The following is a 57671-nucleotide window of genomic DNA, read 5'->3' on the forward strand; positions in this document are numbered from 1 at the left end:
GCAGATTGATCTACAATACATCTCTTAAAAAATAATTAACCATATTTGTCATTCTCCTATGTGTGAAACTTAAATTATTTTTCATATACCACAATTACATCAATTACTTAAGAACTTAACTGTCTATTCTTATAAGAAATTTGCCTAAATTCAATCAGTAAGAACCGAAACGATATCTAAGGACAAGAAATCTATTTTCAAAAATTCATGATAAAAGAATAGTTGCAAACTTGGCTGATGTATCATTAGTAAGTTAGATCGCAATATGAATTTTTACTAGCGAATCTTTTCTTTTCTGAGTACTAAGGAGTTACCACACTTGTTACAAAAACTTGATTTTAAATCAAAAAAAGTCTTACATATACTGCAATACTTTGTTGTTTTTTTTGCCACAAATTTATTTTTCCCGGGCGTCAAAACGTTTATAGAAAAATATTTTGCAGCATTGGCCAGAGCATAATCGGACGATAAAATGGGTAAATGGAGCTGTAAGCTAAGTGCAATTACAGAACGATCAGCTTTTGATAATTCCATTTGGCCCAAATCTATACATTTTCGTTTGACGATAGAATGCACAATGTTATCGGGTTCATGAATTATTACCTTTCCTGCAGTTATCAATAAATTTAAGCCATCAATTCGTCTCTTAATGTGATTTATTTCTTCCTGAATAGCAGGTGTTATGTAATAAACATAATCTGAGGTGGTTTGAAATGGTATTCCACTGTAAAAAATATTGGAATCTGTTACAAATTCTTTTCTAGAATCCAAGTTTGTTCATCTGTCGAGTATCATTCTTATTGAATCTGAGAAAAACTGCATCATACCGATATTTTGAAATCTTTATATGCTGGTTCTCCGGGATTTCCTTAACAAGCTGTCCATCCATGATTAATTTGAGATCATGATTCGCGCTAATAGTAACTGCTATCAAAGGTAACACAAAAGAAGGCAGTCTATTAACGGATCCTATTGGAGTAATCAACATACAATCCAAATGTTCTTGAAGTATGGGCCCGCCATTGGATAGGGAATGCCCTGTAGATCCAGTAGGAGTTGAAACTATCATTCCATCCATCTTTTGACTGTATCCATCGTCATTGATAGAGAGATAAAACAAAGGTGTTTTCGTAAGATCAGATCGCATTATGACGTAATCGTTTAAAACAGGAACCGTAGTATCATCACCAATCTGTGCTACTATTCTTATCCTTCTATCGAGAAAATAATGGCCATTCAAGAGCGGGTCCACTATCGAATCTACCGAATCTTTTGATACCTCCGATAAAATTCCGCGAGTACCACCTGCGTTTATACAAAGTACTGGTATATCCGGAGGTAACGTTCTAAAAGTCTTGATGGTAGTTCCGTCGCCCCCGATAGCTATAGCCAAATCAACATCTATACCCATTTCTGGCCGATGTGAATCATAGTCCCTCCTAAAGTCTATGACATTAATCCCTTGCTGAGCCAACTTTTCTCTTAACAAGTAAGAAACTTTTCTAGATTCTTCATTATTTCTTTTGGTAAAAATGGCAATACATCGGATTCGATTACTCAAGCAGTTAATGATAAAACACGGTAGTATATTTTTTTACTTATTTTATTTAGAATACCAGAATGGTTATTGAATTTTTGACGGAATTTTTAGTTAAATCTAGAACAAAATACTAGAATACTATATCCGAAAGCAAATGCTAAATATGATAGTAAAAAATGAAACTTTCAAATTGGAAATATATAACTTTGGTCTAAATTAGTTCATATTTTCAGCTTGGTAAAGAGTAATAGAGGTAAGGATAATTAAATTTAAGAGATTGAGCGTCGTTTACTATTTACAATGTAAGTCAAGCTTGAGTATTTGGCAAAAACTAGCCTTTGGAATACAATAAATTACATTTATATTACAAAAATAAAGCCTTTAGAAAATAGAAAAAAAGGGCCGATAGCTCAGCTTGGTGGAGCGTTCGACTGATAATCGAAAGGCCGAGGGTTCAAATCCCTTTCGGCCCATAAGGTATACGGGTTGAAATACTTCTTTATCAATAGTACACTTTCAAAGGAGTTGATTTAAGGTTCCAATTAAACTAGATACACTATTAGCAAAGGTACAAGATTTATCGATAATAGAGAAGACAGATTTAATTAATCAATTCCACAACTTCATGAGGAACAACAATTCCAGTGAAAGGCACATAATTAATAATATTAAAGTCATTTTGAATTTTGATAATTTCTTTCATCCTCTTAAGATTTTATCAGAAGCAAGTGAGAAAGATATTCACAACTTCTTGGATAGCAAGATAAAACCTGTTGGAATAGATCCAGAAAAGAAATGGATCACCACATGGAATCACTATCTGAATCATTTGAAGTTCTTCTTTAGGTGGCTGTATAATACAAAAGCAAAAAACGATGAAAATAACAGGAACTTTCCTGAATGGATAACTCCTGATTTTTTAAGAATAAAAATGAAAAGAACCAATAGACTTAGTCCTTATTCTCAGAATGATATATGGGATAGGGAAGAACTATTGACGATTATAAACTACGAGCCCTCAAAACGGAATAAAGCCGCTTTAGCGTTATTCTGGGACTTGGATGCAAGAAATCATGAAGTAACATTGTTAAAAATTAAAAATATTCGACTTAGAGAAAAATATGGAGAAGGCGAAGTTCCTCATGAGGCTAAGACAGGGACAGGTCCTATACTATTGACGCTTTCATTCCCTTATGTCAGAGACTGGCTCAATGAACACCCCTTTAAGAACGAATTAGATGCACGATTAATATGTAACCGAGTAACGGGAGCACCTATAAAATCAGATGCGATGTGGACGATGATGAAACAACTTCAATCAAGAATTAGCAGAATAGTAAAATCAAATGAGATAAGAAATGTAGAAGAAAGGGAAAAACTAGAGTATCTTCTAAGAACCAAGAAATGGAATCCTTATTGTATCAGACATTCAGCAATAACAGCGGACAGCGATTACTTACCAGAGTATGCTTTAAAGAAAAAAGTAAGATGGTCCATGAATTCAAAGCAAGGATCTAGATATATAAAAACAAGGATGGGTAACGAATTGAAGATTAAAATTTTAGAACATAATGGTATCATTTATGATGATATGCAAAAGCAGAAATCATGTATAATAAATTGCCCTTGGAAAGAGCGCAATAGAACAAAAAGTCTAATCGGAGCAACAACAATGTATATTACTATATGTTCCAATATTGAGAAAACAAAAGAGACATTATATAAGCATTCAAATCGATGCTATGTTTATTTCATCTCAACTAAAAATCCTAAGAATTGGATTGTTTTATCTCAAAAAGGTAACTCCAACTATTTAAGCTACAGTATATCCGAAGAAAAGATAAAGAACTTAAGCAAACTACAGGTAACATCCAAATACCTCTGCCTTAAAGTCGTCCCGTCACTCAAGATATACGCACCACATTACATGTATTCCCTACTTTTTACATCTACTTCAAGCAAAATGGTTACCAATTTCACAAAAGCCGTTGATTGCTTTTCCGATTACAAGCATTATGAATTAAAAAGGTATCTTCTATGGTCATAGAGGATACCAATAAAGAATCTCTCATTAATAGTAAATCAAAGGACGAACTTTCCTATGCTAATTCGTCGTCATCCTCCTATCCATCCAGCCCCGCGTCCTATTCGGACGCGGCGGATAGTGCCATCAACCATTGGGAATCAATCACCAAGATCAAACTTTCAAAGGGGCTCAAAAGAATAGCCAGGCTTGCATATAACATACATTTCAAAGAAAATAGAGGTCTTATCAGGCAGGACATTATAGACCTAAAATATACATACACATACGCAAAGAAAATTTTGTATGAATGCCAAAGTAAAAAGCTTTTGATTCCCTTAAATGGATACAAAAAGGGAAGGTTCAATGAATACTTTTTGTCTACTATAATAGAAAGGTTCCTGGAGAAACAATCGGAGTCAAAAGGCAATGGTCAGATCGTAGATTCCAAGAATCCACCACTTTCAGTCATCCAGATATTGATTAATGAGATTACAGGAAGGAAGCCCCAGTTTCACAAATTTTTTATACACATTAAGATGTATGATCCTCTAACAGCAACAGTTGAACAAGTCGAAGACATTAAACAAATCTATTTGTCACTTACCAAGACTAAAGAATGGATTATAAAAAGCTCAAAGAATAAAGCCAAGGTAAAACAGTTTAGACTGGAACATAAGAGAAGTTGCACAGTCAAAGTTTATCCTAACGGAAAAGTAATAGTCGCAGTCGAATGTTCATACAGACAATTCAACTTATATGATACTGGTGGTTGCCAGGAATTTTTTGAAACAGTGGGAAAGATTTCCTACATTCTAAGCCAGGAGTTTTATGGATCCTCTGTGGTGCCGCCGACAGGTGAATGGCTTCTAAAGCAATATGACCGAGATGTCACCCTCATCACATCGGAGTTGGAGAAAAAATATCCTCACATTTCACATTGGTATAGCAAGGAAGGTATCAAGATAAGGGCTTTGGGTCGAGTGTTTCAGATCTACGGTAAGATTATGCCTATATGTGGAAGGTGTTTGCGAATAGAGGAGGATGTAAGTACCAAAGAAGACGTACCACTAGAAAAGGGCATAAAGGAAGCGATTGAAAGGCCTTTTGAAATAGCAAGTGCATTTGAGTTACTTCGTAGAGATAAAGATGATTCCGAAGGCAAAACTACCAAATAGTCTCAATATTTTACAGATTTCGGGTTTCTGATTTATTAGATTTCGCGCCGCCTACGCGGCGGCGCAATAACTATTGACCACATGCTAAAAGTATTTGTTATAAGTTGAATTCAGGTTAAACTTATTACTTGTTTATATGATAAGACTAGCAACCTGATACGACAATACCTGGAATCATAATCATGCTTTTGCTTCTCCTATCTCTTTTTCTTCAAAAACTGACTTGTTAGATTCTTGTGGAGACTGTGAATGAATGTTGTTCTAACTCTAATGCTATTTGTTTATACTAATTGTGGAGTATGAGCAAGATGTTGCCAGGGTGAAGATGGAGTAATAATATGCTGTTGCCCAGGTAACCCTACCTGACTTTCAGATTCCCTTTGTTGAGAGCCTTTCGGGCCTATGTCAAGCCCATTGGGGAGAAGGTCTTTTATCGTGTCGAGTGGTCACTTGAGCCAAATAAGCCCATCAAAGAAGCCTTGGAGACGATTAGGAAAGAAGTTAGGTTAAATAGAGAATATTTGATGGAATTTTTATTGACTTAATGTTTTGTTACTTTTTTCGTAATTAGATTTTATTGAAGTTGCCCTGTATGATTCTTTCTTCGCTAGTGTTATGCACCGCCTACTCGGCGGCGCTACACTCTTTCATAGTTTGTACAAGATGAAAACAATCGAGATATTTTATAATTCTAGTTTAGTATCATATGAGAGTATGATGTCGACTTTATTCAGTTGGTATCTGTATAACTTGATCGCTCATTTAATGGCAAACTAAACGAGAAGGTTGCTCCTTTTTCATTCTTGTTGTTTTGAGCAGAGATTCGACCCCCATGTGCTTCAATAATGGCTTTGCAGATATAAAGACCAAGCCCTATTCCACCAGTTTCAGTTCCAGTAAAGAATTTTTCGAAGATTCTAGAAATAAATTCAGGGTTTAAACCCTTGCCAGAATCTTTTACCTTGATAATTATTTCTTTAGTATGGTTAAAATTGTCCGTATCTGTATTAGTTACGTTTGTACTAATAGTAATAACTATCTTACCACTGTCGGTAAATTTAATTGCATTATCCACAAGGTTGATGAGTACTTGAGCAATTCTATCCTTGTCAGCTTCTACAATTACATCTTTGCTTACTTCCTTAGGGTTAGATCTAGTATCATCATACAGTAAATCCACATTTCCTTTACTGGCTCGAGTCCGATTTCTGAAATCTTGAACAACTGTCGATATCAGGGTGGGTAAACTGAATTGCTCTTTGTACAATTGAATAGTAAGATTATCTATTGTTGCCATGTCTAATATGTTGGAAATAAGCTTTTGAATTCGAGTTGCGTTTCTGACTATGATTTTAATATATTCGATATTAGTGTTTGGTTCAGATATTATCATCTCACTGTACCCTAATATTGATTGAGTGGGGGTTCTTAATTCATGAGCTGTGATATCTATAAACTCTTTTTGCTTCAATGCTAACTGCTTTATCTGTTCGTTAGCCATAGCAAGATCTTTAGTTACCTCTATCATTTCGTTATTCATATTTATGAGGTTCTGGTTTGTTTCAATCAGTTTATTATTGGCTCTAATAAGACTCTGCTCCGTTTCTGTTAGATCTTTTTTATATCTTTTTATATCTTTTACCTTTTGGTCGATATCGACATTTGCAAGACGAAGAGACTCGTTTGCTTCTCTGAGGTCTTCGGTCTTTGCTATTAATTCTCCCGTTTTTATTTCAAGAAGTTCTTTTAAGGATAATCTTTTACTCAATTTTTGCTCCCTTTCCTCTATAGATATGGCTAATCGGTAGATATTATGAAAACAACTTTATATAATTAATAAATCATAAAAACAGGCAGGTTGTAATTGTAACCCATGCTTATACTAGAATGAAGTCATACAATAAACCTCTATATCACTAGGGGTTTGCCCTCTAATTATGTGGTTTTTATCAAATATTCATATGGAAAAAAACATCGCGATAATTTATTATTTATTTCAGTTTAGCATCTAATGTCGTCTTCGATATAAGGTATATTATACTTGTATGATATGGACTCTATTTCTAAAAATATTACTCCGTTGGCTAACAAAATTGTCACCATTATAAGGACTTTTTTTAATGTCAAATTTGTTTCACAAACCTATTGTTAGTGAACCTACTGTTAGCATGAATGGGATAAATACTAAAAATATGGAAGATGAATTCTTAAAATGACGACCTAAGCAACGAATTCATTATGAAACTGCCGCTTTTGCCATATCGATACATTGAGTAAGATGTCTTTGTTCTTCTTTTAGGATAGATTTTACTGTTGATAACGCCTTTTTATTATCAAAGTTTCCACAAATAGCCTGCAGCACTTCATAATGAGTCACCTCTCCACCTTCAGCTAAACACAAGAATTCTAATGCTTCTGGTGTATCAGGCTCTTCACCAAGATAGGTTTTCATAATTTTAGTTGCTTTCTCTTCTGTTTCTTTAGCACTTTCCTCTACTTTTCCAATATCCAATCGGACATCTTTATCATCAGAAAAAATACTTACCACTTCTTGAATTTTTTCCTCATGTGTACTTGCCTCTTCTTGGATTTCTTCTGCTTCAGTTTTGGAATTAGATTTTAGTAATTTCATCGATACTAGTTCAGTAACTGCTTTTTGAGCTGCTCGTTCCAATCCTAGAACTTCACCCAATTTCTTTTGAAGATTTTCTATGTTTTCTTTTTTGTTTGGCACTGGACTCTCATATGTATAAAAATTTAAATAACTCCACTGTGAATTTATTTTTTGTCCAAGTATAATGCTATCAGTCTAATATCTTGAGTTTTCTGAGATGGCTCCAGTAACTATGTGCATTCCAATGCCTAGAATCAAATTGAGATAATAATTATCATTGATCTTACTTATTGCCATTCCTCTCGCTATGGATAAGTCATCTAAAGGAATTCCCACCACACATGTTGTAAGAAAAGGAAAGGATACATGAGGATGCTTGCAATGACTCCTCCTGACGCTCCAAGCAATATGGTTCTGACTATTCTTTGATGTATCATAGAAATACCACTTTCATTTTTAAATGTCCTTTCCGCAGATTTGCCTTATAGTTAATCTAAAATTCTTTCTATTTTATCTTCAATACTTTCAATCAGTTAATTATGCAATGTTTCATATTTTGCCATTTCAAAATTGGTACTAAATTGGTTAGCTTATTGGAATCCTGCCACCACTATGAACTTAATCCTTCCGGATAAGAAACGTTACTGATAAACTTTACTTAGGTAATTAGATAATCTTGCTTTTAAAAAAAAATATTTCATTATTCTTCTCTTGACTAGTAGTGTATTTAAAATCAAAGATGTAAAATTGTTTATATGATTTGAACTTTATTATAAATATTACAATAAATAAATTCTACCTTCTAAAAGTATTAATAAATTTTATACCAACGTATATAAAATGATTATCTGGATTGTATAGCGTTGGCAAGGAAAATAAAACTCGAAGTCATCATTCCAATAAACAAAAAGAACAAAAGCAATACACAGTCATTGTTAAGATAATAATCGGGATAACAGTGGGACGTGCTAATTATTAGACCCCGTTTTTGCTTTTGGATATGGCAGTAAACTCCGATCCAATACTAAGAATAAACATGGTACAAAGCATTTTAAGAGCACCTCACATCCAGTTATAAAATCGTATGAACCCGGTGAATCTTGGAAATGGTGTTATGTGGATGAGTTATTTATAGAGTAGAAGTTATAGTATATATGATTAACGAAGTTGATATTGAAGCAATAGAATGGTAACAAATATTGAATCCTGCCCGATTAGGCTGTTTTTACTTCTGGTATCAATTATTCAAAATCAAACATATCATCAAGTCTTTCATTTTCCTTAAATGGCTTTTTATAATAATAATAATCATTTTCAAGTTTATTGTCCTGATTTTCGTCAACTGTATCTTGAAAATCCTTGACCTCTTGTATTTTTATGTCTCCACGATCAGTAAAGTCAAATATAGTATCTGAATTATCTTTACCTAACCAAATGCCTTCACATTTTGGACATTGATCTATTTCTTTGTCATACTGTGATGTCATTCTCAATTCCAAAAAACAGTGGGGACATTTCATAGGGGAACTAATTAATATTTAGTTCATTCTTTATTACACTTTCTAATAGTCAATAGCAATAAACAAGACGATCTAAATCTTTTATATTTCTTGATAATTCTTGGAGTTATTTACCAAATTAACTAGAAAATTACACTAAAGTAAATAGATTAATCGTTCGATCTTCTTCAGTTAGAGATTTTGATTTGTAAAAAGATTGGCTAACTTTTTAGAACAGGTTTTGGATTTGTTATTCCTCTATACACACAATGTGTCTCTGCACTAGCACTTTTGGCGACAATACTATAGTGATAGTAAGAATGGTATCAAGTAGTTAGATAGCCTCCCCACCTGACTTGTATTCAATCGTAACTATTCTGCGCCGAAGCGTCTTGACTTTCTTCATTATTATTAGTACTGGTGGAATCTTCAATTTCACTAGTTGAATTGGTCTCATCCTCTTCTTCTTTTTTCTTAAATGTAAACCATTTATCTTTATCTGCTATATCGTCTTTGACTAGACCCTTTCCGATACCTGATATAATGCCCGTAATTTCTGGACTAAAATCCTTAAAAGTGTCGGCTATACCCATTGATGTTCCAACCTCGCCATGGTGGACCCGTCTATTCTTGATGTACACTTTGCCTGGTTTTTTTTGAGAATTCCACCTTGATGTTATTGCATCTCCTATCGATTCACCTAAAGTGACATATTTTTCGTAATCAGATGATGAAGTTGAGGAGGATTTTACATCATCCTTATCCTTTAAAGATTTATCTTTGTTGGGGTCTTTTGGTTTATTCATTTCTTTATTTCACGACATTGTAGACTTTCAGATTCTTCCTTTGTCATCCTAAACAATATGTTATAGCAGTCAATCTTTTCAGTTAGAATTCTTTGTATAGCATATGCTACTTTGCCAACCACACCTGATTGTGTAATTACTTTATCTCTTAGCACATCTTGGACATCACCTAAGCCCGTATCATCAATTCCTCTAGTCTCTTTCCTAATTACATTTTTCCAATCAATGCTATCCTTATGAGCCATATTTGTTTATGTTTAACATGTAATAAAAGAATGGACACATCTTTTTGAATAGATATGGAATTATCTGTCCTACACATATTCTCTAATCTTATCGAATTTCGATCTTTGAATTAATTGTCCCCAAACAGTCAACGGAACACATCTCATTTACCTCAGCGCCGCGCTTTAGGCGCGGCGCAACTAATCAGATTAAGCCATTTGGATTATCTCGTACTTTACTAATAGACTATATAATTCGGGTTGTTCTTTTTTCAAGGTTTCTTTTGATGATGGTAAGAATGATTTGACATTCTTTAGTCGAATATTAACTTCTCTTTGAGGATTAAATTCTAATTTTCTTAGTTTATCACATTTTTCTAACCAGTCTTTCAGTATAATGCTCGCCTCCTCTTTTGACATTTTTCTGATTTTAATAAGATAGGGACATAGAATCCGCCACAGGCAATACTTTCTGTAGTCATCAAGAGGTTCTAAATCTGTAATTAGCGATTGAATTTCAATATAAATTATGATCGCTTGATTATTATCGTAACAGGTCATATATTTTGATTTTTTTCTATCAGCCTTACATTATATTGTTCTAATTCCTTTAACGCTTCTTCAATCTCTTTTTCCAATCTGCTCGCATATCTTTAACTCCTCTTCATCAAGCCTTGTAAATCTACCAGCCATTCCTGTGAACCTCAATATTGCGTTTTTGGTATCTAAACTTTTTTATGTCAATAGTTGATCACATCAATAAAGACTTGCTTTCACGGGGCACATATGTTCCTCAAACATTCATAAAGAATTTTTGCCATACATAGAATATATTTGGTTAATTATGGATAGTCTTGTGTCTCAAGAGACACGCTCTAATTCTTGCAAAAAAATGTTTAAAGAAACTAAACAGACAATGTTAATTAATTGCTAACAGTATATAGCCAACTCAGGTTTAAAAGATCTATACCTGTAGACTCACAGAGGATGTATTACCATTAAGTACATCGAGTTAAAACCCTGTAAATAACGAAGGCAACATTTTGATCTTGATGATCCAATATACCTTATGGATTCGAAGCCCCCTGACTCCGTCTCCGATCTGATAAAAAATCAGTATTCATATCCTAGCTATTATACCATCCTAAACATAATCCAGACCAACCCTTGCAATATTACATTTTTACTTTGCGAAGGCCTAAAAATTTAAAACTAACTTTTATAATAACAGTTCTATTGAACCCTTTTACCTACCCTACTCAAACCCCCTTGGGCCTGCGACTTCATTGTCGATTATTTGACCTATCGCGATAAGCCTTCACTAATATGTGAACCCCCTACTATAATATTTTAAATCCCTTTCGGCATCCGATCAAAATGTGACTTTTTAATGGCTTTAGTATTTAATTTTGACTTATGATCTTTTGGTCTATACTTCTCTTAAAAATTGTAATAACAACACTTTACTTCTATCCGCAATTGACATCATTTGGAGATAAAAGACTATGAATGTTCTTTTTATGGAATACTAGATATATGTTTATATAAACAAGTGAGTAGTAGAAAACTGATGGATACTAAAATCAGTTTAGCGGTAATTACAATCGTTGCCGTATCAATGGCATTATTTCCATTGATAGTAAATCAATCTGCAAACGCAGTAACTAAGTGTGAAGACGAAAGTGGAAAGTCCCATCCATGGATAGAAGGATGTAAACAAGGTTGGTATGATCATGACCATTGCAAGACTTATAATGGAGGGACCGGCGAGGTAGCCAAGGGATACAAAGTAGGTTGGTCAAAGGGTAGTTGCAAATAACTAAATCCATATTATTTTCTATTTATTCAAATTTTATAACTTGAAGATCGCAATTGGGATTAAATGGATTGTAAGCTTGTATGGTATATGCATTCAAATTTAGATTTCTTTTAGCATAATCTAATAAATGAAATAGACAGAAAACTCCTAAAAAAAGAATAGGTTTATCGTTGACCTGCTGCGTTGTTGCCGTCATTTAGCTTCAATAACAAAGCAACGTTATTACATGATGCTAATGTGTTATTATTGGAAAAAAATTCTGCATTCTCACCTGTAAAACTTTCTTGAGTGATATCTTGGAAAGGATCATTTGATTTCTTTTTTGTTGCAAAGGCTGCCTTGTTATCTCCAACAATGGCTACTATAGAATCAATCATTGCCGCTGCTACGAACATGATTCCAAATATACCAACTTTTTGATTTTTTGTTTGGTAGGACATTTTTATTACAAATCATAACTAAAATCATATTTATCATAGTTGGACACTCCAAGCCCTGCGGTTTTAATAATGGATAAAATTCGGTATAGTTTAACGTCTTGATAATTCTATAACAAAAGGTCAGAAAATATATAGTCAAATTTGACTACAAATTGGAGTTCAAATCATAACAGGAGGTAGAAGGAATTTGTAAGTTACTCTAGTAATATTTAATCCGACAAATTTTATTTAATTTTATAAATATAATAAAATTAAACCTGGGTTCGATGATATACTTGATTATTAAACGCATCTAAAAATTCGGATGATTTTTTTACTTGACAACTCAATCTCTTTTTGTCATAATTTGCATAGTAATGCTTCGACCTATTCTTTATATTCCTCAATTCCAGGAGACTCAATAATTATATTTGAAAATTAAAATAAAATTTGTCGGATTAAATAGTTTCTTTTAATATTTAAATTTTGATTAATATTTATAAGTTTGTTCAATAATACGATTTACATTGAAATTACTGGCAATCGATGACAACATCGACATTACTAGGTTAGTGGCGGAGTATTGTAAGAGGGAGAAAATTGATTGTAAGGAGATCAACGATGGTGAAAAGGGATTGTTTGAGATCCAAAAGCGGCATTATGATTTAATACTTTTGGATGTTGCAATGCCATTTTACACAGGATTTGATATATTAAGGCAATTGAAAAAACAAGGTGTGCGTCATAAACGCATAGTAATATTAACTGGCTACAATTTGAAGATAGAGGGTATCGCAGACTATATGGACGTTGGAGTAAGAGAAATTCTTAAAAAACCAATAGGATTTGACCGCTTTGATATGGTTGTGAAAAGTTATTTGACTAACGAGAAGAGGCCGATCCATCAAGAACACAAATGATCTATTTTGACTTTGATAAGACACTGCAATAATACACTTCAAATTACATGTGAACCCGCTTACCATAAGGATTTAAATCCCTTTCGGCCCACTACTAAGTTGTCCCTTTATTTACGCGCAATGATCGTAACATTATGTGATCTTAGAGGTTAAATGGATCCAAGAATTTAGTACTAATCCTGTGGAATTATTTACAAATGCTTCAAAATCTCCTGAATCACAGAAGCAGTATCCAAGAACCTTTAAGATGTTTCTGGATTTTATTGAATTAGGAGGTATTAATATTGAGGAACAACCCATATCTACTTTTTCTCGTCACAACATATTGGAAGCAATTGAGGGACGACAACGATACCAGGGTCAGATGAAATGAACCCTAATTTGGGTATGATGATTAATTATTTAAGAATCGAGTACCACAAGAGATTCTATTACCTGACATCTACCTTTTACTGTCATACCATATGCCGACTTTCCTGTGGCATCAAACATTAAGGAAAGCATATAAAAGCTTCATAATTTATGGTTTTGAGATTTAGATCAAAACTAATTTATCGGGAGACTGAATCGAATTGTTGCTCCTTTGCCATTTTCGTTATTTTCGGCCCACATTTCTCCACCATGCCTTTCAATAATATTTTTAGCCAAGTATAAGCCCAATCCTAAACCATCTCGAGAATCGGCAACAAATTTAGAAAACAATCTTGGAAGAATCATTCTATCTATTCCAGTTCCATCATCCATTATAGTTACGATAACAAAACATTGATTCTTGTCACCATTTTGACTACTACTTGATCTGGTCGTCTCAACTAAAATCTTAATATTATTAGAATTTGGTATGTCTACTGCGTTAGTGATCACGTTTTCAATCGTGAATTTTATTCGATTTTTGTCTGCGTTTATCATCATGCTATCAACATTCGTAGAAATGCTCAAATTTTTTTTGGTAATGGATAAGATATTTTTTTTGATTTGTTTAGTAATGTCTCTTATCAATTTCACCAGATCAAATGTTTCTTTATTTAGGATGAAGGTTTCATTTTCTATTTCTGTAATAGCGATCATATTATTCACATGTTTAGCAAGTTTTTGCGCACATGCATTAATTATGTCAAAAACGTCACCGTATCTACTGAATTCTTCCTTCTTCTCAACTAATATCTCGGAAAACCCTAAAATCGGTTGCAATGGGTTTCTCAACCCGTTGGCAAAATTATGAACGAATTCCTTTTGCAACTTATCTTGTAATTTCAGTTGGGTGATTGCCATTTCTGATTTCTTGTAAATTTCATCCTGACGCCACAACATTTCAAGAATTGTATTATAAGTAGAAACGACTGAACCACTATTAGAATGGATAGTAAAATTAATATCATTTTCAAATATACAGCGAGATATATCCTCAAAATTTTTGAGTTCTGAAATAAATAATTCTTTTCTATCTACAGTCAAAATCATCAGGTCTCGAGATAATTGGAAGTTTACCGCTTCTTTAGTCATATATTTTATTCTTACATCATAATCTTGACTGATGTGGCTAAACCCTGTTAAAGGAGCCGTTCCATTAATCGAACCATTGGTAAGAACTATTATTATTATTTTTATATCTTTTAATTTACTCTTAGAAATATGTATTATGATTTCTGAAATTTTTTGCACTATCCTTTCATTAGGAACATCGCCTTCCGATGCAGAGTAAAAAATACATAGCTCCTTAACTAACGACCTTAGGGCCTGTTCATATTTTGTCGTAATGCTATTTTCATCAGTTATAAGCTCACAAACATCTCTTTCAAGTCCCTGCTCAATCTGTTTAACCCTAATCTTTGCTGGAATTGCCTTTTCCCACAACATGTCAAAAATGAGTCTCTGTTGTTCTACCAGCCACTTATTCTTGCTATAAATATGAATCGGATTGGAGTTGGGGCCATCATTTCTCGATTCTAAGAGACCTAAATATTCAAAATCATTTATAATTATTCCGCCTTGAATGTTGTCTAAGTGTCTTAACTCTACAATTTCAGATATCTTCTTACAACTTCCTATGTTTGCATCTTCTATATTTGTAATGTATCTGACTCTTTTACCCAGATTTCTTAAATTTCTGATGCAGCCTCGAATTACTTCTGACTCTAAAATCAACGGTGTTCGGTCGGTAATTCCAAAACCATCTAAATGATTCACTGCGTTATAGAGCAACCGAGTAAAACTCTTGGTGATATCCTTTTGGTTATCAAGAATCCTAAAAGAAGACAATATCACTCTCCGATGTTAAATAAATCGTGATTTTAATAAGTGGGTTTACTTGCATATTTTTAACTGACAAATGATGTTGTTAATATTATTTATTAATTAAACATCGACATTTTTGAAAACCAAATTGTTTTTGTTTCTTAAAATTCATAGATCAATAGTTCATGGGTGTTTTCTCAATTGTCTTCTACTTTCTGCATCTTACTTCTTATATTATCAATTAGTGATGGTGTGAAATCATTTGAATTTAGATTATGGTCTCTTTTTCCATGCTCCATAACTTTTTTTATTATTTCTGTATCATTATCTTCCACTACTACATAATCACAATCAAATCCTACATCACGGCATTTGAAACTTAGCATTCGTTAACTTAGGAAACGCATTTAAAATGTTTATGGTTTAATCATGATTAACATCATATAAACAAAACTTAAATTAACTCAAATAGACCAGAAAACTAAATTCCACTATATTTTTGAAATCCCTTTCCTTGTCTTTTCGCCCAATTTTATGAATGATCAAACAATCAAAGAAATAGATAGAAAATATTGCAATAGTAACCAAAATTTATCCCAATTTTGTATTGGATACCTTTCGACCCTTTGAAGAAAAAATATAGTGTTCTCGTATCTAGTTAGTACGATTAAAAGCTAGTATGAATATGTATTTAGAATTTCAAGATTGCCCTTAATTGGACAAATTCTAATTCGGGTAGAAAATAGATGTAATAACTCAGTTGCATTTAGTATAGAAAACCAATTGTCATAGTGAAAAGTAAAGTAAGTGAAATTGACAAAGTTATTCTATTTAGGAAATTCTTTGGATCCTGTAGAAAATTCTCTAAACCAGAGATTTGAATATGAAAAATTATGTAATTTATGTAATTCCAAATGATAAGGACCATCGATGAGAATCAAATCCTAGGAACCTCTTAACCACACTAGACGCAGTGATATTGAAAATAATAGAGGAATGAATGAAAAAAGTTATTTTGGACAATTTGCAAATAGATAAACAAGATAAAAAAAATTAAGTAATGCACGGATGAAATTTAAAATGCTTTTAGGATTGGATATAAGTTGGATTTTCCTGACGCTAAAAGATAGCAAACTGAACCTGAATGTCTAAATGAAATGGAGAGACAGGGGTTCATAATCTTGAAATTCAGACTGCAACAACGTAAAGCGGTATTGGTATTGTTTATAGTGTGGAAGAAATGAGAATCAGCTGAATTAATAACAGTACTCAGTCAAAAGAGAAATAACATTTCTTGCGAACCAATTTTCATCCATTTGGCTGAGATCGACATTGGCAACACTTTAATCGTGATGCATTGTTTTCAGATCCAACTAGAGAAACTTCAAAAACACGATTTAGTACTTATTTTATGAAAAAAAACAAAAAAGATTTTAGTGATATGTGATTAGCAGCTACCCTTTGCCCAACCTACTTTATATCCTTTAGCATAGTCGCCAGATCCTGGTGAATATGATAAGCAATGGTCATGATCGTACCATCCATCTTTACAACCGGTAATCCATGCATGGGGTTTACCTGACTGGTTCTCACATTTAAATGATGCAGCATCTGCATTTTGAATCATTATCAATGGGGTCAGTGCCATTGATGCGACTGCTAATGCAATTACTAATGAACTTATTTTAGTATCCATCAGTTTTCTACTATGCACATGTTTATATAAACATATATCCAGTATTCCAGAAAAGGAACATTCATAGTCTTTTATCTCCAAATGACGTCAATTACAAATGTTTTTACTATATTATCATATGGCTGTTCCCCAAACAAAAATTAGTTTCACGGTACTGACATCATTTAACTAAAAGTACAGATTCCATTCATGTAATGAAAGAACATTTGATCGTTTAGCAGTTTTGACCTAGAAAATATCTTCATGTAAGTTATCAATTTCAAAATTAGCAAATAAAAAAAATAACACAGACAGATCATAGTTCATTTTCTGATACCGCAACCCTCATTGTTACATCTAGACAAGTTTGTTATTTGACCATATATATTGAAAACTGACTCATGACTAATATGTTCCAAAACTAGATTCTCAAAAAATAGTCCAAATCGTATAATGATACCTTATGGATTTTATTTACATTAAATGGAAAATTATATAAGAACTATACAATAACATTCGAATCAATAGTTTTTGTAATAGGTATTTTATTAACAATCACTTCAAATTCGAGAATCTTAATGAAAAGTAATTATGTTGTATGAAATTCGAATTCTCAGGGTGTGTTATAATTCCCGATTTCAAAGTCAATATTTTATGTATTATTTGTATATGGGATGCTCATGAAAGGTAACCTGTGATATCTAATCCAGAATTGCTAAATGGTTTCTGAATCAAGCTCCTAATTGGTCTGTGTTCATCCAGATAATAAATAAGAACATGATGGAGGCCATCATCAATCTTTAAGAAGAGCTTAACCATCTGAATCAAATATGTATGTCGTCTCATCGATGCGAAGTAATTGATGTAATGTAATCCTATTATGAGGACCCAATTATCAAATACCATTCCATATGAGTGGCCTGTCATTATACCCTTTCAATATTATTCTGGCTCTTAATTTTCGCAAGTTGGAGGAATAATTGGTTGCTCGGTTAGTCAATCATTCCTGCTATGAATGTTCAAATAAGAAATCCGGGTTAATACTGCAAATCCAAGCATCAGATATCCGATATTGAAGAAAAGATCGAACAGATGGTTATCTTGAGTAAACCCAAATAAATCATCAAATCCAAAAATTACATCTGCAAGGAAGAAGAAAAAACCACAGGCGGAAAAGAGTAACCAGGAGAGATAGCCCTTATTCAACGAAATCTCCTTTTCTCTAAAGTAGTATAGAACACCGCTTATAAGAATAAGCAAATCAAAGATAGGGTAAGCAAAAACAAGCATAAAGTCGAGATAACTCCCGCTTAGGGAATACACATTGAAAATGAAAACAGAGACATATAATACATAAAAAGCTATGAGGGAAAATGTGACTAGTAAGCTAATAAAGATGCTTAGCTCAATTTTATATGTCTTATTTAAACTCCACAGTAACAAAACAAAAAAAACATACCCCGCAAGATAAAATATATCTGCAATAGAAGGATAAGGGTCAGTGTTTAGAACACCACTATAGAACCCATACATTGCTTCCGCTGAAAACCAACTTAGAAATGACAACAACAGAAACAATTGCACCCTGTCCATGTGGAGTATTGTATTTCCTGTTCTATGAATCAGGAAGAAAATTAAGTATACTACAATTCCGCTGGATATTATATTTGGAATGTTATAATAACCAAGATAAGACTCTGCAAAATAAAAAAGGAAGGATATTATTCCGAAGGCAACAATTACCAAAATAAGAGATTTTAAAGATAAACTAAACATGAAATGAAAGGTCAGAGATCATATTAATGATAAGTTACATATTACTTTTTATCAGACAATAGTAATTGAAAAAATGTCCGTTTAGAAATCTATTTAATATTTCTAGTGCTATTTGGATTTGAATTAACACGAAAGTAGCAACTAATATTTTGATTTTAATTATACCATTAATCATAGGATCGATAGTAATTACCTCCATCATTTCACTCCAAAATATCTCTGGAGTTCGAGCAAAATTTTATGATATTTATGAATTGTCTGGAATCCAACTCATGAACAAACTCTCAGTTGAGGTAAATGAGATTGCTAAAGATCTTAACAGTTTGGCTACCCACCCTGTATTAGCAAATTCTACCGCCCCATTAAATGACCAAATCAATTTACTTCAAAGACACCTTAATTTTAGTAACTCGGAATATCTAGCAGTATCTGTTTATGATAGAAATGGGACTGCGATCATTGATACATCAGACAAATCTCCAGATGGAAATGCCTTGCAGGAAGAATTTTTTAAACAAGCATTGGCAGGAGGAACGTATTTTGATAAGAATCCAGATGAAATCGCATTCAATCAAACCGGTTTCCATTTTTCAGCTCCCATTTATGATGCTAACAAGGTCATAAAAAGTATAATGGATCTTGAAGTTTCAATAAGTTTTATTGACAACATAGTCAATAACACCCTCTTTCAAAATGATATCGAAAATGGCTCGTTGAACTTTACTTCAAGATTAATTCATAGTGACGGCTCAGTAATTTATGCTGCAAGCCAAGAAAATGGGTCCCATGATCAGAATGGCCAACCTGATATGAAAGTCCCTCTTCCAGGAGCTCCGATCACCGAGTATGATAAAAGAAAGTCACAAGACTCTGTCGTGATTGTGGTCCCTGAATCTGAGAACGCAGATGGATATCGATCTGACGGGAATTGGACACTCCTCCTTGAGGGAAATTTGGCCCCAATAATGAGTGATTATAACAAAACAGTAAATGGTTTTCTAATTTCTTCAACGGTGATTTTGTTAATCGCGATAGTAGTTACTATCATTGCTGTAAAGAAAATCATATCTCCAATTACTTATTTGAAGAATTCGGCCTTAGAATTAAGTAAGGGCAATTTTGGGAAGGAAATAGTGGTTGGCGGATCAAATGAGGTAAAAGATCTTTCTATTAGCCTTGAGGCTATGAGAAGAAATATGGAGAATTCTAAAAAGAATTTGATTCGTAAAGTTAGAGAAAGGACAAAAGATCTTGAACGGGCTAATGAAGAATTAAGAACCAAGGAAATTCAAGTTAACTCAATTAATAACGAATTAAAGATATCAAATAGAGCTAGGGAAGAATTTCTTTCAATGGTAATTCAAGAACTCAAGAACCCTATCACTCCCATGAAGCATTATATCGAAATGATGCAAAAAGAAAATAAATCAGATGCAGACGATTTCAATAGAAAAGCACTCATTATTATTAGTAGAAACATATCGAAGCTAGAGACCATTATAGATGACTTTTTTGCATTGTATAAGTTAGAATTGAATAGTTTTCCCATCAACAATGAGGTTACCAATATTGTAGATTTGGTTAAGAAAAACATCTTAAGATTATCCCCCCTAATGGAAGACAAAAACATCAGGCTTAATCCGATAGTTAATGCCAGTGGTAGTGTATTATGCGACCCAGTGAGAGTTAATCAAGTATTGTTCCACCTTGTAAATAATGCAGTTAATCACGTCCCTGAACAAGGTGGGGAAATTACCATTCGAGTCGATGAAGAAGCCGAAATTCCTAGTAAAATGAGCAATTATGATAATGTCAACAAACATCACAAATCAATCATATTTACAGTTGAAGACAATGGCATTTGGATACAACCAGAAAATACGGAAGGACTACCAAACAAATTATGCCAAATAGATTCGAGTCTGGTAAGAAAAATTGGGGGGACCGGGTTGGGGTTGATAATATGTAAAGTTATTATAGAATCCCAGGGAGGCAAAATTTGGATCGATTTGTCTTATCGCGATGGAGCTTCATTCAAGTTTACCCTTGATGCGGTTTGATCAAAGGGAGTATCTATATGAAAAGTATGAATAACTCCTTGTTGATAATGAAGTGTCCTTAAGTAGTGATGATAAAGATATTACCTAAACTTAAAGGGTTTTTTAGAATATGAAAATACTATATGCAATACAATGAATGAAAGTTGGTTTGGAAATTCAAAGACGAAAATCAAAAATTAGAATTGTTTGGATTGATATGGTCATTCAGAGCTATACTGATATTAAGGACTTAATGAATGCAAAAGACCGCGAATTGTAAATCAGAATACGGTAATTTTGGCAGCATAAGTCTTCAAATCCGAACAGATTGTTGAATTATTGAATTAGAATCAAGTATTTTGATAAAGCCACTTCCATTTGACAAATCAGAAAATATGAAATGAAATTAAGTGAAAAGGCAACGTATGTCATAATCTTGCGTTGAAATGGAGGCCCTTTCTTTAAGATATGAACGTGATTTAGTTGCACTTGGCTACAATGATGAATGTTTTTGCTCGGTGATATTACTTAACTAGGATATTAAAAGTATCAGCTTTATTTTTCGCATCTATTTCTAAATCATGATTATTTTTTATCTCTATCCCTAGTGTTAGCCATTACTATCAATTAGTAGAATGGTATGTTCAGGAACTAAAAATGGTATATGGATTTATACATGAATTTCCATCTTTTTAATCCTGCATTGCATCTAAAAAATGGGCCTGTAAGCAAGATTCATTAAGACAAGAAAAAAAAATTAAAGGGTATTATTCAAAAATTGAGCAATTACATCGTCAAAGACTTTGATTGGCTGAGCACCCTCCAACGCCGCTATTTTTGTTGAATTATCCTTGAGAATAAGGAAGGTAGGAGTACTTCCCAGTCCGAGACCTTTAGCAAACATATCATTTTGTGCCACAAGCTGGTTGAATTTATGTGAATTCAAGCACTCTGTGAATTGAGAAATGTTGGGCATGTGTACATTTTTGGCAAATCCTACTAGGCTGTCAATACTAATCCAACCAGTGTTTTCCCCTCTTGAGTTTCTATAAACTTCATCATGATAATCCCAATACTTGTTCTGTTCAGCTGCACAATAAGAGGCCTCTGCACCAAGTGTAGATAGTTTATCTTTGGGTAAGTCGTTGATTACCAGATCTTTAAAGCCAAATCTCACTATGCCTGTATCAACGTATTTCGAAACTAGCTGATCCTTAGTTTCTTGATTGAATCTAGCACAAAATGGACATTGATAATCACCAAACTCAATAATATTTAGGGTTGCATTGTCATTGCCAATTGCTTCAGCACCTGGAATAACAGGGGCAGTTAGATTTGAAATCAATTGTTGGGTATCAGCAGGGTTAGAAGAGGACGATTTATTCTTGCCTCCAAAATTAGAAAATGCTGTAATTGAGCCTCCGATTAAAAGTGCCCCGAACAGAACTGCCATAATTAGTAGCTTGCGATAATTAGTTTTATTACCGCGAGGTTTCCTATTTCTATGCTTCAAGTTAGAACAATTATTGAAAAACCAATCGGTTATTTAAAATAAATATATAGAAAATACAAATGACTACATCTGTGTTCATAAAGTTAAAATAAGAAAAACATTCCTACATTAATTGATTTTTGATTTGATTAGCTCAAATGCTTTTTCGGCCCGATCTTTTTTGGGTAATTGAACGAAAAAAATATTACTGCTTTTAGATTCATGAGGAGCAATACCTAACATTCCAGCCGTTGAAAGGAATCTAAAAAAATCGATACTTTCATTTGCGAATAGTAAGAAATCAAATTCAAGATCTGCATTAATAAAATTTATGTTCAAATTTACAAAGACATGGTGTCCATCATCATAAATATTTAAGTTAGTATCGATCAAGCTAGGTTTGCCGTATGATTTACTAACAATATTTTCGAATTGAACATTTTCGAGGAGTAAGCAAGGAACCTTAGTCCCATTATAGTCGATTATCGAAAAACCCAGCTTATGAACATTGGCTAGGAAATCTTCAAGGGAATTCAAGTTTTTCTTCAAGTTTACATAACAACTTGAAAATTATTAAAATATAAACTAGATCATTGTGAGATACTGAGGATTAGTATTTACTAGTCAGCAGATTTGAATTGACTTTGCGAGTAATATTGCCTTTTGTGGATCCTCTGATTTGATTTCGTTACTATCGTATTTTTTGCTAAAGTAGAGCAAATCAGCTAATTTCCATTTATCAATTGTTACTAGAGTAGTACCATTTCTTTTTATGTTTGTAATATTGGTAGTCAAAATTACCAATTTATCAACTACTGAATTCTTTTTAGTGCTCTTAACAATCTTGTCAAAGTTTTTGTTTTTATCAGAATCGACTGCAATCGATATACCAACCTTTTTTCCCATTTGATCGTTATATATTGCATCTAAATAATCGGTTTCGATCTTTTCTTCATATTTTTTTACAGTTCCCAATTCATCAAAATAACTAATTAAATTTCTGACGGCGTCTTTTACATTCGATTCTACAATATCTTTATCAACTGATATTTTTCTCATTTTAATAAAATCCGATATCGGTATTCCCATGATACTTCCTCTCAAACGCAACCCGGGATAGACTTTTTTGATCGTCTCTTCTATTGATTGCTCATCTATATTTGAAGAATTCTTCTTTACAGACATTTCAAAGGCATGGTACAAGACATTTAAGATGGATCTAATGTTCCGAAAATCTGGAAATTCATCGTAAATTATTTTTATTTTTGATGAAAGATCTTTCCTTTCTGATGATGAAAGTTCACTGTTATAATGCAGCACATATTGAAGAACAATGCTATTTATTTCATCGAAGGAATTGGATCCTGCTAAATCAATTTTATAATTTGCCTTTTCAAGACGATCGAAAAGTGATGGATTGATCTTTGAAATATCTGCATACAAGGAAGGGGTAGTCACTATCATAAACAACGCATACGGAACGTGAGAATTAATTAATCCCTTCAGATAATCCAAGGAATTTATGTTGGTGTCAAACTCATCAATCTGAAAAATGGTAATTTTTTTGAACAGTTTATAGTTGATCATTGCCAAGTTGGTTAAGACCATTGTAAGATTTTCAAATGTTTTTAAATCGGAATAGTTTAATGTTCCTGTCTTTATGATTTCAGTAATTAGATGTGTCTCTATTTTGGTAAAATCACTTGACATTAATTCAAATAAATGTTCGTAAGATATTTTTATTTTTTTTTCACCCATTTGTTCTATCTTGTCAGATATTGAGTTCCCATTGAGTGAATCAAAAAATCCGTATTTGACTATCTTCTTTACTAACTTTGGATTCTGTACATAACTGTCTTTTATGTAATCAATTAGCTTTATCTTTATAGAGTCATAGTATTCTTTTCCAAATCCCCTTACAATAGAATGAAAGAAATTATCAATCTCTCTGGGTTGAACTTGAGTTAAGTCGACGTATGAAATAATTGATTTATCATTGATTTCAGGTAAAGTCCTCATATGCAGCGTTAAATGTGTTTTACCTGATCCCACATCCTGGATTACAGAAACTATCTTGAAAAGATCTTCATTTAGAGGCTCCGTATTATTTAATTTCAAGTTCAATTCGTCCAAGCAATCCTTAATTGAATTTAATGCTGCGATGTGCCTTTTCCCCCCAAGTATATTGGCATTGGATAGAGTGGGTGTGGGACTACTAGGAAAAGGATTGACGGTTACATTATATGGTGCCATCAAATGCACCTCACAAATCCATGGACTATTCCTCTTAACACTACCCCTTCATAACCTCCAGATGATAATTCATATTTTTCTGGATACAACTCAATGAGTTCACTTACAAGGGTGTAGAATTCATTACTGGAAAGATCGCATGATTCACACAGCTCATCCTTAACCGAAGACAGTTCTACCCAGCCAATTGAAGTTGAACGATTTACTATTGCTCTATCAAAGTGTTCTTTGAATGTATCAATAGATATTTGATTATTATCATAATCAATGTTACTGGAATCAACTTTTATGTTATTTATTTTATCCTCGATTCTATTGAAGGAATTCTTAACTTCTACTAATTCGCAGTCAATTTTTTCTACATATTTAAATATGCTATCAGAGTAGTTGTTTAGTTTCTGCTGAATACCTATTATAGAATCGTATAGATATTTGAATTTTATATCTGATAAGAGTAGGTGATCAAGGTAATACTCCTTAGCCCAGCAATATACATATGTTCCTTTTTTAGATATGCATATTTTATCCTGTGATGCTAGTTCATTTAAGGTATTCTCAAAATTATCCTCAGGATATTTTTTTTTTAATTCAGATTTCTTGACTCCTGTAGATCCAAAAGAATTAATATCATTATAGATCATATCAAAATCGGACATACTAGCAAAATAAAAAAATAAGTTAAAAAAAAGATAGTGAATAAAAAATAATTAGGCTGTAAAAAAAAATAAACAAATATAAGAATTAATTCATATGATTGAGATCCATGGGAATGATGATACATTTGTCTGATAAAATAATGATGAGAGCACTAGGGTATCTGACCTAAATCACAAATATTAGGACCGTTCGATGTTCGATTTGTTATATATACATTAATAAATATTCTTCTGACAATAATTGTACAGCTAAGTTGTTCGACAATGATAAGAGGTATGAAGATATCGTCGGTATAGATGAAATAACCAAAAGAACTAATAGATTACTTGATGAATTTAAGGAGAATTATTTAAAGAACAATAAAAATGATTTTATCAATGACGCAATAACAAATATGGTTGTTTGTTGCAAAACATATGAAAAAATTTTTGCAGGCTTCATAATTGTATCTCAAAGAAATAATATGCCTCAAGAATTGATAGAAGGATTTGTAAAATGGTCTACCGGTCAACTAGAAGACCTCAAGGAAAAAATCCAAGAAATTGATAAAAAAAGAGATATGCGATAATTGTGCCCTATATTCAATTTATTTGTGCATCGAATGAGTTAAATTCAGGATTGGAGTCTTTAATATTGAAAACCTGTGTCATTGAGTGGTCGAGTAGAATCTTCTGCGATTAAAGATTATATCGAGGTTTCAAAGCCGCGAATTGTAATTGTACTTGTCATTACTGCGGTAACTTCTATGCTTGCAGCGACTAGATTCGACGGTACACCAAACACAGCATGGGATATTTCTGGATGGAAATTATTGTTTTTAATTATTAGTGGATCCCTTTCTTCAATGGGAGCAAGCGCAATAAATCAATTTTATGATAAGAATATCGACAATTTGATGGGAAGAACAGCCAAGAGGCCTATTCCATCAGGCAGATTGAGGGCAAATAATGTATTGATATATGGTTTGGCTCTGTGTGTGATATCAGTCGTCCTCGCATGGTTCACATTAAATCCAATGGCAACTTTTATGATAGGGCTCGGAATTTTTTTCTACGTAGTTATTTACACATTACTTCTTAAGAGAAGGACTGTCTGGAATATCGTAATTGGAGGATTCGCAGGAAGTGCAGCTGCCATGGCAGGTTGGGCAACGACCACAAATAGTATAGATGTTTTAGGATTTTTGGTAGGATGGATTGTATTTATGTGGACACCTCCTCATTTCTGGTGCTTGGCCATCAAACAAAGAGAAGAATATTCAAAAGCTAAAGTACCCATGCTTCCGGTTATATATGGTAACCAAGTAACGGCTAAATATATTTTCATAAACTCTTTGATATTAATTCCCTATTCACTTTCATTGTATTTTTTTGGATTAGGAGTTTTATATTTAGGTGTAGCAGCAGTGTCTGGATCACTAATGACATTGTACCATTACAAACTTTTAAAGAATCCAACTCCAGAATTAGCATGGAAGGCATACAAGGTAACAGCACCCTATCTAGTAATAATTTTTGTCGCAATAGCCCTTGACTCATTATGGTACTTTAGATTTTAGCCAGATTCGAACCCTTGGAGAATAGCTCAGCTAAATATTTATTCGGTTAATTCGATTCTCTTTTTATCCTTTGTCAACCAACTGACCCTAATAAGACCATAAATTTCCAGGTCCAATAATACTTTGTTGAATTCGTCTTCTAATACACTAACACCATCCTTAGACAGAGAATTAAGCAAATCTTGGTCGGTAGTAGCACCTAGCTGTTTAATCTTTTCAAATATAATATTTCGTATAGGATAGTTCACAATATCATTTTTAACTTGGAGCATATTATAGGTTTAGAAATAAAATATTTTTCTCTAAATCTAATTAACCATAAAATATCTTATCATGAAATTTTGGAATTGCAGTAGTCAATTTTTTTTCTATTGATGAATACCAGTTATGTATGTCATTTGTTATTGATGGTTTTACAGTGTTTAGTGCCTCTTCGAAATCGACATTAAAAATCATCTCCGAATTCTTGTGAATTGCATTAATTGCAGCAAATCTACAAAGGGCCACTAGATCTGCTCCACTAAATCCTTTGGTTAGCGACGATATCTTCTTCAAATCTACGTCAGAAGATATGGGCATAGCAGTGGTAATTTTCAACAAGATATCGTTCCGAGAAATCTCATCCGGTGGGTTGACAAATATTATGAGGTCAAATCTTCCTGGTCTCAGTAGCGAGGTATCCAAGAGATCTGGTCTGCTAGTTATCCCAATTACTATTACTCCAAAGTTACCAGAATCATCCATTTCAGACAAGATTTGAGATAAAACTCTTTCATTTCCTGAAACATCATCAGAGGTACGTGGTCTACCAAGAGAATCCAACTCATCGAAAACAACTATGCACGGAGAAGAGGATCGAGCTTTTCTAAATATTTCTCTTATGGCCTTTTCTGATTCTCCTACCCATTTTGATAACACTTCTGGTCCTCGAACAAAAATGATATTCATGGATCCTTCATTCGCAAAGGACTTGGCTAGTAGGGTCTTTCCGCATCCAGATGGACCAAAAATTAACGCCCCTTTAGCTGGCTTTATTCCCATCTTCAAAAATTTTTCAGGAGAGATGATTGGATATAACAGGTTTTCCCTTAGCAAGCTTTTCTCCTTAACTAGACCCCCAACCTCATCCCAAGTTATGTTTGTTGGTTCAACATAGAATTCCCTTAATGCGGTTGGTATGATTTCTTTCATAGCGTTGATAAAATCTTGTTGATTAATTCTTATGCTGTTTAAAATTTCAGAAGGTACTTGATTTTGATTCTCTAAATCAAAATCGGTTAGTGTTCTTCTTATAGATTTCATTGCAGCTTCCCGGGAGAGAGCCTTTATGTCCGCACCTGTATATCCATTTAATAATTTGGCCAAGTCTCTGAGTTCAATGTCTGAATCAAGCGGCATCTCATGGGTGTGGATTTTTAATATTTCGAATCTTCCATCCACATTATGAATCCCTATTTCTATTTCACGATCAAACCGGCCCGGTCTTCTTAAAGCTGGATCCAAACTATCGGGCCTATTTGTAGCACCTAATACAACCACATTTCCTCTATCAGACATTCCATCCATTAGAGCCAATAATTGCGCTACAACCCTTTTTTCTACATCCCCAAATGTATCCTCTCTTTTAGGTGCAATAGCATCAATTTCATCGATGAAAATAATGCTAGGAGCAGATTCTTTGGCTTTTTGAAAAATCTCTCTTAGTTTGCTTTCAGTTTCGCCATAATACTTGTTCACAATTTCGGGTCCATTAATGATATAAAAATTTGCCTTTGATTCAGCTGCCAACGCTTTGGCAATGAGAGTTTTTCCGCATCCAGGAGGACCAAAAAGGAGAATACCTTTATGAGGTTCGATTCCGATTTTTGAAAATACTTCTGGATGCCTGAGTGGAAGTTCTACTATTTCCCTCAAACGTGTGATTTGATTTTTCAGGCCCCCGATTTGCTCGTACGTAACGTGGTAGCTATCGTGGTAGAGTTTTTCGATTCCAGTTTTGATTACTATTTTGGTAAACTTAGTAATTTTTACCACCTCTCTGGGGATTGAACTAGAGACTTTAAACTCCAAAGATGTCCCTAAAAAATTTAGGGTGAATTGTTCACCTTTTGTTACTGGATATCCTTCAAATCGATTATTTAGATATAAATTAAACTCATCGGAAAAATTCTTGGAAGTATTGCATGACAATACTATTCTTTCAGCAGGTCTAGGGTCAGTCTTTTTAACCAACACGTAATCATTAAGGCTAATACCTGCATTTTGTCGAGTCTGGCCATCAATATGAATCCAGCCGTTTTTTTTATTCTTATCCTCAAAACCAAAAACAGATACGGTAGTTATTTTCTTCCCGGCAATTTCTATTACATCACCGTCAGTAACGCCCAATTTCTCCATTGAAATACGATCTAGGATCGCTTTTTTCTTTCCTACATCCTTAATTCGGCACTCTGCAACCTTCATCTTAATAGTTGTTGCCTTGTGGGAACCAGTGAGAGATTTATCTTTTTTTTTCAAATCTAACCGGATGCTAATTATTAGATATTATTTCATCTTTACAGACTGTCTGCTAATATTGATGACTTGTATTTCTCCAGCACCTTCAACTTTTTTTATGGATTCTTCTAGCTTTTCCATTTCTCCCTCGGCATCATCTAATAAGAAATCTCCCACAAGCGCATTTAAGCCAAATGCTATCGGCTCTTTAGCGTGTGCCTTCAATTCCATTCCCTCAGGAACATTTGATTTTAGAACATTTGCTAACGATTCCATATCAGTTTCTGAATCTGCTGGAAGAATTTTGATCCGTGCAACGAGTCTAGTCATATTAATTACGGTCCCTCGAATCCACACCCTACGCATTTATAAGGTCTGGCAAATTCTCTACAACTCTGACATCTCCAGATGATAACATACCCACAATTTGGACAATAAAACCTTACACATGCATCGTTAGGCATGATAGGTCTGTTGCAAGAGGTACAAACAGGTAATTGTAACTGCTTAGACATGTTATCTAAAGGCTTGCAAACCGCATTTATATCTTGCTTAAATCCTTAACTATTTTGCGATATTCATTTCCCATAAGAGTACGCATCAAATTTATGGTCATCCGAGTATTCATGAAACGTTTAAGAGCGGAAGAGTGGAAGTCAAAATCTCCTGTAGAAGAGATCTTTTCCAATGTGTTTTTTGATATGTCGGAAAATATTTTGTCCAAAGCCTTATTGTCTAAACGTTCAAGTATTCGTCTAAATAAGAGCAACCTATCAAACTCATTTCCAAATCGAGTCAACCAATTATTCTCATACTGGTCCAAATTCAAAGTATCACCGCCATCTAAAATAGATTCGGATATGGCACGACCAGCATAAATTCCTCCCATGCCTCCCGTATAAATTCCTCCGGCAGTTGTAGGTTTGGTCTGCCCTGCAGCATCTCCTACAACTACGGTTCTACCGTTAAAAAATGGCTTGACATATCCACTAATCCATATAGGGGCATAAATTTTTCTAATGATTGAATATGGTTTGCCCCGAGATTCCAGGAATTTTTCTATTGATAAATTTGGATTTATGTTTTTACCTGCTACACCTACCTTACCTTTTCCTTCACCAGTTGGAATAATCCAGGCAAAAAAGCCTGGGTATAGGTCTGAATCAAAAATTACTTCTATTGTGTCTTTCATTATCCATGGAGCATAAACTTCAAACTGGCCTGATGGGATTATGTTCCTTTTTCCTTTATTGACTAATGTTCCAACTCCACGAGCATCAACAAAAAATTTGCTACCGAATACTTTTCCCCCTTGGATCTTAATTTTGAACTGATTCTCTTCTAAACTAACGGAAACAATAGTACTCCTAGTGTTAATCTCAGCTCCATTTTTCTGAGCTTGAAGTGCTATCTCCTTATCAAAAGACCTTCTATCTATCACTATTACTCTTTGATTTTCAGAATTCATGTCAAATGAGCTATTCCGGGACCGAATTATGGCGCTCTTTATTTCATTATCTACTGTTTTTAATCTAGGTATAATTCCGAGACCTTCGAGCGCTTTTTGGCTGACAACTCCTCCACAATGTTCTGGGGTTCCAATTTCATGATCTTCTTCTAGGACTAGAACTTTAAGACCTCTAGACGACATTTCGCGGGCCGCCATTAGTCCAGAAACACTCCCACCTCCGACTATGGCATCGTAATAGTCTGCTATTAATGCTGAAGTCAAAATTAATGAATAATATTAACTTGACAATTATTTATTCTATAGAGTATCATTTATTCTATGGATTATTGATATCAAAAAAATGATTTACCAGTCATTTTACAATTTGAATTACAACTCAAATGAACATCAGAGTTGGACCTGATCTGAATGAATGAAAAACGAAGCCTTTTAGAATATGATCATTATCGTAAGAATTCTAGTCAAATTAGTTGATGTGAATGAAAAAGAATATCAACAGGGTACTTGACAAAAAAGATCAATTCGTCCATATCGTTCATATATTCAAAATTGTATGTTATTATCTTGATCAGTGATTACATTTAACAAAAAATGTAAACTCGATTTATCTTGATCGGATGCCATATGAAACTGAACTTGTAATGGTTTCCTGACCAGTGGGGTCTATCAGACTCGCTATATTTTATCAATTGCGTAAAATATCTATTCCAGGCATTTCATCTCCCGCTAAAAATCTCAGAGTAGCACCACCTCCAGTGGACACATGAGTTACTTCCTTCTCTGACACCCCAGATATCTTCATGGCCTCGAGGGTATCACCTCCTCCAATCAAAGTCTTAACCCCTCTCCAATATGCCAAAGCCATGCTTACAGCAACACTCTTTGTTCCGTTAGAAAATATTTCTTTTTCAAAATAACCCATTGGTCCATTCCAAAAAATTGTACCCAATCCATTATTATGAATTTCAAAACTAAACTTTTGAATTGTCTTATCCCCAATGTCAAATCCCTTCATATTTTTTGGAATATCCGCTTCTACAATATGGTATTGACTACTATTATCCGAAGTAGCCACCTTATGATCAATTGGTAGAATTATCTTGTCGCTATGATCCCCTAAAGCCTTAGTGGCCCATGGTAAATAGTTTTCTTCAATAAGAGAATCCCCAACAGAATAACCTTTTGCTTTAAGGAAGGTATACGAAGCAGCCCCACCTATGAGAACCTTATTAGCTTTGGGTAAAAGATGATTCAGAGCTCCAATTTTATCCTTGATCTTCACACCCCCGATTACCAGAGTAAAGGGGATTGAAGGATTTTCTCTCAATACGGATAAGTATTGTAACTCTTGGGTAAGATTAAAACCAGCAATCCTAGTGTCGAAATACTTCGCAGTTCCATAAGTAGAAGAGTGTTTCCTATGGGAAGTACTAAATGCATCGTTTACATAAATATCAGCGTAATTGGCAAGTTTTTCAGAAAAAACAGGATCATTCTTTTCCTCTTCAGAGTAAAATCTTAAATTCTCAAGTAATAACACATCACCATTTTTCAACCCGTTTATCAGGTCAATAGTATCCTTGCCTATACAATCATCAGAAAAAGTAACTCCGGCATTGAAGGAGGATAACATTTCACCCAGTTTTTTTGATACAGGTCGTAATGAATATCTCAAGTCCTTGCCAGAAGGTCTGTCTAGATGGGATGCCAGAATAACTTTGGCACCCCGTTTTACTAAATATTCTATAGTTGGAATCGCAGATCTTATTCTATAATCTTCACTAACAGCATTATCTTTAACCTTTACATTAAAATCAACCCGAACAAATATTCTCTTACTAAGATAAAACTGATCATCAAAATCTGTAATGAATTTTATCTGTCCCATAAAAGAGATAAAAATTATTGGTTATAAAATATTTGTTGTGAAATTTTGCTACAGAGCAAATAATTGAATCCATCAGTTCAAAAACATAACCAATTTCCTTCAAAATTAGAACTGCCTCCACGAAACGTCTTACAATCTATAGGTATTGCCTTGAGGTCATCGAACCTAAGGATGCATTCAAACCCTTAACCCTCCCCATCCCTAAGACACTGATCTATAGAAATACAGTGTTATTCGGGCAATAATACTAACCTAAATCCCGAAACACCTGTAATTTTTGGTATGAAATCGCTTTATGAAATATACATGGTAAAGCGTTATAGAGCCTTGATCGATAACACAATAGTGAACAACCGATTGAATCGATTAGAGATTAACAAATTCGAAATTATTCATATATCTAAGAAATAAAACCCCTAAGGCAATTCCGTCCTTTAAAAAGAGGAACATTGTAAGATCTTTAAGATGTATTTGATATCATGATATCATTCCTTTTGGGCATGATTAGAACTAAAGGACATTCATATCATATTTGCACTGGCGAGTCTAAAACTCAAATAAGCCAAAATAGTCAAGACGCTAGATTACTTATAGTATATATCCACAATGTCTTAAGTATAGCATTTTCCCGGCTAATATCCCTACTAATTATTTAATTGCAAAAGCGACACCATGTATACAAAAAAGTATACAAAGGTATACACATACTGTCGTAAATTTCCAATATATGTCTGTACATTTACGAATATGCTTATATAACATTAGTTCATGCCATCATCTAATGCATGGGTTGGCCCAGACTAAAATCTTACATCTCTAATTTAACTTCACAGATCTTTAGCATAACAGTAATGATATAAATATTTCCATAAAGGATGTATTGAAGTCCATAATTTACATATTTTATTCCTACTATTACTGTAAATCATAAAATTTGCGACTATATTGTGGTTTTATTCAAGTCCCATTAGAATTATCTTATGAAAATACTCAAAAGTTATAAACCAACACCCTTAGTCAAATAACCTAATTGACGTGTCTTTGTATATTGCTGCATAAAAAATATACTAGTGATGAATTTGACTTTGACAATAGAATTTACTCATCCAATTAGGTGGTGGTGGGTTGTCGTAGACAACCAAATTCATCAATTCATTGAGAACGAATAAATAATCTGGTTTCATGTCCAAATTCTTTAGAACCGGGCACAAATACAGACCACAACCAAATCAAAGTGAGGGTTCTGTCCCCTGTTATTGTTAGTAGACTAAAAGATTTAGGATCCTTGAGCTACTACTTTTGTGTGACTGAACAGACCCAAGTTCGGCCATCATTTGCCTTGGATTGTATCCTTCTTAATAGGAGTTATTTTAGTAATAGTTGGACACCCCACCTTACTTGAAGCTACTTTGAATGCCTTTTTGGCTAATTCCAGGTTTTCCTTCGTAACATGTGCTTCATAGATGGTTCTTCCTCGCTCAACTCGTGCAGCCAAGCCTGTGGCTTTACCAAATGCACGTCTCATACCCTCCTGAAGACGATCTGCACCAGCTGTAGCGATCATCTTATTTTCCCTTAAGATTACGTGCGGATAGACCCTTAGTCGTGAAAAAAAGCTCATATCGCCTGCTTGAGCCATTGTTTTATTGCCCGCGAGTCTTGCAGCTTCAAGAGAGTTATGACGAATTTGAATTCGTTCTGTAACAGTTAGTTCAACTAAATAATCATAATTTCCTTTTGCTTGGCCAGATGCAAACCTGGCAATCTTAATTTGAGGTTTACCTTTAATATACTCACGCCTTACATAAGGCATACCACGAATTTCTCTATAATTTACACCTTTCACAAATATTCCTCTCTTTAATAAATAAATGAGGCTGTTGGCTGTGATTTATTTGTTATGTCCTCAGGAAATAATTCTCACAATGACCCTACCGAATCCTCTCAAACCGGTGAACCCACAGATCTAGATTTGTCATCATTTCCTACAGAAAATTCCAATGATATGAAAACTAGTAACGAAGAGAATATTGATTCGAATTTCATGATAGAGGCAGTTCACCATGCGAAGGAAGGAAAAATAGTTGTTCCTGAGGCAAAACAGCAAGATCAATTACGGAACAAGGGGTTTGGAGAGATTTTTAATAAAGAATACGTTTTAAACAGTCTTGAAAGCTTATATTTACTTCAAAATAATAAAATTAAGATTTACAGAAGCAAAATAGAATATGATTTTTCTACATTTTTGAAGACATTGATCAAAAAAGACAAAAAGATCTTGACAAAATATCTGATTTTTAGGGATTTGAGAAGCAAAGGGTATGTAATCAAAGACGGCTTTGGATTCGGAACAGATTTTAGAATCTACGAAAGAGGAGAATACAATAAGAAAACATCAAAATACATATCTATTGGATTAAATGAGGGAACCAACATCAAAGCGTCGGAATTTGCCGATGCTATTGAACAGGTTGAAAATATGGGCAAGTCTGTTGTTATAGCGGTTGTAGAGCGGCGAGGTGAAGTAATATATTACAAGACTTCAAAGATGACTTTTTTTGACAACAAGAAATCAAAGAAATTGGTCACCTAAATAAAGATCTAAATATATATTCTCCTCACAAAAGTGATAGATATAGAAATGTCCAAGAAAAATGATCTTCAAGACCGATTGACTAAGGATATTTGCAATGATATATTTGCAATTGATAAAAACGTAAGGTTTGTTGGAATCGTAAATAGGGAAGGTGAAGTTATAGAAGGCGGATTCCGAAAAGGAATTGAGCCATTACTTGATCAAAACGAAGAACAGGATATGTATCTGCAGTCTCTCTCCAATATCAGCTTTTTTCAATCATTCTCAGCAAAATTTGGCCCGGTAGACTACTTATTGATTAGACAAAAGAAAATCACCATGATAACCATTCCATACAAGGCAGATATTTTGTGTATATCCGCTTCTTCTCAATCGGATATTGACCGTATTAGGGATGAAGCAATCAAAATAGTTTCACTTTAAGAGATATCCAGCGGTATAATAAACTATTAAATAAAGTATTATATCCACATACTAATGACTTAGATGGAAAAAGTAGTTTGCGAAATTTGTTTTTATAAAGGAAATAAAATGGAGTTTGAGGAAAGCAGTGATTACTGTATAGAATGTGTGTGTGATCATGCTATGTGTCCAAAGTGCAAGAAACCTTACCATGCGGCCATAATTACTGAGTAGCTTATGTACCAGAGCAGAACTTATGGTTAGACCTAAAGAATATATTCATAGAATGTAAATACAGACGTTACAAGACGATGATGAATAAGATAGTCCCCCTATTACATTGAATTAATTTCAATTAAAATGAAGAGAATAAACCGGACTTCCGAGTTTTGTGACATTTTCATGTAATGAAATGCCCCGAGTAAAATATTACTGTTAGATACGAGCATTTTGACAGCGATATGCGTTTGCCTTAAACTATTTGCAGAGAATATAGGCGAGTAATAGAATGGAAAAACTTAAAAAAAATCATCTCCATGTTTGTTACAGCCGTTTTACTGATTTTGATCCCCCTAGTTAGAAAAATTGTTTAGTAACAAAGTATAATAAGTTTTGAACTATAGTTAATTACTAACGAAATATTCAAATTATGTGTTAAATCAATATAATTTTTATAAAATGTGTTGTAATATTTATATAGCCTAAAAACCCAATTAAGGTAGATAATTAATGTTTAATGAAGATTCTTGCAGAAGGTGTGGTTTGGTGCTAACTGCAATGTGGAGATGTAATAATTGCTTAGAGACTTCTTCTTGGATTTGCAAAAATTGTAACTCCTCTATAGATCGCATACACTCTCATGGATTTGAAAGGTCCAATCAAGGATCAGATAAGATTCACCTCGAAATTTATTCCTCCTGACTCTCCTCAAAACTTATTCATTTAGGTGGGACAAAACCGTTCAATAATTAATAGACCGCATAAAGATTTCATGATTACCAGGAGTATAATCTTCCCAGGATACTGAAACAATATTGTCCACCGCATTAATTGTAATAGAAGGACATTCTGATATACCAGAATTCAAACTCAAATTATAGATTGTATATTCCCCGGTTTGATCATAGTCCCTCATAAACTGAAAGATCTCCTTATTGAATGTTGGTTCAGTACCTTCGCTATTATTAAATCCAGGTTCTATGAGACTGCCCTCAAATGAGGTGAATAATTTATCCTGATAAGCGAATGTATCTAAATTAGCCGCATCAAGGATTTGGTCCTCAGAAATAGGAATTTGATCGGTTGTAAAATTCTGACCACCATCAGAACTTTTTGCAGTAAACAGATTTCCTAATTTATTTACCGAGTCCCTCTGAACCCATGTTACGTATACATAATTATCAAAAGCGGACACTTGTGATTTACCGTTAGCGAAGCTATCTTCATAATCGAATCTAACTGGGCCGCTAAAACTTTTTCCAAGGTCTTCGCTCTTAATGAAATATATTCCAGGCTTATTGCCTGTTAACCCCTCTTGTTCTTGAATGACTCTGGGATGAAACCGATTATTTGCGTCTACATTCCAGGAAACATACACATTATGCTCATCTGCAAACACCTTTGGATAGGAATCTCTACTATAATCTGAAAGAATTTTCTCACTACCAAATGATTTACCCAGATTATCACTGACTCGCAGGGCAACAGAAGAGTGAGTAGAATTTGTTTGTTGCCAGACAACGAATACATGTTTATCATTTGAATAAACATCAACATTAGATGCATTGACATAATCGTTACTCAATAAATGACTTTCACCGAATGTCTTACCGCCGTTATCACTGGTTCGGAGGAATACTTGCTTATGACCATTGGAGTTGTCAACCCACGTCAAATAGACATTGTTTCCTGACGAGGAGATATGTGGATGTTCTGAAAACCCAGAATTATTGCTGATGTTAATGGTTTCACCACTTGAAATATTACCTAAATTAACGTTTTTAAAAAAAATATCGTAATTTCTATCCTGTAAATTTGATGCTTGTGTCTTAAAGTTTGAATCCTGCCATACAAGTGACAAGTTATTTTTATCAATGCTTTGAATCTGTCCATATACGGAATCGTTCTTGTTATTGCTGAGGTTATATAACTCAGAAAATCCAGAGTCATCAGTTTGATTTACTACTTTGGAGAAAACAAGAATACTTTTGTCGTTGTTTGAGTAGAGGATAATATTAGATAAGGGAATTATGAGCAGAAATATGAATATCGTCATTATGCTTTTAACTGGTGTACTAACCATGATTTTTGTCAATAATGGTACTTCATGGATTATTTTATATATTTTACTTAGGATTCTAATTTAATCTAAAGATTAATCCTTCCCATCAGGAAGGATTAATCTTCTTCTTGAAATCTAGCGACAAGGAATTAATGCAATACCTCAATCCAGTTGGTTTGGGACCATCATCAAATAGATGGCCCAAGTGGCATCCACATTTTGAACAAACTACTGCTTTCCTAATCATACCATAATCATAGTCGATTTTTTCTCTAATATTCTCATTATTTGATGGAGCCCAAAAACTTGGCCAACCAGACTTCGAATCATACTTACTATCAGAATCAAACAAAATAGAACCGCAGCACTTACACGTATAGACGCCATCTTCTTTATTGTACAAAAGGTTCCCAGAAAATGGTGGCTCAGTCCCACGATTTACACATACCTCAAATTCCTCAGAAGTTAATTTTTTTTTAAATTTGATTTAGAATATTCTTCTGACATTTATCAACATAATGTTTGACTACATTATTTAAAAATTTAACGATTCAGGAAATCGTTTTTATCTCAAAATTATGTTCGTTGCCAAATGCAAGGTTGAATTGCGTTTTACTGTAATGAAAGTCTACTTTTCAAAATTGCAGACGGCGGTTCCAAACCTGTCGTAAAATAATATGCCATTTACAAGTAAAAATCAATTTTCGTTCATTTAATCAATGATAAATGGCTAAAAATAAAAGTTTTTATTTAATCCTGGGCCACTAACCATTGATTAGAAATAGGCAAACGTAAAGTTTTAAACGAAGCTCACTTGAAGGAACTGGTCATGCCCCAGGAAGGAGAGTTATTTGGAAGAGTAATTAAATTGGTAGGCGGTGATAATATCATTGTAAAAAGTTCTGACGGAAAAATTAGGACTTGTAGGATTAGAGGGAAGATAAAAAGAAGGATGTGGATACGGGATAATGACCTAGTTTTAATTGCACCTTGGGATTTCCAATCAGATAAAGCAGACATAATTTGGAGATACATCAGTGCACACGCAGACAAGTTAGAGCAAGAAGGACATCTCGAGGGTTTGAATAGATAGAAATCACCAAATATTATTGTGTTGTACCCCGCCACTGACCCACAGCAAAATCATAGTTAGCCTTACACTCCGTGTATAACTCATTGCGCACTCTCTGACGGGGATTAATGATTATAAAATTAAACAGCTATATATCGTTTAACTAGTAGGGTCACAGTTGGAAAAAAGCCACTTGAGCAATAAATGGTCATTATTATCTCTAGATTCATAAAGCTGCCAAGACACTTTAGAATTCGGAAGTAAAGCTTAGTTGAAGATGGGTATTTGAATTATTCATGGATCTTTTATTAAGTAGATTTGTATTCGCAAGACTACAAATCCTTATACTATACGAATTTGGTCGAGATTCAAAATATTAACTACTGTCGATAAATTGAATTCGAAAACAGTTATCAAAGTACGCAAGTTAAGATTTTCCAAAACTTGAGGATGAATTTCACCTATCTCCCCAATTTTCTGATCCTTAAGGAGAATTCTTGCAGAATGACCTGTTAGAAAATAATTAGTGTCATATCTGGGTGTAGTAACAATCGCATTGAAACAATACTTCATAAGAGATTCTAAATTGGATTTAATTTCTGTATAGTCTGTGGTATTATGTGCAATTGAAACACAAAGTAACCAATCTTCTCTGATTTCATTTTCTGTTGCAGAAAATGTCTTACCAATCTCAAATAATTTCTGAGGATATTTTTCATGAATGTTTTTAGAAAAAGTATTGATGATAGAAGGAATTAAACTGTTTCTTAGTAACTCAAATTCAGTATTTTTTGAATCACCTAAAGTAACTAATTTTTTATCGGAATGACCATCTTCCAAAAAAACATCTCTGACCAAGCTTTTAGATATTATATCAGGATTAATAATTTCCATAAATCCAAGACCAATTAATATGTCACGTACTTTATCAAAAACAATCGATTGATTATTCTTGCGACCAGGAAAATAAGTGCTGGGGTGTAATGGTTCTAAATTGAAGATCCCATAACCAATAGCAACCTCTTCGCATACGTCTACTTTGTCAAACAAATCTATTCTATAACTAGGTATTATGCATTCCAGTTTACCGCTACCTTTGTCTATACCTTCACATCTACTTCTCTGAAGACATACCAAGATTTCCTCATGAGTTAATTCGAGACCTAACATTCTATTAACATAGTTAAAATCTAATTGTAGTTTGTACGGTTTTAAGATTGGTGTAACAATTTTTTTATGAAAAGTAGAATCGACTATTACAGAATACAGATCAAACCCCATATCGCTTAACTCAAACGATAATATTGAAAGTATATCTTTAGCAGACTTGGGATTCACTGATGTAACTTCTATGAATAGATTGCTAGTTGCTTGGTCTACTCTTGTTGTGTTTCCATTTATAATAGGTGGAAACGAGATGATTTTATCCTTTGAGTCAAGCAAAATAGGGACGAATTCAAACTTTTCCAAGATGTGACCATACTTTTTTCCGACGTCAAAATCTGAAAGGATTTCGGCTAGGCTACATTCTTTTTTTCCATCTAATGGTATGAATTTGACCTGCCTGGAAACCCCTTTATATAAAAGGGGAAAGGTCAACGCATCATAATTATGCAGTCCTATTGAAGCCTTTTTCCTGTTTCTACCGATTCCATTATGCAAATCTTCTTGCATGGATATCAATTGTGTTAATTCTTCATTATCTATTGGAAAAGCCCGCTTTGCAACTAATCCATATATGATGGGCCTTACATTTTTCAATTGTTCATCTACCATTATTGAACTTGAAGAGGTTCTAAGATCGTGTATACTTGGACATCCTAATTCTACATCCAATATTCCTTTTAGAGCACGTACAATCCCATTCTCAGAAGAAAAATCTGGTCGATTGGGATTGAACTCTATTCTAATTTTATCATTAGCCTCGTCAAGTCCTTCAATATCGAGACCCAAGTATGGTAATTTTTCAATAATTTCTTCCAGAGTCATCTCAGAAAAGATTTTTGAGAGTAAGGATGTTCGAACGTTTACTACAGGCATTTGGGGACACTCTTTAACCAGGTTAAATTGTTTGAATATAATTCGCGTATATCATCAAGATTAAAGCGTAACATAGCCAATCTTTCAAAGCCTCCTCCCCAGGCTAAAACAGGATTTTTGATACCCAATGGTTTTGTTACCTCAGGCCTAAAAATCCCCATACCAAACAATTCAATCCATTTATCGAATTTCTCATTATACACCATTGATTGAAGAGAAGGTTCGGTATAAGGGAAAAAGGTGGGCCAGAACTTTATCTTCTTTATCCCAAGTTTAGAATAAAACTCGGATTGAATTCCGATTAGTTGCCTTAAATTGGCATCTTCATTCACGTAAATCCCTTCAACTTGATGAAATTCAACTAGATGCTTGAATGTAACTTTTTCGTTCCTAAATACACGTCCTATCAGAAAAACTTTATCTTTCTCAGGTTTACCTTCAGACAAATATTGGAGTGTGACTGGAGTGGTATGAGTCCGCAATACGTATGGTTTAGAATCTGCAATATTCCAATCATATTGCCAATTTTCCCTATGAATTTTTGACACATATTCCAGTAATTGAGTATTTTTTGGTAAAGGAGAATATAGGTCCTTTTGGGATTTCAGATAAAATGTATCTTGCATATCCCTAGCTGGATGATCTTGAGGGATAAATAATGCATCAAAATTCCAAAAACATGACTGCGTTAAGTTTCCTTCGATCTCGCTAAAACCCATACCTACCAAAATTTCTTTGACTTCATCTATGAAATCGACCAAAGGATTCTTCTTTCCATAGTTTAGCAATGGCAATGGAGCCTCTACATCAATCTGTTCAAAAATTAGATCCTTCCATTTTCCAGAAACCAAAACCTCTTGAGTCAAATTTCTAACAACTTTCTCGCCGGTTAATAGCAATGAATCAATAATAGGAACACTAATTTGGGCAATTCTGTATTTCTTGTCTACCAACTTCTCTGTAATCAGGATATTATGTCGTTTTTTCAATGATTCGAATGCCTTTTTATCTTCATTATCAAAGTGAGATTCTAAAACTGATCCTTTAATTCTTAATTTGGCCATGAAATTCTCCTCACTTGATGGTTTATGCGAATCGGGGAGAAGAGTTACCTTGTCATCAATTATGCTAATCCAGTTATTTTTTTTGCAATACCGAATCGCTCCAAAAACTTCCTTGTCATTGCCTCTAAACTCTTCACTCTTTATGATTTCTGACAATTTGTTTATTCCCTTACTTACAATATCGACAAGTTTCCTTTCTGGGAGAACAAGGTGTTCCATAGCAGACATATCAGGATGCAAATCGATTTTAGAGTCCGTATCCTCAGTGATTAGAACCAAGTCTTTGTACCTTAACCATTCAACCCCTCTGCGCACTTGGTCTGATGTCAATTCTGACCTTCTTACAATCTCAGATTCGGTTACCCAATCAGCCTCTACCAATCGCATTACGGTCAGAAGCTTCTTCTCTATGGGATGCAATGATGAAATCGAAAGATTGGAGTTATTTTCAAACTTCGATGTATCCCTGCCTGGTACTTCATCCTTATCCAATATAACTAGAAAACTTGTGCAAGTATTTTTAAACGTTTAAACTTTGGTTATTTAAAGAATAATTTAAGGATGCCAAGTGAAGAGGACAGCATTTCATTTGAGAAAAGTAACATGACGATAGATTCTAATGAAATAGAGACGGATAATGATTCAGAATCAGATCCTAATAGAGTTAAAGATTTTGTCGTTACTCCCTGGGAAGTAGAGGGAGATATTGACTACTCAAAGTTGATCGAAAAATTTGGTACCCGTGCCATAGATGATACTTTAATTGAAAAAATCAAAAATTTTACTGGGGAAATACACCCATTTCTCAAAAATAAATATTTTTTTTCCCACAGAGATCTAGATGTGGTTCTTGATGAGTATAAGAGAGGCAACAAGTTTTATCTCTATACAGGAAGAGGTCCTTCAGGCTTAGTTCATCTCGGACATTTGATGCCATGGTTATTCACAAAATATTTACAAGAAAAATTCAATGTTAACCTAATATTCCAATTGACAGACGATGAAAAATTTCTGTTTAATAGTAATTTGGATATGGAAGCCATTCAAAAATATACATATGAAAACATATTAGACATTATTTCGATAGGATTTGATCCAAAAAGAACCAAGATAATTGTTGATACCAAACATATCAAATATTTGTACCCGTTATCTATAGAAATAGCAAAGAAAATCACTTACTCCACAGCAAAGGCTGTTTTTGGATTTTCTAATTCTTCTAACATTGGAATGATAGGATTTCCACCTGTTCAGGGTGCACCTTGCTTCCTGCCATCAATATTTGAGAACAAACCTACCCCTGTGCTTATACCAGCTGCAATTGATCAGGATCCCTATTGGAGAGTGACCAGAGACGTAGCAGAAAAATTGGGCTACCCCAAACCAGCCCAGATCCATAGTAAATTTATTCCAGGACTTACTAGCCTAGGGAAAATGTCATCCTCAAGGCCCGAAACTGCATTGTTTACTGTGGACGAGCCCGAGATCCTTGAGACTAAAATCAAAAATACCTTTACCGGGGGTCAACCAACAATAGCCCTCCAACGTAAATTAGGTGGAAATGCCAATATTTGTCCAGTATATTGGTATCTAAATTATCTCTTCGATACCGAAAAGGAATCTCAGGAGAGATATAATGATTGTACTGGTGGTAATTTGCTATGTGGAGAATGTAAGGGCGATATGATAAAAAAGGTAAAACCATTTATTAAAGATATTCAAATAAAGAGGGATAAGGCACAAAATTTGATCAAGGATTTTATGATTGATGGAAAAGATTTTTTTGAAGATGATAATGCTGGTTCTAATTAAACGCTGTTTTTGAATTCAAGTTGAAATTTAAATTCATTTGTCAAGACAGTTATGAAGCGGAAAAGTTAACAAGCATTTTTACCCCACAAAAGGATAATTCACTATTTGTTAGCAATGTAGTAAAAACAATCGACAATGAGGTCGTCGTAAGGCTCAAAGATGGTTCCCATCATAGCATTATGTTCAGGGATGAAATTAATTCACACAAATTGGAACAATTTTTTGAGGAACTTTTATCGCGAAAGGGGCAAGTTACTGATACAAAATATGTAGGGGATGTGGTCATCATCAGTTTAAATGAAGCAGTAGCTCAATAGTCCAAATTATAAAAAAATTGTTTCACACATAATCCCTATTGAACTCATCAAGAATGAGTTGATAGACTTTCTCAAAATACAAGGCCGTCGCGTATGGCATCAAAGGCATAAAATCTCTTATGGTTTCAAGAACCAAAGGAACTGCACGCTTTGACAATTTAATTTCAAACTTCATCCAAAGAATTCGATTCTGAGTAAATACTATTTTTTCACCTAACTCTTTACTACAAACTTCCTTAGCTTTGTCCTCAACGCGTTTGTACCAATACGCAAGTACCTCCGGGTCCAATCCACCGCCAAGATTTGTAATATTATTACAATAATCTAGTATTAGATCGTCAGTTCCATTCTTCATTTTATGAAACTAATTTCAACTTAAAAAATTTATCACTGGGTATTAAATTTATTTGATAAAATAAGATTATTTTTTATTTTTTATTGTATTGCCCATCTGATCAATCTCATTTGCTCTTATACGACTGGAAGAAATTGGTAAGCCATCTTGGGCCAATTTCAATTCAACTGAAACTATATCAATTACAGGAAGACCCATTCTTGTCCTGACTTCATTAACATGTTTTCCTTTGTAACTCGTTTCAGTACTTGCTACCATACAATCAACTTTTTCGGAAAACATTAACGGTCCAAATACATCCTCAAGTTTTGTAATTTCGTAGAAGTTGGACCCAACTTCCATCTCAATGATTTTGACTAGATTTTGTTTTCGTACTTCATATGAATTGTTTATTTTTTTCATTAATCTTTCTTTTACTAAATTATCTGATGATAAACCTATTATGACGAATTTTCCTATCTCAAATGATTTTTTCAACAGTTCAATATGTCCAATGTGTAAAATATCAAACGTACCGCCCATGGCTACGCATTCATATTTTTTCAATAGAGGTGTCATATAAAAAAATAATATAAAATTATTGATTTCACAGTCAAACCCAGGTTTTGACAAATTTATAAATACCTAATTGAGGATAGATAACTATTGTCATCTACAGTTGCAGAATATATCTGTGAAGATTGTGGTTCTTTACTAATTCATTTGAATCCAACTACGCTGCAGAGCATAATAGAGGTTCACTCGCAATTATGTCCCATAAAAAGACAAAAAATTCTTGCTAATGCAGAAGCTGAGAAACTAAAGAAAGTCTCCGGTACACGGAATGCAAACATCCCAGTTCAAGCTACCCAGATAGTAAGTGGTGCCCCACCAAGTGCTGCATCCATACCTCAACAAGTTGTAGCACCCAGTATGAGTGAGGGCGGTGCCAATTCATCCCTACCATTGACAGGCACTGGAACAGACTACCAGGCAGCAGAAGGTCCAATAGATACTGGCTTTAAGTCAAAGAGACAATCTGCAGGGAAGTTTCACGGAATCCAAGTATGGGGTCCATACGATGCACCTGGACAGCTCGGGATCTGGGGTACTGATGTGTGCGTTGATTTTGACATTTGTATTTCAGATGGTGCTTGTATTGATGCATGCCCTGTAAATGTTTATGAATGGCTTGATACACCAGGACATCCTGCTTCAGAGAGGAAACCATTTATGATTAGAGAAAAGGATTGTATTTTTTGTTTGGCGTGCGAAAATGTCTGTCCTCCTCAAGCGATTAAAATATTTGTAAAATAGTATAGTACGATCTAAACTGTTAGATTTAACTATCCTCTTTGATATATTTATAAATTCTATAGTTTAATTTGCTATTGTACTTCATGGCAGTATCCCACTTTGAATTTCGTTCTTCATATAGAGCAACAAAATATTTCTTTTGGCTCAAATCAAGATTATGAAAAATGTTTTGACCTACAATAACTTCCCCAGGAAATGATAATGATGTAATTTTAGCAGCTATACTTATACTAAACCCTATCAGGTCGATATGAGCGTGAGCAACATTTTTTCCATACAGTAAAACATGTGCACTACCAGATTCAATGCCGATCTTCACAGAAATTTCAGGGATTGATTGTTTCTTAAATACTGGGTTGATCCCTTTCCCTATTACTTTCTGTATGTAGCGCGCACAATCCAAAGAATTTATTGTTGCTTTTTTTTGATCATAGTCTGATGGGAATAGCCCGATCACAGCATCTCCCACGAATTTTAGCACATACCCTCCGAATTTTTCAATAGACAGGCTTACTTCTTGGGAGAAGATTTGTATAATCAAGGCCAAATCAAGTGATGGTAGGTCATGGGACAGTTGAGTAGAGCCTGCTATGTCCACATACATCACTACAACATTTGTTTTGCTATTGACTTTCCTTTGTAAATACTTCCTACATGAATCATTAGACAGATCGATGAGCAATCCTCTATTTTCTAGACTATAAGACACCCGGTCTTGAACACTCTTTACGAAATCAAAATCTCCTGATTCAAAATTTTTCATCTAGATCTAAAAATGGTAATTCTGCCTAGTTTATTCGTTATGAGGATTAATTCTACAGCCTATTCTAGTTCTATTCTCATAATAGAAGTAGAAATATTCCCTATAGCTAAGAAAAACTAGATCAATGATTCTTATATTTATTATTATTCCCACTGATTTTGTCTAAACCATATGTCAGCAGAAACCAAATTTTACCCCCTACTAACTGGTAATATGCCTTTGAAAACAATATGGAACAATTAAAAGCAATTCTGTTACAGATCAAACTTCTTTATGGTAAATGATGTTATCATACGAATAGCAAAAATTCCCACGAAAAATATTATAGTATTGTAGATATCTGGATTAGGCCCCTCTCTGAATAAACTCGAAATTACTAAGATGAGTCTTAAAACCGCATTGGCACATTCAAATTCTAATGCGAATAACAATCCATTCGCTAAAATAGGAATTATAGAGATTTTTGGTTCTCTAGTACTGTCATTTGATATGACATTCACATGCTTCATGAAAATATGAAAAAAGAATTTGCTTGCTGGGATTTTTTTTGAATCAACGACTAAGGCCCTGCGAAGTAGTAACAATAGTAGCTGTCCTATAGTAATAAGTATAATACTAATCGCGATTACGTCAATGACATAAGTTAAAAAAAGAACAATAGCTTCTAATGTAATCATTCTAACACCCTTTCAGGCTCATGCGCCTAATGCGAGAATTTTTTATTATTATCTATTAACATACCAAACCCTAGGTCATCTTGTTGTGTCTGTCTATTTCCTTTGATAGCGACCAACTTAATACTATTCGAATGGTAACGATAACTCCCAAAATCAGAAGCTCTTTTATTCCTGGAATTCGCATCGTCTTAATAATATCACTTCCTATTTCAAAATCTAACGCTAGTAAAATACCTCTAGCCAATCGTAACCTGATTGATTCCTTATCCATAGTTTGATCCTTAATTGGATTCTTAAGGATTTTGAGAAAGGAAATTAAGGCCATAATGACCGAAATGATAATAACTGAAGCAGCTAGTATATCAATTCCGAAGGTAATCAAGTCAATATAATAAGATCTGATTGCCTCAATAGGAATCAAGCCATTCAAATCAAGAATCACTTCTTTCGCTGGAAAGAATATCAATCTACTATGTATTTTATTTTCATCTACTTTACGCTATTGCATAAATGACGTGATTATATTGCCTGGGATTAACTATTCATGAAATCGATCACTTCTAAAAAGTAACTCATTGCGATCAGCATCGATATCAATCGCTATAACTACAGGGATATGTAAAGACTTTGTTGCCTCCCTTAAGACGTAAGAAAATTCGTCCGTACTGGTTACCCTATACCCTTTTGCCCCAAAGCTCTCGGCAAGTTTGACGAAATCAGGATTATTGAAATTTGTAAAAACGTTCCTTCCGAATTCTAACCTTTGTTTTGTAGAAATCACACCCAAATCCGAGTCACACCATACGACAACAATGATCGGAAGTTGTAATCGTACTGCTGTTTCTAGTTCTTGAACATTCATCAAGAAACCACCATCCCCACACATTGCCACCACCTTCCGAGAGGGACAAGCTAGCTGAGCACCAATTGCTCCTGGAAGTGCAAATCCCATCGAACAAAATCCATTACTTATTATGCAGGTATTGGGACTGTAAGTCTTGAAGATTTTAGCTATCCACAATTTGTGAGCTCCAACATCTGATATCAATATATCTTCTGAAGAAAGTACATTCCTAACATCATGAATTAGTTTTTCAGGTTTGATAGGATAAGATTCATCATCCATAAACTGCTCAACACGCCAATCCACTTCTTTCTTAATTTTTCGAAATCTTGCCTTCGCGAGAGTTATTTCTTGTTTATTGATAGAATTTATTTGAATTTCATTCTGGTATCTCTTTACAGAATTCATGAGTAAATTTATGGTTAAGTTTAAGTCACCAGAAATTTCTATGTCAGGATTGTAGTAGTTATCAACTTCCGCAGAAGTAGAATCAATATGAATTATTTTTTTTAGATTTGATCCATTCCAATTTTTAGGACTGTATTCAACCAAGTCATATCCTATAGAAATTACAACATCGGCTAATTTCAAAGCGTGTAATGCGTAGTCGGATTCTTTTATCCCAATAGTTCCCATATGAGTTGGTGAATTATCTGAGATCACGCCCTTACCCATGAAGGTATTCATTGAATAAAATCCGGTTAAATTTGCAAACCTTCTAATAATATTTGAAGCGTTGTTCCGAATACAGCCATTTCCGACTAGAATAACAGGTGCATTTGAATTCAATATCATTTTAGAGGCACCATGCAGTGTTGATCGTGTCGGGCCCGATACTATACCACTTTTACGACTTAGTGGTTGCAATAATGATTCCATTTTCGCCACATCAACTGGTAAATCAAGATGAGTTGCCCCTTTTTTTTCTTCAGCAGCAATCTTGAAAGCCCTTCTCAGAATTTCAGGTATACCATCGGCATCTCTGATAGACCATGTCCATTTGGTAATTGGAGTAAACATTGTTACAGGATCCATATTCTGATGAGATTCTTTATGCATCTTGGTAATTTCAGTTTGACCGGTAATTGCAAGCAGTGGAGATCGGTCCATATTAGCACTTGCTACCCCAGTAGTAAGGTTAGTAGCCCCCGGACCAAGTGTTGCGAGACATACACCGACTTTATTTGTTAACCTCCCATAAACATCTGCCATGAATGCAGCCGCCTGTTCGTGTCTCGCCAAGATAAATTTTATAGTTTCTGATTCTGATATTGATATTGTAAGATCATTTGTTTCCTCACCAGGGATTCCAAAAATATATTCGACATTTTCAGCCTCAAGGCACTTGACAAATAGGTCAGAAGCTTTCATCTATGAAAGGATGCAACAGTTCAATCATAAAAATATGATCCAATGTTGTAATACAACCTGATGAGGGTAAACCAAGATTGTCCTAACATTAGATAATATGAAATATATCCACAGCTCATTTATTAAAAGATGAAAAAAATTAAAAGTCGGCCGGATGACTACATTCAAGCTAGCAATCAGAGTTTGAATAGCCAAAAAGTTTTTCCAAGTTTAAGAATAAATTCGTTACAAAAAAATGGATTTGATGTTCATACTCTACTTTTGTCATATCCAAAAAATATTTAGATTAGTCAAAAAAGAACAAAAAGAAACTAACCTAGAATTATCATTCGATTCCCAGTATTACCTTTTCTTTCTCCTTTTTTACCTCATAGTTGATAACAGAGGCCACAAAAATTGTTAGTCAACATTTTTGATTTGAGATGACATAGTTACTGCAGCAGCTTCATTTTATAATCCGCCATATGTGTTACAGAGAGACAAATAATTCTAGAATTAATTTCTGCCGACTGTTCCTGTAAAATATACAACTCTATTCATAGTATAAAGAAATTGTGGAATCAGAAGGGCCAAATTCTATTTCAGGGTATAAATAATATCAATCATAGGTTATCAAAAAACGAACTTATCGTATTAGATGAGACAATGATCGCCTACCTTCAAACAGATAGTTATTTCGAGCGACATACGTTATAAAGATTAGACTATTTTTCTCTGGAAATAAATCTTGGTAGGATTTTTCATTTGATGGCTATAGATACCATCAAATATGAGAAAGTGGTCAAAAGTAAGCATATAAAGTCTCAACCTTAGACCTAATTCATTTTGTTTACGACCAAGTGCAGGTGTTACCCATGACTTTCACAAAATACAGAATGTTCTTGTACTAATAATATATTGCGCGTTAATTCAAGTATCGTCAGAGTGAACATGGCAATCCAAAGTTGCACTAAATACACTGGGTTGGATGGGAAAAGGAGTATTGCGGGATACGCTCCATTAAGATAAGAGCAGAGTAGTCCCGGTCAATCCTACTCACATGAGCTATAGTCAGTATTTGAAATCACACTTAGGTTATTGAACTTGCATGTTGAGATTTGGATAAAATTATGTTATAATTATACTAATGCAAATAATGGTGGTTCTTAGATTAACTCTAACTGAATCCACAATAATTCTTATTGAATATGGCTACAAAGATAGTGCAGATGTAATGCTTTGGGCTGTCAAGATGACAATAATAAACACATAAATAAAAAAACCAGGTTTGAACTCTTACTTCTTAATATACATGCAAAAACAAAGGAGGAATTGAAATCAGAAATTTAAGTATTATCAGCTTAACTTTGGAATCACTTTATATTTCAGATCAAATAAGGAATTTACATGTCACTTAAAATCTTGATACCAATATTTATCGGAGTCGTATTAGGCAATGGGTCCGCTTATATGTTACAAGAAAGTAATAGTCAACTTTCAATAAATGATACCAGTTTCTTATCGGATGCTACTTCAAATTATTCATTTATGGTAGATCCAAATGCATCAACTGAGTCAAATGGATTGCAAATGGGTAACCAACCCTCAATGAATTCATCCAACTTAAATGACTTGATACTTTTGGAAGATCAATTAAAGTTGGCCCAAGAGAAAATTGAGCAAGCGGATATCAAAAACAAGGATTGGAGAAATTATACAAGCAACAATCTAGGTTTATCATTGGAATATCCTATCGACGTTCATTTGCAAAAGGAGGGGAAAGAAACTCGGTTTGATCCCGATAAGGATTTAAAGATAGGCAGCATAGAGAAGGATGGATTCAGTATTAGTCCTAGTATTTATAGTCAAAATTCTACGGATTTTTCGAATGTAGTTCTACATGCAAAGGAATCTCATCTTAACATGAATCTAAACGATTCATATCTAATGTTAGTGGAAGATATTACACCCATGAGTATTCATGATGATACTGGTTTGTCTTACTTAATATCATTGATCGATAATGGTCTAGAAAAATCCCTTTTTGTATCTAATAATACATTCCTATCTCATAACGATAATATTTATAGGTTCGTATTTGTTACCAATACTGATCAATACAATAAAACAAATGCAATTTTTAATCATTTACTAAACTCAATAAAATGGAATGTCAATCAGGCTAATGCTAATTCGACAACTTTTGCTCTTGCGAATAAGAGCTTCATGCCAAATAGTAGTGGTACTGCAATAGATAACCTGACCTCCGTAAACAACACAACAACTATCGAAACTACTCAAGGACCAATAAAAATTGAGTTTTATCCTGATGTGGCCCCAAAGCATGTCAAGAATTTTAAAGATCTCGCTAACAGCGGGTTTTACGATGGAGTAGTATTTCATAGGATAGTACCAGGATTCGTAATACAGGCTGGCGATCCAAACACAAAGAATAGTAACATTAGTCGAGATACCTGGGGAACTGGAGGTCCAGGGTATACCATAAATCAAGAATTTAACAAAATACCCCATGAAAGGGGAATACTATCCATGGCCCGTATGCCTGATCCAAACAGTGCGGGATCTCAATTCTTTATTGTACTAAATAATTCAAAATTCTTAGACGGTCAATACACTGTATTCGGAAAGGTTATAGAGGGAATGGAGATTGCAGATAAGATAGCAAATGTTACCACCAATTCAATGGATCAACCTCTGAATCAAGATTTAGCGAGAATAAACAAGATAATGATTAATTAGAAATAGCCTTTGGATATGGATACCTTTTCACATAATAGATTAACGGCATTGAAAAAAAAATTTATGATTTACGATCGGTTAATCATAAATCATGAATAAATCCTATTCATGATTCGTTAATGATTCTTATCGATCAACAACACTAATCAAAGATAACATTTGAATAAGAACATCTATCTTTTGTACCTAATGACATTCCCTGATGTTTTGAGTTTATATATTTATGCTGCAACACAAATGCATTAGTATCTATATATATAGGACCCATGGTGGATAACAAACCTATTTTAATAATTCTGTCAAAAAACAGAATCAATTATTTATAGAACCAGTGTATTCTAGTTTAAAAAAAGCAACTTTGAAATAATCTGATCGAATTGATGTTTAAGTTACTTAATGAAGGGTACAAGACCAAGTTAGTGACAACCATGTAAAGCTGCGGTATCAATCCTAGACATGGAAACGTGACAATACTTTTCGATAGGACAGGTATAGAGACTTTAAAATAACAGAAAGTTTCATGCCGTCAATGACAAAAAATAAAATTTTGTAAAAGGAATTAAAATAAAATTCAGCAGGATAACTTTTCAGATACATTTTTGCCAAAAGCCAAATAAAACCATAATTGTGTTGTACATAAAGATACCTTGAATGTACACTTATCTGTCTATCTCAACAATTAATCCCCACTACAAATAACTTTTCATCTAACGAATCTGAAATTACACCTCAATTATTGACACAAAGTCTTTGCCAGATGTTTCCATACTAGCGGATAAAACCTGAGTAGGTATATTTATCCCCACCTAACAATTAACAAATCTGTATTTGTCGATCATTTAAACCAAACATTATCAAATTTGATACAAATAAGATAAGATAAATCCGAGTTTGGCTAGTCCTGTTGAATAACAATTGCCATATCAACTTCAGAAGCAGATGTTTTTCAAAAATAAGAGTTTGGGTCTTAATTGCATTTTGAGTGGCCTTTTATTATTTCTCCAAAAGAGTTTTAACGGTACTAATTAGTTTAATTAATGAAAATGGTTTATGCATAATCCTATCGATTTTTACACCGTCGTTCAAGTTATCATGGACTTCGAGATCTGAGACATCATATGCAGACATCAAAATTGTCTTGATCGATGGATCAATCCTCTTGATTTCATTTATTAATTGATAGCCATTAACTTTGGGCATGCGAATATCTACTAAGATCATGCTGTATTTCTTGTATCGCACTTTCAATTCGTTTAAGGCTACTGAAGAATCATCAAATGTAACTACTTTAAGTCTTTGTAATTCTAATGCTTTTTTATAAACAAAGAGTAAATCTTTTTCATCGTCAATAATCGCTATGCTAGGCTCACCTATCCGATTATATGACGCTCCAGGGTTACGATGGGACAATATATGTTATAAGTGAATCAAACTATTAATGTTTTTGTAAAATAATGGAAATGTATAACAATTATCTTACCTACCCAAAGCAGGAATGGCGATTAATTCAGTAAACCTCGAGATCTAACCGATGAAGACAACAAATGAAAACTGTATCAGCCATTTTAGTTGGTGATAGTTTGTAAGTCATTTAATTTTTTGTTTTGATCAATGATACATAGAATTTTTCTTCTTCGCGTTTCTCGACTTTATTAATATTGTTCTTCGAGATAAACAAGTTAAAAAAACATGGGGCTGTATTTTGTAGCTATATAGTTTCTAATCCCATATTATGTGTGTCAACTCCGGATGTCCAATAGAATATGAATTATATCAATAGGGAATTCTGTCTTTCGTATCAACGACCCATCAACGCAAAATTCTTTTTTTCTATGCTGGCATGTCACAAACATAAAGTTTGGTAATCTTGTTTTATTAAAATCGTAATATAAAAATCATATTATTTTACAAAATAAGAACCGATTGGTTCCAATATCTCAAGTACTATGAGATCAACCAAATCAACGTTCCCAAGGCGATCAGAATTACTGCGTTAATGCCTCCACTTCTTTCCTGTAATTCGTTCAAGTCATTGTATATTAGCAACTTGTCTTTCATTTGGTGAGTTGCGTGTTGGGCAAATGCAAGACAGCTAGAATCATCACATGTAATAACCGGTTGATACTCTAACTCCCATTTATGCTCGTTCAAATACTCTAATATTATTTCTAGAGACTCTGGTTTTATCCCATTAAGTTTAACTGGCAAATTATACCGACCCATGCTTATGAGTACCATCTCGACTCTAGTTTCTATGGAACCCCATTCGGCGGTTGGCACCATCAGCTTATTCTTTGCAAGTAATAGTAGAGTTGATGCCCAAGTTGACAAGAAGGTGTTCATGTTAGTTGTTACGACATCCAGTGCAGAGGCAAAGATCTGACGTCCTGTCCCAAGAGATATGAACACAGCAGCAATCACTACCATCAAGTTTGGATCGAATTGGGCTACTAACAATATTGCTACTACCGCAGAAGTTATTCCGATTAGGGCGGCACTGAATTCAAAGTAGTTAGTCGGCTGGTCTATTAAGTTGATATTGTATCCTCCTGCTGATTTTTTTCTTTTATGGACAAGGAAAATGAATACACCATTGACAAATAGCAGGTTAACAAGGTGCTTAACCATCTCTTTCACAATGAAAGCTACTCCGCGGGTCCTTCGCACGATACCTTATTTTGAGCCACACACTTTTTTAAAGATGTTGTGTGCAAATTGGGATGATAGATCAAGGTTAAACTGGACCGGATCCTAAAAGTTAGAATTATGTGATCCGAGCGAGTCTTGTCATATCAACTTTTATTACGAGTCGATGTAAATAAGTGCTTGAGAATCTTATCAGCTCAATTATAGAACACCCAAACATCAATCGAATCAAAATAGTGTCACTAATGCTACTGAATTTATTAAATTTTGACCAAATGGTTAGCTTGCAAGATGCTAATTTTAATAATAAAGATTGCTTTAATCAGGAATGACCCATACAGTTTTTCAAATCAAGAAAAAGGTTAAAATTCTGCTTGGGAGACTGGTAGTTTTCATCCTATAAAACCTCAGCAAATATTTAAGGTAATCCGAAATTATATATTTTGATTCCGTTTTACATTAGAATGAATCCAAGATCCCTTGATGATTTTTATATTTTCTGTAGGCATAATTCATCATGAGTAGTACAAACACATCCTCGATCAAAAAAGGCTCACGCGGTCATATTGAAATTTTCCTTTATCGGGCTCCAAAGAAAAACCATGATGAAATGGTAGAAGTTAACAGACTGTCTCGAGATTTTTTCACCAAACATGGTGTATCCGGCTTTGAAGTATTTTCTCTTGACAGCAGGGAGAACGTGATGGAATTTGTAAATTTATCTAAGACAATTTCAGCTAGTGAAGAGGAAGAAGTATGGCTTGAAATACAATCCTATAGAGATGCTGAGCATGTTAAAGAATTTACCGCTAATATGCAAGGAGACAAGAGTATTGAACCAATTAACAAAAGATTCATGGAACTAATTACTCCAGGCTCCATAGTCACTTTTGGTGGCTTTGGCAAGATTGAGGAAATATCCTAACTCGGAGATATTGAAATGAAGAAATTAATACTAGGTGCGGCATTTTGTTTGGGTTTCGCACTATTTTTTGCTGGGTTTTTAAATACCAACCAACAAAGCATGACCTTTGGTCAAACCGAACCTAGCAGTAACAATTCAACGATAACTATACCCACAACAATATCCTCAGAGGCTCAAAATGCTTTGAAGAACATTACATCGCAAATGCCAGAGTTTGTTACTCCTGGACCAAGTGATTTGAAGGGTTGGGAAGAATTGAATAAACAGGTTTCTGCAATGTCGATAGCTCAATCCCAATCTTTTGTAGATAGTTATGGAGCTAATATAACATCTACCAAATTAGGGAATGCCAAGGTACTTGATATCAAACCAAAAGATTGGAAGGACAATGGAAAAATTCTGGTATATGTACATGGAGGTGGATATACCATTCTGGGCGCTAATTCCACACTGAACAATTCTGTCCCGGTATCCAATGCTACAGGACTTCGAGTTGTATCTGTAGACTACTCTCTGGCTCCGTCCGCAAAATGGAATAAGATAACAAGTGAAATTGTATCAGTCGTCAAAGCATTGAAGGATCAAGGCAACTCACTTGAGAATATTGCAATGTATGGTGATTCCGCAGGAGGAGGACTTATAGCAACCTCGGTTTTGAAAATGCGTGATGAGGGTATTGGAATACCTGCAGCAATAGTACTTTGGTCTCCTTGGACAGATGTTTCTGGAGCTGGTGACTCTTATTCAACTTTAAAGACAGCTGATCCATTCATCCCCGAAACAATGTTGAAAAATATGGGTGGTGCCTATGCTAATGTTACGGATCAGAAGAATCCCTATGTTTCTCCAGTTTATGGCAATTTTAGTAAGGGGTTTTCACCAACTCTAATTCAAGTTGGAACCAAGGAAGTATTGCTTAGTGATTCAGTTAGACTATACCAAGCTTTGGACCAAGCAAATATTCCAGTGAAATTGGATGTTTATGAAGGCATGCCGCACGTATTTCAAACGACTCTGCATAAAACTCCTGAATCGTCATTAGCCATTTTGAAGACTAGTGAGTTCTTAAAAGAGTATCTAAACTATCAGGAGAAACACTAATCAAATCGATTGAAGAATCGCTAATTAATTCATATCGATCAGGATATTTTTTTAAATTCTATAGAGATTGGCTTATGATCTTTGACAGTCCTTAGATCTGATTTGATTGTATGTTTATAATCAAAATCCATCCTTTGTTTTTTGTCATATTCTTTAATCCATTTTTCTAGAATCAAAGAGACTTCAGATCTAGGCATACCTTTAATATTTACTAAATATGGTATTAATATGTGCTGTAAACATAGTTTTCTATGATCTGTGATAGGAGTTTCTAGTAGTTTTTCAATCCAGGGTATTTCATGAGGTTCCTGATTGTTGTAGCGTGAATAATTTGATTCTAGTCTTTTGTCCTCTTTTATCTTTTCAGATTCAAGATTAGCATAGAAGGTACCTATCAGATGTTTGATAAGGGTCTGCCCATCCCAAACTTGAAGAATTTTAACCTTTGATTCTTCAACGCTTAACCCATTCCCAATACATTTTGAATTTGAGGAGCCTGGGAGACTTAATAGACATGACTCTAAGGATGGATGATTAGACTTGTCCGCATAACCATTAGATAAAGAATCAATTTCAAATCTCAGAAACCCATTGTCTGGTTTACCAAACTCCTGAAAGTCTTCCATATACTCAGATCTTTGTATACTGTCAATAGGTTGGTAAATGTGGTAACCATTGCCTATCCATACCAAAGTATTGTTGAACACATTAATCCTTTACGCAGTTTAACTTTGTATATCAGAATGTTAAATATTCAAACATTATAGAGCTGATTTGATAATTTCGGC

At 34.1% G+C, this 57671-nt stretch carries 54 protein-coding genes, 1 tRNA gene and 1 pseudogene; 19 read left to right on the plus strand and 37 right to left on the minus strand.

Annotated elements, in window-relative coordinates; all coding sequences use genetic code 11:
• Window positions 1–276: 276 nt before the first annotated feature.
• Both NMY3_RS13025 and NMY3_RS13030 read right to left on the minus strand, forming a co-directional pair.
• A complete protein-coding gene (locus NMY3_RS13025) occupies window positions 277–771 on the minus strand; it encodes an NOB1 family endonuclease (RefSeq protein WP_196816269.1) in 495 nt (164 codons plus the stop codon).
• Entirely contained in the window at window positions 761–1561 is an 801-nt protein-coding gene (locus tag NMY3_RS13030; RefSeq protein WP_196816270.1) for an NAD(+)/NADH kinase, read from the minus strand. Before NMY3_RS13030 ends, NMY3_RS13025 begins: the two co-directional genes overlap by 11 nt.
• Before the next feature lie 378 nt (window positions 1562–1939).
• Between NMY3_RS13030 and NMY3_RS13035 the strand changes: the two genes are divergently transcribed.
• The 3 genes from NMY3_RS13035 to NMY3_RS13045 all read left to right on the plus strand — a co-directional run bounded on the left by NMY3_RS13035 (window position 1940) and on the right by NMY3_RS13045 (window position 4741).
• Window positions 1940–2013, plus strand: a tRNA-Ile gene (locus tag NMY3_RS13035).
• Window positions 2014–2165: 152 nt separating this feature from the next.
• Entirely contained in the window at window positions 2166–3587 is a 1422-nt protein-coding gene (locus tag NMY3_RS13040; protein WP_231100072.1) for a hypothetical protein, read from the plus strand.
• Window positions 3578–4741, plus strand: a complete 1164-nt coding sequence (locus tag NMY3_RS13045) for a hypothetical protein (RefSeq protein ID WP_196816272.1) — start codon at window positions 3578–3580, stop codon at window positions 4739–4741. Before NMY3_RS13040 ends, NMY3_RS13045 begins: the two co-directional genes overlap by 10 nt.
• A 730-nt stretch (window positions 4742–5471) precedes the next feature.
• Here NMY3_RS13045 and NMY3_RS13050 read toward each other — a convergent pair.
• Together NMY3_RS13050 and NMY3_RS13055 are read right to left on the minus strand one after the other, a co-directional pair.
• Window positions 5472–6509 carry a sensor histidine kinase gene (locus NMY3_RS13050; protein WP_196816273.1) on the minus strand — a complete coding sequence of 346 codons (1038 nt, stop codon included), beginning with the start codon at window positions 6507–6509 and terminating at the stop codon, window positions 5472–5474.
• A gap of 468 nt (window positions 6510–6977) precedes the next feature.
• A complete protein-coding gene (locus NMY3_RS13055) occupies window positions 6978–7475 on the minus strand; it encodes a hypothetical protein (protein ID WP_196816274.1) in 498 nt (165 codons plus the stop codon).
• 909 nt (window positions 7476–8384) lie between these two features.
• Here NMY3_RS13055 and NMY3_RS17110 point away from each other — a divergent pair.
• Window positions 8385–8495, plus strand: a pseudogene (locus NMY3_RS17110) (UBP-type zinc finger domain-containing protein); the annotation flags it as partial.
• Window positions 8496–8596: 101 nt separating this feature from the next.
• On the opposite strand, the gene NMY3_RS13060 reads toward NMY3_RS17110, so the two are convergent.
• From NMY3_RS13060 to NMY3_RS13075, 4 genes are all read right to left on the minus strand, one after another.
• Entirely contained in the window at window positions 8597–8875 is a 279-nt protein-coding gene (locus NMY3_RS13060) for a zf-TFIIB domain-containing protein (RefSeq protein WP_257719985.1), read from the minus strand.
• Window positions 8876–9216: 341 nt separating this feature from the next.
• Window positions 9217–9660: a hypothetical protein gene (locus tag NMY3_RS13065; RefSeq protein WP_196816276.1), complete on the minus strand. Its 444-nt coding sequence runs from the start codon at window positions 9658–9660 to the stop codon at window positions 9217–9219.
• Window positions 9657–9905 (minus strand): hypothetical protein, encoded by a 249-nt coding sequence (locus NMY3_RS13070; RefSeq protein WP_196816277.1) that lies wholly within the window; start codon window positions 9903–9905, stop codon window positions 9657–9659. Before NMY3_RS13070 ends, NMY3_RS13065 begins: the two co-directional genes overlap by 4 nt.
• Before the next feature lie 189 nt (window positions 9906–10094).
• The gene (locus NMY3_RS13075; RefSeq protein ID WP_196816278.1) at window positions 10095–10445 is read right to left on the minus strand and encodes a hypothetical protein; all 351 of its coding nucleotides are present in this window, start codon (window positions 10443–10445) and stop codon (window positions 10095–10097) included.
• Between the two features lie 1009 nt (window positions 10446–11454).
• Between NMY3_RS13075 and NMY3_RS13080 the strand changes: the two genes are divergently transcribed.
• A complete protein-coding gene (locus tag NMY3_RS13080) occupies window positions 11455–11703 on the plus strand; it encodes a hypothetical protein (RefSeq protein WP_196816279.1) in 249 nt (82 codons plus the stop codon).
• Window positions 11704–11867: 164 nt separating this feature from the next.
• Here NMY3_RS13080 and NMY3_RS13085 read toward each other — a convergent pair whose 3' ends face one another.
• Window positions 11868–12143, minus strand: a complete 276-nt coding sequence (locus NMY3_RS13085; RefSeq protein ID WP_196816280.1) for a hypothetical protein — start codon at window positions 12141–12143, stop codon at window positions 11868–11870.
• 506 nt (window positions 12144–12649) lie between these two features.
• Between NMY3_RS13085 and NMY3_RS13090 the strand changes: the two genes are divergently transcribed.
• Window positions 12650–13042, plus strand: coding sequence for a response regulator (locus tag NMY3_RS13090; RefSeq protein WP_196816281.1), 393 nt, complete (start codon window positions 12650–12652; stop codon window positions 13040–13042).
• A 136-nt stretch (window positions 13043–13178) separates the two neighbouring features.
• Window positions 13179–13415, plus strand: coding sequence for a hypothetical protein (locus NMY3_RS13095; protein ID WP_196816282.1), 237 nt, complete (start codon window positions 13179–13181; stop codon window positions 13413–13415).
• Window positions 13416–13588: 173 nt separating this feature from the next.
• Here NMY3_RS13095 and NMY3_RS13100 read toward each other — a convergent pair whose 3' ends face one another.
• The 4 genes from NMY3_RS13100 to NMY3_RS13115 form a co-directional block, all read right to left on the minus strand.
• Entirely contained in the window at window positions 13589–15301 is a 1713-nt protein-coding gene (locus NMY3_RS13100; RefSeq protein ID WP_196816283.1) for a sensor histidine kinase, read from the minus strand.
• 173 nt (window positions 15302–15474) lie between these two features.
• Window positions 15475–15663, minus strand: coding sequence for a DUF1059 domain-containing protein (locus tag NMY3_RS13105; protein WP_196816284.1), 189 nt, complete (start codon window positions 15661–15663; stop codon window positions 15475–15477).
• A 1061-nt stretch (window positions 15664–16724) separates the two neighbouring features.
• Complete coding sequence (locus tag NMY3_RS13110; protein WP_196816285.1) at window positions 16725–16973, minus strand: hypothetical protein; 249 nt, start codon at window positions 16971–16973, stop codon at window positions 16725–16727.
• A gap of 975 nt (window positions 16974–17948) precedes the next feature.
• Window positions 17949–18728: a hypothetical protein gene (locus NMY3_RS13115; protein ID WP_196816286.1), complete on the minus strand. Its 780-nt coding sequence runs from the start codon at window positions 18726–18728 to the stop codon at window positions 17949–17951.
• A gap of 149 nt (window positions 18729–18877) precedes the next feature.
• On the opposite strand from NMY3_RS13115, the gene NMY3_RS13120 reads away from it, so the two are divergent.
• Window positions 18878–20788, plus strand: coding sequence for a sensor histidine kinase (locus NMY3_RS13120; protein WP_196816287.1), 1911 nt, complete (start codon window positions 18878–18880; stop codon window positions 20786–20788).
• A 736-nt stretch (window positions 20789–21524) separates the two neighbouring features.
• Here the strand turns inward: NMY3_RS13120 and NMY3_RS13125 are convergent.
• The 4 genes from NMY3_RS13125 to NMY3_RS13140 form a co-directional block, all read right to left on the minus strand.
• Complete coding sequence (locus NMY3_RS13125; RefSeq protein ID WP_196816288.1) at window positions 21525–22220, minus strand: DsbA family protein; 696 nt, start codon at window positions 22218–22220, stop codon at window positions 21525–21527.
• Window positions 22221–22388: 168 nt separating this feature from the next.
• The gene (locus NMY3_RS13130) at window positions 22389–22808 is read right to left on the minus strand and encodes a hypothetical protein (RefSeq protein ID WP_196816289.1); all 420 of its coding nucleotides are present in this window, start codon (window positions 22806–22808) and stop codon (window positions 22389–22391) included.
• Between the two features lie 75 nt (window positions 22809–22883).
• On the minus strand, window positions 22884–24512 hold the full coding sequence (locus NMY3_RS13135) for a hypothetical protein (protein WP_196816290.1): 1629 nt from the start codon (window positions 24510–24512) through the stop codon (window positions 22884–22886).
• The gene (locus NMY3_RS13140) at window positions 24512–25168 is read right to left on the minus strand and encodes a hypothetical protein (protein ID WP_231100073.1); all 657 of its coding nucleotides are present in this window, start codon (window positions 25166–25168) and stop codon (window positions 24512–24514) included. Before NMY3_RS13140 ends, NMY3_RS13135 begins: the two co-directional genes overlap by 1 nt.
• A 254-nt stretch (window positions 25169–25422) precedes the next feature.
• On the opposite strand from NMY3_RS13140, the gene NMY3_RS13145 reads away from it, so the two are divergent.
• Entirely contained in the window at window positions 25423–25737 is a 315-nt protein-coding gene (locus NMY3_RS13145) for a hypothetical protein (RefSeq protein WP_196816292.1), read from the plus strand.
• Between the two features lie 81 nt (window positions 25738–25818).
• On the plus strand, window positions 25819–26727 hold the full coding sequence (gene cyoE, locus NMY3_RS13150) for a heme o synthase (protein WP_231100074.1): 909 nt from the start codon (window positions 25819–25821) through the stop codon (window positions 26725–26727).
• 38 nt (window positions 26728–26765) lie between these two features.
• Here cyoE and NMY3_RS13155 read toward each other — a convergent pair whose 3' ends face one another.
• The 7 genes from NMY3_RS13155 to NMY3_RS13185 form a co-directional block, all read right to left on the minus strand.
• Entirely contained in the window at window positions 26766–26999 is a 234-nt protein-coding gene (locus tag NMY3_RS13155) for a hypothetical protein (RefSeq protein ID WP_196816293.1), read from the minus strand.
• Between the two features lie 40 nt (window positions 27000–27039).
• A complete protein-coding gene (locus tag NMY3_RS13160; protein ID WP_196818573.1) occupies window positions 27040–29190 on the minus strand; it encodes a CDC48 family AAA ATPase in 2151 nt (716 codons plus the stop codon).
• Window positions 29191–29271: 81 nt separating this feature from the next.
• A complete protein-coding gene (locus NMY3_RS13165; protein WP_196816294.1) occupies window positions 29272–29553 on the minus strand; it encodes an elongation factor 1-beta in 282 nt (93 codons plus the stop codon).
• 5 nt (window positions 29554–29558) lie between these two features.
• Complete coding sequence (locus tag NMY3_RS13170; RefSeq protein WP_134482821.1) at window positions 29559–29738, minus strand: zinc finger domain-containing protein; 180 nt, start codon at window positions 29736–29738, stop codon at window positions 29559–29561.
• A gap of 26 nt (window positions 29739–29764) precedes the next feature.
• A complete protein-coding gene (locus NMY3_RS13175; protein ID WP_231100076.1) occupies window positions 29765–30955 on the minus strand; it encodes an NAD(P)/FAD-dependent oxidoreductase in 1191 nt (396 codons plus the stop codon).
• A gap of 424 nt (window positions 30956–31379) precedes the next feature.
• A complete protein-coding gene (locus tag NMY3_RS13180) occupies window positions 31380–32582 on the minus strand; it encodes a phosphoglycerate kinase (protein WP_196816295.1) in 1203 nt (400 codons plus the stop codon).
• 1330 nt (window positions 32583–33912) lie between these two features.
• The gene (locus NMY3_RS13185) at window positions 33913–34428 is read right to left on the minus strand and encodes a 50S ribosomal protein L16 (protein WP_231100077.1); all 516 of its coding nucleotides are present in this window, start codon (window positions 34426–34428) and stop codon (window positions 33913–33915) included.
• A gap of 54 nt (window positions 34429–34482) precedes the next feature.
• On the opposite strand from NMY3_RS13185, the gene endA reads away from it, so the two are divergent.
• A complete protein-coding gene (gene endA / locus NMY3_RS13190; protein WP_196816296.1) occupies window positions 34483–35175 on the plus strand; it encodes a tRNA-intron lyase in 693 nt (230 codons plus the stop codon).
• Window positions 35176–35223: 48 nt separating this feature from the next.
• A complete protein-coding gene (locus tag NMY3_RS13195) occupies window positions 35224–35601 on the plus strand; it encodes a DUF6659 family protein (RefSeq protein WP_196816297.1) in 378 nt (125 codons plus the stop codon).
• 940 nt (window positions 35602–36541) lie between these two features.
• Here the strand turns inward: NMY3_RS13195 and NMY3_RS13200 are convergent.
• Together NMY3_RS13200 and msrB are read right to left on the minus strand one after the other, a co-directional pair.
• A complete protein-coding gene (locus tag NMY3_RS13200) occupies window positions 36542–37894 on the minus strand; it encodes a glycoside hydrolase (protein ID WP_231100078.1) in 1353 nt (450 codons plus the stop codon).
• Window positions 37895–37967: 73 nt separating this feature from the next.
• Window positions 37968–38348, minus strand: coding sequence for a peptide-methionine (R)-S-oxide reductase MsrB (msrB, locus tag NMY3_RS13205; protein WP_196818576.1), 381 nt, complete (start codon window positions 38346–38348; stop codon window positions 37968–37970).
• 294 nt (window positions 38349–38642) lie between these two features.
• On the opposite strand from msrB, the gene NMY3_RS13210 reads away from it, so the two are divergent.
• Window positions 38643–38954, plus strand: a complete 312-nt coding sequence (locus tag NMY3_RS13210) for a translation initiation factor eIF-1A (protein ID WP_134482826.1) — start codon at window positions 38643–38645, stop codon at window positions 38952–38954.
• 321 nt (window positions 38955–39275) lie between these two features.
• Here the strand turns inward: NMY3_RS13210 and pheT are convergent, their stop codons facing one another.
• On the minus strand, window positions 39276–40973 hold the full coding sequence (gene pheT / locus NMY3_RS13215; protein WP_196816300.1) for a phenylalanine--tRNA ligase subunit beta: 1698 nt from the start codon (window positions 40971–40973) through the stop codon (window positions 39276–39278).
• Window positions 40964–42529, minus strand: a complete 1566-nt coding sequence (locus NMY3_RS13220) for a phenylalanine--tRNA ligase subunit alpha (protein WP_196816301.1) — start codon at window positions 42527–42529, stop codon at window positions 40964–40966. The genes pheT and NMY3_RS13220 overlap by 10 nt, the downstream gene beginning before the upstream one ends.
• A gap of 69 nt (window positions 42530–42598) precedes the next feature.
• On the opposite strand from NMY3_RS13220, the gene NMY3_RS13225 reads away from it, so the two are divergent.
• Both NMY3_RS13225 and NMY3_RS13230 read left to right on the plus strand, forming a co-directional pair.
• Window positions 42599–43849: a tryptophan--tRNA ligase gene (locus NMY3_RS13225; RefSeq protein ID WP_231100079.1), complete on the plus strand. Its 1251-nt coding sequence runs from the start codon at window positions 42599–42601 to the stop codon at window positions 43847–43849.
• A 20-nt stretch (window positions 43850–43869) separates the two neighbouring features.
• Window positions 43870–44166 (plus strand): hypothetical protein, encoded by a 297-nt coding sequence (locus NMY3_RS13230; protein WP_196816302.1) that lies wholly within the window; start codon window positions 43870–43872, stop codon window positions 44164–44166.
• Between the two features lie 22 nt (window positions 44167–44188).
• On the opposite strand, the gene NMY3_RS13235 is transcribed toward NMY3_RS13230, so the two are convergent.
• Both NMY3_RS13235 and NMY3_RS13240 read right to left on the minus strand, forming a co-directional pair.
• On the minus strand, window positions 44189–44521 hold the full coding sequence (locus NMY3_RS13235; RefSeq protein WP_196816303.1) for a hypothetical protein: 333 nt from the start codon (window positions 44519–44521) through the stop codon (window positions 44189–44191).
• Between the two features lie 66 nt (window positions 44522–44587).
• Complete coding sequence (locus NMY3_RS13240) at window positions 44588–45067, minus strand: phosphopantetheine adenylyltransferase (RefSeq protein WP_231100080.1); 480 nt, start codon at window positions 45065–45067, stop codon at window positions 44588–44590.
• 99 nt (window positions 45068–45166) lie between these two features.
• Here NMY3_RS13240 and NMY3_RS16745 point away from each other — a divergent pair, with 99 nt between their 5' ends.
• Complete coding sequence (locus NMY3_RS16745) at window positions 45167–45817, plus strand: 4Fe-4S dicluster domain-containing protein (RefSeq protein ID WP_231100081.1); 651 nt, start codon at window positions 45167–45169, stop codon at window positions 45815–45817.
• A 25-nt stretch (window positions 45818–45842) separates the two neighbouring features.
• Here NMY3_RS16745 and NMY3_RS13250 read toward each other — a convergent pair whose 3' ends face one another.
• The 4 genes from NMY3_RS13250 to NMY3_RS13265 all read right to left on the minus strand — a co-directional run bounded on the left by NMY3_RS13250 (window position 45843) and on the right by NMY3_RS13265 (window position 49472).
• The gene (locus NMY3_RS13250) at window positions 45843–46580 is read right to left on the minus strand and encodes an adenylate/guanylate cyclase domain-containing protein (RefSeq protein ID WP_196816305.1); all 738 of its coding nucleotides are present in this window, start codon (window positions 46578–46580) and stop codon (window positions 45843–45845) included.
• Between the two features lie 254 nt (window positions 46581–46834).
• On the minus strand, window positions 46835–47257 hold the full coding sequence (locus tag NMY3_RS13255; RefSeq protein ID WP_196816306.1) for a hypothetical protein: 423 nt from the start codon (window positions 47255–47257) through the stop codon (window positions 46835–46837).
• Window positions 47258–47327: 70 nt separating this feature from the next.
• Window positions 47328–47723 (minus strand): DUF1622 domain-containing protein, encoded by a 396-nt coding sequence (locus NMY3_RS13260; protein ID WP_196816307.1) that lies wholly within the window; start codon window positions 47721–47723, stop codon window positions 47328–47330.
• A gap of 72 nt (window positions 47724–47795) precedes the next feature.
• Complete coding sequence (locus NMY3_RS13265; RefSeq protein ID WP_196816308.1) at window positions 47796–49472, minus strand: acetolactate synthase large subunit; 1677 nt, start codon at window positions 49470–49472, stop codon at window positions 47796–47798.
• A gap of 1386 nt (window positions 49473–50858) precedes the next feature.
• On the opposite strand from NMY3_RS13265, the gene NMY3_RS16750 reads away from it, so the two are divergent.
• A complete protein-coding gene (locus tag NMY3_RS16750) occupies window positions 50859–52211 on the plus strand; it encodes a peptidylprolyl isomerase (RefSeq protein WP_231100082.1) in 1353 nt (450 codons plus the stop codon).
• A gap of 993 nt (window positions 52212–53204) precedes the next feature.
• On the opposite strand, the gene NMY3_RS13275 is transcribed toward NMY3_RS16750, so the two are convergent.
• Together NMY3_RS13275 and NMY3_RS13280 are read right to left on the minus strand one after the other, a co-directional pair.
• Window positions 53205–53621 (minus strand): response regulator, encoded by a 417-nt coding sequence (locus tag NMY3_RS13275; RefSeq protein WP_196816309.1) that lies wholly within the window; start codon window positions 53619–53621, stop codon window positions 53205–53207.
• 534 nt (window positions 53622–54155) lie between these two features.
• Window positions 54156–54848 carry a hypothetical protein gene (locus tag NMY3_RS13280; RefSeq protein ID WP_196816310.1) on the minus strand — a complete coding sequence of 231 codons (693 nt, stop codon included), beginning with the start codon at window positions 54846–54848 and terminating at the stop codon, window positions 54156–54158.
• 526 nt (window positions 54849–55374) lie between these two features.
• On the opposite strand from NMY3_RS13280, the gene NMY3_RS13285 reads away from it, so the two are divergent.
• Complete coding sequence (locus tag NMY3_RS13285; RefSeq protein ID WP_196816311.1) at window positions 55375–55782, plus strand: DUF1428 family protein; 408 nt, start codon at window positions 55375–55377, stop codon at window positions 55780–55782.
• A gap of 15 nt (window positions 55783–55797) precedes the next feature.
• The gene (locus NMY3_RS13290; protein WP_196816312.1) at window positions 55798–56883 is read left to right on the plus strand and encodes an alpha/beta hydrolase; all 1086 of its coding nucleotides are present in this window, start codon (window positions 55798–55800) and stop codon (window positions 56881–56883) included.
• Window positions 56884–56921: 38 nt separating this feature from the next.
• Here the strand turns inward: NMY3_RS13290 and NMY3_RS13295 are convergent, their stop codons facing one another.
• Complete coding sequence (locus tag NMY3_RS13295) at window positions 56922–57509, minus strand: hypothetical protein (protein ID WP_196816313.1); 588 nt, start codon at window positions 57507–57509, stop codon at window positions 56922–56924.
• Between the last annotated feature and the right edge of the window lie 162 nt (window positions 57510–57671).

The organism is Candidatus Nitrosocosmicus oleophilus, from assembly GCF_000802205.1.
Taxonomy (GTDB): domain Archaea; phylum Thermoproteota; class Nitrososphaeria; order Nitrososphaerales; family Nitrososphaeraceae; genus Nitrosocosmicus; species Nitrosocosmicus oleophilus.

Excerpts from the sequence above, each read along its gene's own strand:
- NMY3_RS13295 (WP_196816313.1), bottom strand. The coding sequence starts at position 57,509 with ATGGAAGACTTTCAGGAGTTTGGTAAACCAGACAATGGGTTTCTGAGA.
- endA (WP_196816296.1), top strand. The coding sequence starts at position 34,483 with ATGTCCTCAGGAAATAATTCTCACAATGACCCTACCGAATCCTCTCAA.
- NMY3_RS13195 (WP_196816297.1), top strand. The coding sequence starts at position 35,224 with ATGTCCAAGAAAAATGATCTTCAAGACCGATTGACTAAGGATATTTGC.
- NMY3_RS13290 (WP_196816312.1), top strand. The coding sequence starts at position 55,798 with ATGAAGAAATTAATACTAGGTGCGGCATTTTGTTTGGGTTTCGCACTA.
- NMY3_RS13155 (WP_196816293.1), bottom strand. The coding sequence starts at position 26,999 with ATGCTCCAAGTTAAAAATGATATTGTGAACTATCCTATACGAAATATT.
- NMY3_RS13125 (WP_196816288.1), bottom strand. The coding sequence starts at position 22,220 with ATGGCAGTTCTGTTCGGGGCACTTTTAATCGGAGGCTCAATTACAGCA.
- NMY3_RS13070 (WP_196816277.1), bottom strand. The coding sequence starts at position 9,905 with ATGGCTCATAAGGATAGCATTGATTGGAAAAATGTAATTAGGAAAGAG.
- NMY3_RS13040 (WP_231100072.1), top strand. The coding sequence starts at position 2,166 with ATGAGGAACAACAATTCCAGTGAAAGGCACATAATTAATAATATTAAA.
- NMY3_RS13285 (WP_196816311.1), top strand. The coding sequence starts at position 55,375 with ATGAGTAGTACAAACACATCCTCGATCAAAAAAGGCTCACGCGGTCAT.
- NMY3_RS13265 (WP_196816308.1), bottom strand. The coding sequence starts at position 49,472 with ATGAAAGCTTCTGACCTATTTGTCAAGTGCCTTGAGGCTGAAAATGTC.
- pheT (WP_196816300.1), bottom strand. The coding sequence starts at position 40,973 with ATGCCTGTAGTAAACGTTCGAACATCCTTACTCTCAAAAATCTTTTCT.
- NMY3_RS13110 (WP_196816285.1), bottom strand. The coding sequence starts at position 16,973 with ATGGATACTAAAATAAGTTCATTAGTAATTGCATTAGCAGTCGCATCA.
- NMY3_RS16750 (WP_231100082.1), top strand. The coding sequence starts at position 50,859 with ATGTCACTTAAAATCTTGATACCAATATTTATCGGAGTCGTATTAGGC.
- NMY3_RS13075 (WP_196816278.1), bottom strand. The coding sequence starts at position 10,445 with ATGACCTGTTACGATAATAATCAAGCGATCATAATTTATATTGAAATT.
- NMY3_RS13135 (WP_196816290.1), bottom strand. The coding sequence starts at position 24,512 with ATGGCACCATATAATGTAACCGTCAATCCTTTTCCTAGTAGTCCCACA.
- NMY3_RS13085 (WP_196816280.1), bottom strand. The coding sequence starts at position 12,143 with ATGTCCTACCAAACAAAAAATCAAAAAGTTGGTATATTTGGAATCATG.
- NMY3_RS13160 (WP_196818573.1), bottom strand. The coding sequence starts at position 29,190 with ATGAAGGTTGCAGAGTGCCGAATTAAGGATGTAGGAAAGAAAAAAGCG.
- NMY3_RS13180 (WP_196816295.1), bottom strand. The coding sequence starts at position 32,582 with ATGGGACAGATAAAATTCATTACAGATTTTGATGATCAGTTTTATCTT.
- NMY3_RS13170 (WP_134482821.1), bottom strand. The coding sequence starts at position 29,738 with ATGTCTAAGCAGTTACAATTACCTGTTTGTACCTCTTGCAACAGACCT.
- NMY3_RS13255 (WP_196816306.1), bottom strand. The coding sequence starts at position 47,257 with ATGATTACATTAGAAGCTATTGTTCTTTTTTTAACTTATGTCATTGAC.
- NMY3_RS13060 (WP_257719985.1), bottom strand. The coding sequence starts at position 8,875 with ATGAAATGTCCCCACTGTTTTTTGGAATTGAGAATGACATCACAGTAT.
- NMY3_RS13165 (WP_196816294.1), bottom strand. The coding sequence starts at position 29,553 with ATGACTAGACTCGTTGCACGGATCAAAATTCTTCCAGCAGATTCAGAA.
- NMY3_RS13250 (WP_196816305.1), bottom strand. The coding sequence starts at position 46,580 with ATGAAAAATTTTGAATCAGGAGATTTTGATTTCGTAAAGAGTGTTCAA.
- NMY3_RS13140 (WP_231100073.1), bottom strand. The coding sequence starts at position 25,168 with ATGTCCGATTTTGATATGATCTATAATGATATTAATTCTTTTGGATCT.
- NMY3_RS13235 (WP_196816303.1), bottom strand. The coding sequence starts at position 44,521 with ATGAAGAATGGAACTGACGATCTAATACTAGATTATTGTAATAATATT.
- NMY3_RS13225 (WP_231100079.1), top strand. The coding sequence starts at position 42,599 with ATGCCAAGTGAAGAGGACAGCATTTCATTTGAGAAAAGTAACATGACG.
- NMY3_RS13065 (WP_196816276.1), bottom strand. The coding sequence starts at position 9,660 with ATGAATAAACCAAAAGACCCCAACAAAGATAAATCTTTAAAGGATAAG.
- NMY3_RS13080 (WP_196816279.1), top strand. The coding sequence starts at position 11,455 with ATGGATACTAAAATCAGTTTAGCGGTAATTACAATCGTTGCCGTATCA.
- NMY3_RS13105 (WP_196816284.1), bottom strand. The coding sequence starts at position 15,663 with ATGCTAAGTTTCAAATGCCGTGATGTAGGATTTGATTGTGATTATGTA.
- NMY3_RS13115 (WP_196816286.1), bottom strand. The coding sequence starts at position 18,728 with ATGTTTAGTTTATCTTTAAAATCTCTTATTTTGGTAATTGTTGCCTTC.
- NMY3_RS13045 (WP_196816272.1), top strand. The coding sequence starts at position 3,578 with ATGGTCATAGAGGATACCAATAAAGAATCTCTCATTAATAGTAAATCA.